Genomic DNA, 55368 nt, shown 5'->3' on the forward strand with positions numbered 1-55368 from the left:
ACATAGAAAAACGCAGGATAGATGCTATAGATTTCTTGACAATGCACGTATTTTGCACTATCTTAATAAAAAGGAGTGATTCAGATGGGACAGACCAACGTCAGCATTCGCATGGACAATGACCTGAAGGAGCAGTTCAATGCTTTTTGTACGGATATGGGGATGACAATGACGACAGCATTCAACATTTTCGCCAAGAAGGCTGTACGTGAGTACCGCATCCCCTTTGAGATTGGTGCGCCCCGCCCCAACGCAGAGACACAGGAGGCTCTTGACGAAGTGCGCCGTATGAAGGCAGACCCTAGCCTAGGCAAACGCTACACCGACGTTGACGAGATGATGAAAGACCTGCTCTCATGAAATACATTATCCGCCCAACCTCACGTTTTCAGCGGGATCTAAAACGCGCTGCCAAGCGAGGCTATCACACGGAACTCTTGACCGCTGTCATCAAGAAGTTAGCGGATGGAGTGCCTCTGGAACAACGATATCGTGACCACGCGCTCGCGGGAGATTATGCAGGATGTCGGGAGTGTCACATCACGCCGGACTGGCTGCTCATCTATGAGATCGATGGAGATACACTTCTGCTCTACCTGATGCGTACAGGCACACACAGCGATCTGTTCAAAATGTGACAGAACTGCTGACAGCAATTCGAGGTGTTTTTTCGCTGGTCTTTCTCGTTACAATTTGTATTGCAGCGATCAAAGCATAAGAAAAGCCGCCCTCTGTCTCCAAACTTAGGCGGCTAATCTTAGTTCGTTTTTAGCAGAGGAGCTGACCGTTTACCGGCAGCACCTTTTTCTGTGCTCATTTATACGACGTGTGAACCGTTCCGTCAAGCCTGATGGGTGGGAGCGTTCACTGCAAAGGACATAACAGCCTTTACTTCACGCCCGCACCGTCGAGTGCGGCACGGACGCTCTTCTGCGCACGGGAAAGTTTTTCCATCTCATCGTCGGCAAGGCGCACCTCGAGCGAGCGGACGATGCCGTCCTGTGCGATCATGCGCGGAATGGAGAGTGCAACATCCTTCATGCCGTACTCGCCGTTCATGACGGCGGCACAGGGCAGGATCGTATGCTCATTGTAGAGAATCGCCTTGATAAAGCGGCAGGCAACCATAGCAATTCCTGTGTTGGTAAATCCTTTGAGGTTGATGACATCGTATGCCGTCTGTATGAGTCCCTGCTCGATGTCATGACGATTCAGCCGCTCCTTAAAGTGGAAGTATTCGTCAAGATGATCGATCCCGAGTCCCGCACAGTTGACCGTCGACCACGCAACAAAAGCATCGTTGCCATGCTCTCCGAGGACATAGCCGTGGATATTCTTTGGATCCATATCATAATGCTCCGCGAGAAGGTAACGGAAACGATAGGTCTCGAGCATCGTGCCCGTGCCGAGGATCTTCTCGCGCGGGTAGTCGAACTCGGTTGATACGACGTAGGTCGCAACGTCAAGCGGGTTCGTAATCATGATGACCATGGCTTCCTTCGTGTATTTCACGATCTCAGAGAAGATGGAGCGCATGATCTTCGTGTTCGTGCTCGCGAGCTTTAGTCGGTCGGGCTTCTCCCCGGGCAGGATCGAAGGTCCCGCCGTAATGACGATGAACGCCGCATCGCGGCAGTCCTCATACGTCCCCGTATGGATCTTGATGTTCGTACTGTACGGCGAGGACATGGCGTGGCTCGTATCGAGTGCCTCGCCGCGCGCACGATTCATATCGAGATCGATGAGGGCAATCTCCGAAGCCAGCTGAAAGTCTGCGATTTTGTTGAGCACGGCGGAGCCAACATTGCTCGTACCGATGATGACGACTTTTCCCCGGTTGATGGACATAATAATGACCTCCTAAATAATAAAAAGCCCGAACGCGAAAACGCACTCGGGCACTACGGTCGAAGAAGAATTTGTACAGATAGTAATTGTTTCATGGCGAATCACCCCTCTTCTCGGTCAAATCATCGCCGCAGGATCTCCTGCGCCATCATAGTAGCACCACAGGGAATCATTGTCAATGGATTTTTCACGGAGTATAACGTGTATACAGGAGAGTTCGTATTGCCAACCTGCCAATATGAAACAACAGTTCACAGGCAAATATTTTCGTGTTATAATGCACGCGGGTGTTGTCACGAGCGGTAGGCGGTCAGTCTCCTCAAGAGAGGAGGCGATACTTATGACTCTGTACGATTTTCTGTCGTTCATCTTTCTTGTAACGATCTGTATCGTAGCCTTGAGACCATAAGAACACCCGCCTGCAGTCACCAACTCTAGGCGGGTTTCTTATAACCATTTCTTAGATTACGGGGGCTGACCGTTTACCGGCAGCACCTTTTTCTATGTCTATTATATGATGTTCGGCGTTTTTCGTCAACCCTTATCCGACTCCGCGTTGTAGACGTCCTTGAGCAGGGTCTCCTTGCGCAGGCTGCGGCATTCACAGGCGCTCTTTTCGGCGGAAATACTGCGAATCGTCGCGAGGAGGATGTCGCCGATCATCGGTGCATCGTCGTAGAAAATCTGCTCTAGGGTGTTGTGCGACCACGGGCGGATGCCCTCGCCATAGTTGACGACAAAGTACAGCCCCGCATAGCACGCGCCGATCTCGCGCGCAAGGTAGACCTCGGGCGCGAGGCTCTGCCCCACGATGTCCGCGTGCCCTTTCAGCATCGCGATCTCGGCAGGGCTCTCGAAATGCCGCCCGTCGGTGACGGCGTAGATGCCGCGGTCAAAGATGCGCCCCGTATAGCGCTTCCTCGTTTCCTCAACGAGTGCCGTACGCAGCTCGGAGCAGAGTGCATCGCGCATGACAAGCAGATAACGCCCGTCGAGCATGACATCCTTGCGCACGGAGAGGTCAAGATAGTCGTCGGGAATGAGGAAGTCGCGCGGATCGAGCAGAGGGTTCACCGTCCCGACGCCGCCCTCGGAGAGGATGCGCCGCACGCCCGCTTCCCGCAGTACCCAGAACACCTGCCGCGACGCGTCCGCACGCGTCACTCCGCTGCGCCATCCGTGCATCCGACAGGTCAGCACGCGCCGTCCTGCGACGGAGAAGAGGCGGAACGCGGGGCTCTCGCCATACGGCGTTGCAAAGTGCAGCCCGTCGGCGAGGATCTCCACATCCGCCGCCATCGACGCACGCGGGAAATCGCTCGACAGCGTCCCCGAGCCGCCGATGACGGCATAGCTCGCTGCCGGAATCTGTTGCTCTGCCATACTAAAACCTCCGTATCACGCGATACTGTGTGTCGCGCTGCGCCGGCTCTCTTCCCGCACCGCGAATCAGATCAATCATCTTCTTGATCGACATATTGTACCGCGTCCCCGCCGCACGCACGACATTCTCCTCAAGCATGATGCTCCCGAGGTCGTCCGCACCGAAGCCGAGCGTCAGCTGTCCGATACGCTCGCCCTGCGTGACCCACGACCCCTGGATATGCGCTACATTGTCCATGTAGAGACGCGTGACGGCAAGTGTCCGCATATAGTCCCAGCTCGACGTCTTTTCCCCGCCGAGTGCGGTATTGCCCGGCTGAAACGTCCATGTGATGAATGCGCGGAAACCGCCCGTCTCCTCCTGCAAACGGCGGATGTGCTCCATGTGCTCCACGCGCTCCGCCATCGTCTCGCCGAAGCCGATCACCATCGTTGCCGTCGACTCCATGCCGATCTTGTGCGCCGTCCGCATCACGCGCAGCCAGTCCTCGGTCATGATCTTTTTCGGTGCGATGAGCTTTCGCACGCGATCCACGAGGATCTCCGCCCCGCCGCCGGGAAGCGACGAGAGCCCCGCATCCTGCAGCCGCCGCAGCGTGTCCTCAATCGTAATGCCCTCCTTTTCGGCAAAGTACAGAATCTCCGTCGCCGTGAAGGAGTGGATCACGATGGAGGGATAGCGCTCACGGATCGCACGCAGCATATTCTCATAGTAGGAAAGCGGCAAATCGGGGTGAATGCCGCCCTGGATCATAACCTGCGTGCCGCCCGCCTCCGCCGTCTCGCCGACCTTTGCGAGAATCTCCTCCATCGGCAGGAGGTATCCATCCTCCGCACCTACCTTTGTATAGAACGCACAGAAACGGCATTCGTTCACGCAGATATTCGTGTAGTTGATATTGCGGTCGACGATGAACGTCACCGTATCGCCGAACCGCCGCCGCCGCTCCGCATCCGCCGCACGCCCGAGGTCGATGGGGTCACCGTGCGTGAGGAGATCGGCAGCCTCCTGCTCCGTGAGTCTCATGCGCCCTCCCCTGCCGCAATCGGCTGATAAAACGTATCGCGCTCCACAGGCTCGTAGCCCGCCTCGCGGATCATCGCGTCGAGCTCGCGCCGCGTGATGCCCGTCTGCGTCTGTGCCCCCGCCGCGTGAATGATCTTCTCCTCGCCTATCGTACCGTCGAGATCGTCCGCACCAAAGCCGAGCGCCAGCTGCGCAATGGGCTGCGTCAGCATGACCCAGAATGCCTTGAAATGCGCCACGTTGTCGAGGACAAGGCGAGAAAGGGCGAGCATCTTCATATCCTCCCACGAGCCGACGCGCGCGAGTTTCCGCTCCGCACCGAGCGCCGTATTTTCGGGGTGGAAGGGGAAGAGCATAAACGCCTGAAAGCCGCCCGTCTCATCCTGCAGTTCGCGCAGAGCAAGCAGATGGTCGATGCGCTCCTCGACCGTCTCGATGTGCCCGTACATCATGGACGCATTTGTGCGGATGCCGAGTTCGTGGGCCGTACGCATACAGTCGAGCCACTCCGCACGCGTCGCCTTGTTCGGGCAGATGACGGCGCGCACACGGTCGGACAGAATCTCCGCACCACCGCCGGGGAGGGATGACAGTCCCGCCACCTGCAGCGTACGCAGAATGTCGCGGACGGAGGTCCCCTCCGTCTTTGCAAAGTTCACAACCTCCACGGGCGTGAACGCCTTGATATCCGCGTGCGGAAGTGCCGCACGCACCTGCCGCACCACGCCCTCGTAGTAGGAGAAGGGACGATCGGGATGCAGGGCACTCACGATGTGGATCTCCGTGAGGCGCGTCGTATTTTTCGCCGTCTCCAGCACGCGCGCCACGTCGTCGGTTTCCATAATATAGCCGCGTGCATCGCCCTGTTCCACCTGGAACGCACAGAGCGGGCAGTTCGCGCTGCATATATTCGTGAGGTTGATGTGGCGGTTCACCGTATAGTAGACGTTCTTCCCGCTTGCGCGCTCCTTCGCCGCACGCGCCCATGCGGCGAGCGCGAGGAGGTCGTTGTCCTCATAGAGGAGGAGTGCATCCTCCCTCGTCAGCCGCGCCCCGCCCTCGGCAGCGGCACGGGCCGTTCTCAAATCGCTCATGTACTCTCCTCAAAGGAATGTCCGAAAATCTGAAAAAAATCGAGCAGGCGCCGCATTGTATCCTGCCCATCATAGCAGGTATCCACGAGATACCCGCGCTCGCGCTCATACTCCTTCAGTCCACGGTAGTAGAATGCCTTCTTTGTGTCCTCAATGATGAACGGAACAATATTGTACTTCAGGCACTCCTTGAACGCGATAAGCCGCCCGACACGCCCGTTGCCGTCCTGAAACGGATGAATCCGCTCAAAATGGTAGTGGAAGTCCACAATGTCCTCAAAGGCGATCTTCTCTTTGGCCTGACAGCGGTCAAGGAGCCTCCGCATCGCCGCTGCAACCTCCTGCGGCGGAGTCGTTTCCACGCCGCCCACCATATTGGGACGTTCCTTGTAGTCGCCCACGCGAAAGTAGGGGAGCAGCTCGTCAGACGTTCTGCTTTTCAGCAACTCATGGAGTTTTTTGATGATCTCTTCCGTCAGCGGCTCCTCCGCACAGTCGATGCAGTAGTCCATCGCCCGAAAGTGATTGACCGTCTCGATGATATCATCCACATGCGCATCCCCGCCCACGGTATTCGTCTCAAAGATGCGCCGCGTCTCCTCTTCACTGAGGCGGCTCCCCTCGATGTGGTTTGAGTTGTAGGTCATGCGCACCTGCAGCTCATGGTAGATGCCGCCCGAGAGGCGATGCGCCTTCTCCTCCCGCAGCCGCAAAAGGAACGGATTCTCCCCTGAGCGCATAGCATCACCTCCAAAACTTGGGAAATACGGATAAATTCAGCGATTCCCTTCTTCTATTATATATAGATTCAGCGAAAAGGTAAAGGAAGCGCGGGGATTTTCGCCGCCTTCTCATTTACTTCCCCAAAAGGCCTATTGAAGCCGCTCCGCATCCGTATTATTATCAGAATGAATCGATATGTCAAAATGGGAAAGGAGCCGCCCATGAATCTACCCTACCAATGCCCCGACTGCGGTACGGAGCTCGGCTACGAGGGGCTGTGCTGGCGGTGCAGGACAGCGGCACAGCGGCGTGCTGCTGCGGCATGGACACCTGCGGAGATCGCGGCGAAGGAGCAGGAGATCATCGCGCAGATCGACGATGTGCCCGATGATTTCTGGTATCTGCTCTGCCGTGAGGACAGCGTCACCCCCGCGATTCCGCGTGCAGCACTGGCGGCGCGTACCTTCTGGCCGCCTGCGCTCTACTATCATGCGCCCGCCGATGTACGGGACGGGCTGATCGCGGCACTGATGGAGACGGAGGCCGCGCAGGAGGCGAACGAGCTGATGATGTGCCTCGGCATGCAGGGGGACGACCGTGCGCTTGCGGCACTCCTTGCACTGGAGCGTGCGCCGCGTCCGTGGCGCGGACAGCTCTACGTCAACCCCTCTGTCTATGCGCAGTGCGGCGGCTGGACGTTCGACCGCGAGGGACGGCGGCGCACGCTGAACTTCGACACCTGCTATCCCATCGTTCACGCCGCCTCGGCAGAGGAGCTCGATCGCTCCCCCGTCCGCATCGCCCGCCCACGCGAGGAGCACTGCCCGCACTGCGGCAGCCGCATGGCGGATATGCTCGTCCTCGACGGGCGGGACGCGCGCCTGCACTTCCTCGGCATTGACGGTATCCTCTCAGCGACCTGCTGTCCGAACTGCGTTGCCTATGCAGAGCCGATACTGAGTCGCTATACGCTCGACGGCGGCAGCACTGTCCTGCCCTATGAGAATGCGGATCCCACGGCGTACATGGAGGAACTCGACACCATCTTTGACAACGATCTCATCCTCGGCGCGTCACCCGTCCCACGGTTCTACGGTGCATTCTTCGACGATGTGAGCACCCTCGGCGGATTCGCTCTCTGGGAGCAGGACTGGGAATATACGACCTGCCCCGACTGCGGGCAGCCGATGAAATACCTCATGCAGATCCGCTGGAACGAGCTGGCGGACTATATGGAGGGCACGCTCTACATCGAGTTCTGCCCCGACTGCCGCATCGTCTCCATGCAGCACCAGCAGACGTGAGGTGCGCCATAATCGACCACGACTGTTCCGTCGATTTCTTCAACAAAACGATCACGGCGGAGGGATTCGTCATCACACCGACCGCCCTAGTGGAAACGATGCTGGAGCGCCTGCTCCTCAGTCACAAAGGAGAACACAATGAAAAAAATCGTCCGCAATAATTCTTCGTATGGAAAAAAGCCCGTGCCCACGGAGGTCTACACCGAGGAGGAGATGACTGCCGTCGAGGACTTCATCGAGACGAGCTTCGGCACGTACGCGAACGTCTTTCACGAGATTGTCTCGCCTGACATTCATCTGGACATCTGCATCGTCGATCCGACCGAGGAACGGAACTACTACATGCTCGTCACCCTCGGGATGGGGGCGCACCGCATGAACGTACCAAAAGAGCTCGCCGAGTACAAGCTCGAACGCGCGGAACTCGCGATTGCCCTGCCGTCCGACTGGAAGATCCACGAGGACGACGAGGAGCACTACTGGCCGATCCGCCTGCTGAAGAGCCTCGCACGTCTGCCGATCGAGGATGATACATGGCTCGGCTGGGGGCATACCATCGACAGCAGGACAAACAACTACGCCGAGAACACCAAGCTGACCGCCTCCCTGATCATCGGGGCGCAGGTAAAGGGAGACAACACGGTCTGTCCCCTGCCGGACGGCGACGAGGTCAATTTCTATCAGATCATCCCGCTCTACCGCGACGAGCTCAACTACAAATTCGACCGCAGTGCAAAGGAACTGCTGAACCTCTTTGACGAGCGGCACGTGAGCTTCGTCATTGATCCACAGCGGCGCAGTGCATGCGCCCCTGAGGACTTCGAGGATCTCGTGATGGACAATGCAGAGTGGCATCTCTCCAGCCTGCACGAGAAAAAGCTGCCCGTGGACGAGATCACGGCGTACAGCCACATGGCGGTCTACCTGCGGTGGTGCATCCTGCATGACCTGATGGCAGACTGGTTCATCCGCGAGTACGAGGCGACCGTGCGTGCCGTAAAGGAACATCCGGCGGAGACAGATCTGCGCCCCTTCCTCCGCGACGAGCTGCACGGAATCCTGATGCGCGGTTTCTTTAACGAGGAGGGCGCGGCATTCGCGCGTTACTATTACGATGGCGAGGCTCCCTCCTACCCATCGGACGTCGACAATCACGCCCTCGCATATTTCGGGGCGGAAAAATACTACTCGAAGGAGTTTGACGACGAGGCATATCTCTTCGTCCCATTCGACGAGCAGCTCTATCGGGAGATGGCGCAGCTCATCGAGCGCCACTGGGATGCGTGGAAGTGCAACACTGAGGAGCAGGTGGACGCCGATCCGAGCTACGTTGCCATCGCAACGATGCAGTACCTGAACGCCAGCAGGGCGAGCTGCTCTCTGATGTACCTCCCGCCGCTGGCGGACGACGACCCGATCGCCTCATGGTACAGCTACGCCACGCGCACAGCCGCGCGCGACGGCATTGTCCCCGTCATCATCGTCCCGAGCGACACGCTCTGGGAGGCACTGACGATGAATGCTGAGGCCGAAAGGGGTGCGTTTGAGGACTACGAATTCGATCGGGATGCCGTCATCGCGTTCCGTGAGCGCATGGCGCAGAAGGCGGTCAAGGACGGCAAAACGGTGCTCATGCAGCGGCGTGCCGAGCGCACGGAGGACATGACGGTGAAAGAGAGCACGATGGGTGACACCAATGACCGCCCCATCGGCTACTGGAACTGCGAGACGGGGAAAACGCATCCCGTAATCCTCGCCAAGATCCCCGTCAAGCACCCATGGGAGATCTTCACCTACCTGCCCTTCGGCGGGTGGAACGACTGCCCCGACACCGCCGCGCATACGGCGGTCGCAAAGTACTGGTACGAGACGGACAGAGCCGTCCCTGCCGTCCTCACCTACGACACGCTTGAGTACCGCGTCCCCGCGCCCGTCGCGCCGGAGCACGCCGCCGCGCGCGCCGTGGAGCAGTACGCCTACTGCAGCGACATCATCGAGCAGAGCACACCCGGCATGAGCATCAGCAGGCTCGCCGACGGCCTGCGGAAATCGCACATTTGGTATTTTTGGTGGGATTAGGAACAAGCGCCCCCACCACCGCTTCGCGGTCCCCCTCCCCCGTGTCGCACGGGGGAGGCATTGGATGACGGTATATTCGCTTCCCCCGTCGCGCGGGGGAAGAGGCGAGCATCACGAGCCGATAGGGCGCCCTGAGCGCAACTTAGACCCAGACAAGAGGAGCAGCAGATGACATTACTGGAACAGTGTCAAGCATGGCACAATCACGGAGATTACGAGAAGATCATCACGGCGATTGAGGAGATCCCCGCCGCAGAGCGCACGCCCGAGCTCGATGGCGAGCTGGCGCGCGCCTACAACAACTTCGCGCAGCCGAGCGAGTGGTGGTATTTCAAAAAAGCGATCGACCTCCTCGCGCCGCACGCAGAGGATTCTGCCGACGATCACGTCTGGAACTTCCGCATGGGCTATGCCTACTACTACCTCGATCAGGAAAACCGCGCCCTGCCCTACTTTGAGGCGGCGCTTGCGGCGCTGCCGGGCGACGAGGACACCGAGCAGATGATCGAGGACTGCCGCCGCGGACTCTCTCTCCCGCTCTTTTCGCGCCCGTTTCGCATCCGCGTGCAGGAGGCATGGCTCGCGTTCTCCGAGGCGGAGGAGGAGCTGCGCGCGCTGATGGATGCGGGACCGGATCACGGCGAGGAGCTCATCGAGCGGTGCAGCTCCGCTCTGCACATCGCCTTTGACGATGTCTCATTCGAGCTCGGAAAGGGCAACGAGAAATATGAGCTCATCCTCACGCCCGAAGGTCTGCGCGCAAAGCTCTTTCCGCTCGTCTATTTCGCGTGCCATGCCCCTGCCTCTGTGCGCGAGCACTGGGACATCCACGTCGGGCGCACGTCCTCTCTTGGCTTTTCCCTGCGCACGGACGACTACAGCATCGAGATGACGGATGTCGCCGTCTGGTTCGCGCCGGACGGCGACGGGATCGCCCTCACGGTCTACTGTGAAAAGCTCCTGCCGCTCCTGCAGGAGGACGAGAGCCGCGCGTGGTGGATGCTCTCCACGCTTGTCGATCAGGCACTCGGCGAGATCGCCGCCATCCGACTCATCCATGATTTTGATCTCCTCGATGCGCCGCGCGAGGAGCCGTCGACCCTGCTGGCGGATCTGCCGCAGGCACTCGCAGAGGCGGGGTACTCCCTCGCGAACGATGCAGAGGAGTACCTTGACCACTACTATCTCGCCTACGAGCGCGAGCCGGACACATCGGACGATGCGGATCTGCGGCTCGATGTCTATGCGGGCAGCACGCGCCTGCCCTCCCTCCTCAGTTCCTATATGGATAACGATGCGACGCTCGTGGACATCTACCATGCGGATGGGATCGCGGCGGGCTTTATCGCCTATCCGCTGACGGATGAGATGCGCGAAAGTGCCGACGGGATTCTCGATTTTCGCGATGCGCTCATGCAGGCGATTGAGGAGGAGACCGATTGTCTGCACGCGGTGACCTTCCTCGGCGGAGCGACGGGCACGAACTACGGCTATCTGGACTTTCTCGCGTGGGATCTGCACGCCGTCCTCGTCGCCGCAGAAACCGTTCTCAAGAGGACGAATCTGCCGTGGGCGGTGTTTCACTCCTTCCGACGAGACGCGGCGGGCACCGTCAACATTTTTGATCGCGACGAGGAGGAGGAGGACGCCGCCGACGCGCCGGAGAGCTCCGACACAGAAAAAGGCCCCCTGCTCACAGCGGAGGCCGTCGCCAAACTCGAGGCGATGGAGGATGGATCCACGGGCTATTTCTTTAAAATGCTCAGCTATCTGAACAAATACATCAAGAACGGCATCATCAAGGGGCGGTTCACACGCGAGGAGGCGCATCGTGACCGCGACATTGCGCTGTGGTATGCCTATGCGTGCAACAATGTCGATCAGTACCCCTACTTCTACCGTGCGATACAGTGGATGCCGGACTCCGAGCCGAATGCGTGCGGGTGCGGGACGTGGTACTATCGCTACGCCGTCGCCCTCATGCACTGCGGCTATCTGGAAAAGGCGCTCCGCTATGCCGCGCAGGGAACGCGTGAGGAGCCAGACTATCCGTGGTGCTATCTCGTGCTCGGCAAGCTGCGCGCCCATTTCGGCGACCGTGACGGTGCGCTGGACGCCGTGCGGCGGGGGCTTTCCCTCGTGCCGGACGACCACGAGTTCCTGACGCTGGAACGTGAGATCGAGGAGGGTGCAACGATTGAACAGATGTGCTTTCACTGGGTCGACGGAGCGTATGACGAGGAGCTGCAGCAGGCATCGCGTGCGGCCGAGGTTCCGCAGGAGGGCGCGGCGGCGGATGCCGTCGATGACATGTACCAAAAGCAGCGATCCATCCTCTGCATCCGCGTCGACGAGGAGGGACTCTCCCGCGTCCTGCGCCTCTTCTCCCCCATATCGGCGGGCAGCTACACGCGCAACGCGCCCTACTGCCATTTCCCGCGCAAGGCCGGGGATACAGAGGTGGAGATCGTATTCCGCATGAATGAGGCGGGCATGTCCAAGCTCCCCATCACATGGCTGACCGAGGTCAGGGATCACATCGACAGCGGGGCATGGGTAAAACATACGGATGAGCACGGCACGGCACAGCTCATCGCCGTGCACATCTTACTCGATCACACCGTCGTGCTCGAGTACAAATATCCGTGGAAGGAAAAAAGTGCCTACTTCGAGGTGGATGCCGACTGGAATGTCGGCGAACGGAAGGGATAAGGCGAGCACCTCCATTGACACTCGCCTAAAAAAACATCCGCCCTATTTATACATGGCAGACGAACTGCCCGCAAAGATATTCCATGCTGGAGGTTGGCTGCACCTGCTTCGATGGGATGAACACATAGTCCCATGGCTTGTAGTGCAGCTCACGGCACACGGCAGTGGCTGTCTGACAGTATCTAATACCCACTTCCTTCTTTGCCAGCACCCCAGTATCGTTCAGCTTGTCCTCCCCCTTGATCTCCACCAGATAACATCTGTCGGCGGTTTCCACCACGAAGTCCGGCTCGTAGTTGTGTCCCCTGCCATACTTGAGATCAAAATCGGAAGGAGCAGGACGAAGCCATTTCAGCACTTTGACATCCTGTTCACAGAGTCTGGCAAAAGTCAGTTCCGGAATACTGTCGAACTTTGCCCTATCGAAGACTCCCTTCTCTATCCCCGTGAAGACCACGGAGCGGATGCCGTCCGCTTTAGCGTCTGGGGAGAACAGATCCAGCTCAGAGCTGCCAAACAGTTCCTGAGGCATATTGAAATCATTGACCTTCACGATATCGTAGGAGAACATTTCCTCCGTCTTATGAAAGTGCTGCATCATCTGCCTGTAAATCTTTCCTGCAATGTCCTGCCGGTACATCATGACGATGTTTCGCATATCCTCGCAGCCATGTCGCTCCGTATAGTGCCGGCAGATGGACTGAACAAGACTCACGATAAGCTCCCCGCACTGCTCGTAGTCGATGACGGGCTTTCCTCGCAGGATTTCGACGATGCAGTTGACAGGGCGCTCAGCGATAAAGGTTATTTTGCTCGTAGCATCCCTCTCCGCATCCCGTGCGTCCACTAGATTCTGTCTAATCAGTTCGGTGGAGATGGGGGCATGGTTGAACTCTGCCAGATCAAGATCGAACTCATCGAAAATGTATGCGCCGCCACCCGTGCTGGTCATGGCAAGCTGAGGGATGGGGATGAACCGTTCCTTTGTCCTCACAGTGTATTCCTCGGTCTGCTCCGCCACAAAGGCTGCAAAAGCATCCTGGTTGTGCTGGAAGACATAGCCGTAGTCCTCTTTGGCTTTGATTTCCTCGATGACTGCTTTAGCAATGTCCTGCTTGTCTTTTACTTCCAGTCCCGCAGACTTTTTCTCCTTCATCTTTGACTGTACGGCCTTTTGCGCCACAGCGTTCACAGCCTGGATCGCCTTGCGGGTCTCGTCCGTTTCCTGCTCGATCCCAAGCTTTCTGTGAGCCTCGGACAGATCCTCTGGTTCCGGCCGGATCAACGGTATCTGCTGAGGGCTTTGCTTCTCATCGGGCAGCTTGTCCGCCTCGATGAGGTTGCCGCGGCAGAAGATGCTCTCGCCGCTTTGGGCTTCCCGGACAAGCGCAGCAAAGTTGTCATGAGCAGTGAGCATGACCATATCCGCCAGGCGGTCGCCGGTGCGTTCACCGTAGGGTAAGCGTAGTCCGCGCCCCACCATCTGCTCTCGCAGAATACGCGATGCAGCAGTACGCAGAGGGATGATGGTGTAGAGGTTGTTCACATCCCACCCCTCTTTGAGCATGTCCACATGGATGACAATTTCTATGGGATTGTCTGCCCGTTCCACATCGGCAAGCAAGGTGACATTCGACGCCTTGGCTGCCGCTCCCTGCTTGGAGTGGATGAGCAGCGTCTTTCCCTTGTAACAGCCCTGCCTGAAATCGTCGGAGGTGACGTAATCATTGACGGACTGGGCATGCTCGGTATCCTTACAAACGATCATGACAAAAGGCTTCACGAGACGGGCGTTGCTCTTGTCGGCATACGCGGTCAAATGCGCCTTGACCTTCTCATGATGCCGTATACCATCATCAATCATAGCACGATCCAACTCTTTTTCACCGAAGCCGAAACTCTCAATATTGCTTCTGGTCATAGCATAGGGTGTACGTGTATATCCTGCCTCGATGGCTGCTGAAAGAGGATATTCATATACGACGTTCCTAAATTTCTCCTGCCTTCCTCCCTTGCCAGCCACCAACGGCGTGGCTGTCAGTTCCAGTCCCAGCACGGGCTTCAGATCATTGAGTGCCTGCATTCCAGCTTTCGCACGGTAGTGGTGAGACTCGTCCATGATCAGCACCAGATCATCCAGCCCCGCCAAGTAGTCGATGAAGGATTCTCCCCGCCGCTCGTTCAGACGTCGCATATTGGCCGTCTCAGAGTCGAACTTCGAAATGTTGTAGATGTAGATGGAGATGCTATCCCCTAAGAAAACGTCGCCATTTTTCTCCTTGTAGTCATCGTCGTGATAGATGATGGGCGGCCAACTGAAGCAGGACAACCCCTTAAACACATACTTGGTACTCGATGACTGTGAGAGATCGTTGTGCAGCTTGTTGTATATCGTGATGTTGGGCGCAACCACGAAGAAATTTTTCAAACCGTATTGCGTATAGAGATAGGTGATGAACGCTCCCATCAGGCGCGTCTTCCCCACGCCGGTCGCCAGTGCAAAGGTGAGGGAAAGGAACTCCCTCTCGAAGTCCGTGCATGTGGGATAAAGGCCATGCACCTTCTGCAAGGCGCCCTTGAGGTCGATGCCCTTCTCCGGCGGCACGACCTGAAGAATATTTGCCAGCACCTCCAAGGAAATCTTTTGCGGTTCTCGCAGGGACATCGTGCCGCTGATAAAATCCGGTGTATATTGGAGGAAACGCAGGTCAGCCTTCATCATCTTCGCCCTCACTTTCCTCGTCCTCGTACTGTGGCGGGCGCACAATGTTCAGAGCGTAGTCCTCACGTCCAAACGCACAGCTGCCCAAAAGCATCTGGGGAATTTTCTTGATGCGAATTTGAGGCGTTCCCTTGTCAGCGCCCTCATCAAAGGACTTACAGGCAACAATCAGGAATTCATTTTCCGCCATTATCTGCTGAATACCGGCAAGGTAGGCGGCGGTGATATGCTTGGTGGTGACATAGAGGAAGGAATGCTCCGTCCCCTGCGATTGTTTCCAGAACATCTTCTGGTCGGGGCAGTAGGTGTACCCCTCATGGAGGGCCACTGCCGCCGCCAGCTTGTCGGCATCGTATTCCTTATTGATGACGAGTTCCCCGATGGCATCCTCTTTGAGGAGGGTAGGTGCAAGTTCGTAAAAGTCATAGCCGCCCCCGCCGGTCCAGCTCTGTGCCTTGGAGATACCGCCCTGCTCGCCGTCCACCACCTTATCTAGGCGCGCCTTACAATGGGTATAGCAGTGGTCGCCCATTTCAATTCCAATATAGCGGCGGTTCATCTTGTGGGCCACGGCGGCGGTGGTGCCGGAGCCGAGGAAGGCATCCAACACCAGATCGCCTTCGTTGGAGGCGATCTGTAAGATGCGCTGAATCAGGCGTTCCGGCTTGGGTGTATCAAAAGGACTTTCAGGCCCAAACAGGGCGATGACTTCCTTCTTGGCTTCTTGGTTGTGCCCTACCTCTTTATTCGTCCACCAAGTCCAAGGAACGACACCCTTTGCTTCTGACAGAAATTTCTTTTGTCTGGGACGAGACGTTCCGTCTGCGCCAAGCCAAATCCTGTTGTCCTTCAATAGAGAGTGAAAGGTTTCTTCGGATAAAGCCCAGCACCTGCCATCAGGAGGAGGCAATTTTCGTCCGTCCGGGAGTTCGATTTCATAAAACTGGCTGGCGGTAGCATGACCGACCTGTCCGGTCAAATCAATCGAACGCCATGGCCCTCTGGGATCGTTATCTGGATTCTTGTAACTGGATGCCTGCTCTGGACTGAGTGGCAAATAATTGCGGGATGCCTTGAATGCATCTTTGTCTTTGGCATAAACAAGCACATAGTCATGACCATCGCTGATGACGGATCTCATGTCCGGAGAAGTCCGTTTTTGCCAAACGATGGAGGCGATGAAATTCTTGCGTGAGAATATCTCATCCAGCAAAACCTTGACGTATGCCTGTTCGTCATCGTCAATGCTAACCCACAGGCTGCCATCCCTATTCAACAGCTGGTAAAGGATTTCCATACGTGGCCTGATGAGGTTCAGCCATGTACTATGTTCCAGATTGTCATCATACTGAGAGAACGCCGATCCCGTATTATACGGGATATCTGCATACACGCACTTCACCTGCCCGCCGTACCTCGGTAGTAGTGCCCTGAGGGCCAGCAGATTGTCCCCGTGAATCAGCATATTTCCTGTCCCCGTCTCACCGTAGGACTTATCTTTGTGATGCAGCAACAGGCGCGGCTCTATCTTCTGCATGGGTTCGTCTTTTCCCACCCATGTCAATTCCAGTTTCGTTACCGCCAAGAAAATCCCTCCTACTCATTTTATATCCGTTATTATACAATAGAAAGTCAAAAGCCTCTTTCTTGGTTGGGTATCCACTGTATATAGACAATAAAAACAGCCCCTCTCGAAATGAGATACGGCTGAATTCGTGAAAATTCCGTCTTTTTTGTTGTTCATTTGTCCCGATAGTGCGAGCCGCATTGTGCAATCTCCATGCGGTTATCCACAATCCGAAAAACAATGCGATTCTTCGCGTCGATGCGAACACTCCAAAAGCCCGAGAGATCCCCCTTGAGCGGTTCGGGCTGTCCCTGGCAGTCATAGCCGCTGCGGTCAATGCTCTGAAGAAGACGATTGATTTTCTTGAGTGTCTTCTTATCCTGCATCTGCCAGTACAAATAATCTGCCCATGCCGCATCCTGCCAAATCTTATCCATCAGTCAGCCTCGATGAGTTCATGCTCCGTCAGATTGCGCCCCGCTTTGACATCCGCAATCGCCGCACGGAGACGCGCCATGTTCTCCTCGCTGTAGAACGGATCGGGTTCTGCCGTTACCTCGAAGGGAATGCGGCGATCCTGTGTCACCTTTGCCGCAAACATCGTAAATGCAGCGGTCAGCGTCAACCCCATCTTGCGACAGGTCTCCTCCATCTCGCTCTTGAGGTTTGCATCCATCCGAAAATTCACCATTGCCTGGGCCATATCAATCGCCTCCTTTTTTGTAGAATATCATATTTGTAAAGACATATCAATCTTTTTCGTGTCATTTGCTTTACACCTATAATCCCAGTTCCTCCTCGATCAGTACCAGCTCCATCGGGCGGTAGCTCATCTTCTTGTAGTGGATGGTCAGCGCATTGCAGATGCGCTCCAGTGCCGCGCAGTCATAGCAGCGATCTCCCACTGCGGCGCAGGGCGTTTTCTTCCCCTTGCGATGGGCGTTGCGCGGGGCTGCGATGTTGTGAATGCGGTCGATGCCCGCCTCGATGTCGGGGACAAGCTTATTGATGCCGACGACGAAGTAGGTCTTTTCATGTCCGAAGAGCGAGCCCGCGACACGGTTGCCCGCGCCGTCCATGTTGAGGATGTGTCCCTGCTCAGTGATTGCATTCGCCGAGAGTACGAAGATGTCCGTCATGAGTGCCTCGCGCCCTGCGGCGAGGAATGCCTCGATGCCGCCGACGTGCCCTGCGCGCGGCGGGTCGATGACCTCGTTGTGCTCACTTAGCCGCTCGTAGAGGGAGAGCTCCCGCAGCGTCTCGGAGTCGCCGAATCCGACGCGCTTGCCGCGAATCTCACGGGTGAGATAGTCCGCCGCCGCAGTGCGCTCCGCGAAGCGCGAGACATCGTAGTGGTTCCTGCGGAACGCCTCCATCGTGCGCACAATGCGCTCCTCATAAGCTGTGTCGGACATTGTTCCCACCTCCTTCGCAACTCCATATCCCCTGATTCCAAGGTGTTCGCGGGGGACATATTGGCGAAATCCTCAGTACGTCTCAATAATATTAAAGTTCGAATCGCACGCGGCGGGCGTGCGGCCGATCTCGCGGATGATGCGGATGATGTGATCCTCGGAGAGGGCGCGCGGACTCTTCGCCCCCGCGTCATGGAGAATCGTCTCCTTGTGCACCGTCCCGTCGATATCATTCGCGCCGAACCCGAGCGCGACCTGTGCCACGGGCACGGTCAGCATCACCCAGTACGCCTTGATGTTGCGGAAGTTGTCGAGCAGGAGGCGCGAGATTGCAATCGTCCGCAGATCGTCCCACATCGACGTCTGCCGCACCGTCCGCCCCAGCTCCGTATGTGACGGCAGGAACGGGAACGGGATGAACGTCTGAAAGCCCCCCGTCTCGTCCTGCAGGTCGCGCAGGCGCATCATGTGCGCGACGCGCTCCTCGAGCGTCTCGATGTGTCCGTAGAGCATCGACGCATTCGTCTTGATCCCAAGTTCGTGCGCCGTACGGTGCGTTGCGAGCCACTCATCCGCCGTCGCCTTGTTCGGGCAGAGCTCCCCGCGCACGCGGTCGGAGAGGATCTCCGCGCCGCCGCCCGCGATCGACTGCAGCCCCGCCTCGCGCAGGCGCAGGAGCACCTCGCGCACGGAGAGCCCCGACGTGTGGGCAAAATGCGTGATCTCCACGCCCGTGAACCCCTTCAGGTAGAGTGAGGGGAAGGCCTCGTGCAGCGCGCGCAGACGCAGGAGATAGTCGTCAAACGTCCACGTCGGATGCAGCCCGCTCACGACGTGCAGTCCCGCGAGATGCGGGTCGCGCATCGCCTCCGCGACGTGTGCCACCGCCTCCGACGCGCTCATCTCGTAGGCGCCCGCATCCTCTGCGTCACGCCCAAACGCGCAGAACTTACAGTGCGCCATGCAGATATTCGTCAGATTCACATGGCAGTTCACATTGTAGTAGACAATATCGCCGCATTTCTCCGCGCGCGCATGGTCGGCGAGCGCACCGAGCCACGCGATATCGTGCGAGGCAAAGAGCGCCACTCCGTCCTCATACGTCAGCCGCTCTCCGCGCTCTGCTTTCTTCTCAATATCGAGGTATTTACTCTGCAATTCATCGTCTCCTAAACACACAAGTTATCTCTTTATGATTCGATACACAGCGCAAAAGTCCTGCCGCAGATGCAAAAGGAGCCGCCTGCAACTCCGATAGGTATCGGCTTTGCAAAACGGCTCAAAGACGACGGCAGCACCTCTGCCACAGGTCATTCCCTTACTCTTTCGGCGTAATCGCCAGCGCGCGTACGGGCAGCCCCGTCGCGCCCTCGATGTTCGGCCACCCGAGGAAGAGCAGCGCCCCTGCCGGCGCCACGCGGTCGAGATTCGTCAGCACCTCGACCTGCAGCTTCCCCTTGCCGAGGACATAGCGCTCACACGCGAGATCCCCCGCCTTTGCCGCCTCCGTCGAGGCATCCGTGTCGAGCGTCTCGTGTCCGTTCGCCGCTGCATTCCGCGTCTCGTAGATATACTTCAGTGCATCCATCGACCAGCCCGGGAAGTTCTCGCTGCCGTCCGCGGCGATGCCGGAGATCGCGTCCATATCCGGCCAATGCCTGCTCCACCCCGTATAGAGTGCGACAAACGCACCGTCCGGAATCGCGCCGTACTTCGCCTCGTACGCCTGGATGTCCTCCACCGTCACCGCATAGTGGACATCGTGCGCGACCTGCTCGGTGACGTCGATCACACACAGCGGATAGAGCATGTGGCGCGCACCGAAGTCCTCCGCGAGCGGGAGGTTGCGCACGAAATGTCCCGGAAAGTCAATGTGCGTCCCGAACTGCCCCGGGAACTTGAACGTCTGGATGAGGCAGTCGAGCATCGGATTGCCCCAGTCGAAGCACGTCTTGCTGAGTTCCACAGAGCCCGCCGGAATCCCCGCCCAGCACGGGCTGTCATTGTTCAGCGGATGCGTCAGATCCACCCACTCATACGCATCTGACTTCAGCTCCTCGAGTGCGTTCCACAGCTGATATCCCATATCCCCATCTCCTTTATTCTATAGGCCAATTTATATGTTATATGGCTGTAACAAATGTCAGAAAGCCTAAAATCACACCAGCTAAATTCGGGACGATAAGGATAAAATCCTTTTTTGGCTCTTTCGTCCATCCATAAATAACCCAGATTAGACAGGAAATCGAAGCGGTAAGAGGCTGCCACGGTTGAGCCTTTACCCCTTCTAAATTAGCGATAATTTGAGGAATATAGGTGATAAACACAAAAACACCGATAAACGCTCCGATTGAACCCACGATAAGATTGATTTTCTTTTTTTTCATAAATTACCTCCCGTTTTTATATAATGTATACTTTTAGTATATTATCATAGCCTTGCATTTTTTCAAATTAAATTCTTTTTTGGTGTTGACAATCTTCTGAAGTTTTACTATACTAAGGATAGTTAAGGAGAACGTAAGATGGCAGGCTGATTCAGGACAGGCTGCCCCCATGTGATCCATAAACACATGGCTGTTTCTCCTTTGGGATTTCCCACCGTGTTGACCGACGGTTGTTGGAGAGGGACACGGGATGCACCTCGCTGGCTGAGTGAGGAAGCAGCCGCAGCGTCCACGACGGACTGGGAGGAGATTCCGATGGGTTACTGAGTGGCCGCAAAGGTCTGCACTGTGCGCCCCGCCCCGGTGGATCGGACGGGATGCCGAGCGAAGGTGCGGCAGGGAATGCGGCAGCCCGCATGGGGTGGGCACAAGAGGGCATGGATTAGCGCATGACAAGGAGGACATCCCCGGTGACAGCGGGGGGCAGGATGTGCGCACAGAGAACATGTCGTGGTAGTTTCTCAGCGTTTTTGCCGGAAAGTTCCGCATCTCATGCTAGCGGCGATGTGGAATGAAGCATGGATCGTTTGAACGAAAAGAGTTACCTATCACTTCCCGTATTTTCCTCAGAACCGCCGATGCGTGACGAGAAAGCGCGTCGGCGGTTTTGTTCTGCCCTCTGCACGTGCCGCCGATAGTGTCAGACGCATACACGTCCCGAATCAGCACTCATTGCTATGTTATTTTTGCTATTTTTGATTTACGTGCTATAATACAGATGTTTTTCATTTTTCATTGAGTAAGGTGGTATTGGCATGACACACTCCGAAAACGAGTTCATGCAGCACGAACTGCGGCTCCCTGAGCTGACGGTGCGCGGCATGATCCTCGGCGCAATCCTCACCATCATCTTTACCGCATCAAACGTCTACCTCGGCCTCAAGGTCGGTCTGACGTTCTCCTCCGCCATTCCGGCGGCGGTCATCTCGATGGCGGTGCTCAAGATGGCAAAGGATGCAAACATCCTCGAGAACAACATGGTGCAGACACAGGCATCGGCAGCAGGTACGCTGTCCGCCATCATCTTCATTATCCCGGGCATGCTCATGATCGGCTACTGGCAGGACTTTGAGTTCTGGCAGACGCTCGTCGTCTCTGCCTGCGGCGGCTGCCTCGGGGTCCTCTTCACCATACCGCTGCGGCGCGCGATGGTCGTCCACAGCGACCTCGCCTACCCGGAGGGCGTTGCTGCGGCAGAGATCCTAAAGGTCGGCTCGCACGACGACAACCGCGAGCAGCACGGCTCTGGACTGAAGGAGATTCTCTCGGGCAGTGCCGTTGCGGGCGTGATCGCTTTCCTCACGAACGGTCTGCAGGTGCTCGGCGGCAGTCTCTCCGCATGGTTCCACGTCGGGCGCGGCATGACCCAGTTCCCGCTCGGCTACTCGTCGGCACTCGTCGGTGCGGGCTATCTCATCGGCATCACGAGTGGACTCGCGATGCTGATCGGTATCGCCATCGCGTGGGCGGGCTTTGTCCCCTATTTCACCATCACCGGTGCACTCCCCGACGGCATGACCCTGCAGAAATTCGCGGGTGCCGTCTATCAGCAGAAGGTGCGCCTCATCGGCGCCGGCGCAATGGGCGTCGCCGCCATCTGGACGCTGCTCTGCCTCGCACGCCCCGTCATTGACGGCGTAAAGGAGTCCATCGCAGGCGCACGCGCAGACAGCGCAGAGCGCGGTCTGCACCGCATGGACATCGATATGACGATGAAGAGCGTCGGCCTTGTCTTTGCCGTCACCGTCATCGGACTGCTCGCGATCTTCTACGCCTTTGTCAGCCCCGAGCAGATCCCGGGCAGTCAGAAAGTCATCTTCACCCTCGTCGGCGTCGGCGTCGCCGTCCTCATGGGCTTCTTCGTTGCCGCCGCCTGCGCCTATATGGCAGGTCTCGTCGGCACATCCTCCAGCCCGATCTCGGGCATCGGCATCCTCGGCATCATCGTCGCGTCGCTCGTCATGTACTCCCTTTGCTCTATGTTCGGCATCTTCACGCTGCCGGGCGGTGAGAAATTCGCGACGGCGACTGCCATCTTTACCACGTCGATCATTCTCGCGATCGCCTGCATCTCGAATGACAACATGCAGGACCTCAAGACCGGTTATCTCGTCGGCGCAACGCCGTGGCGTCAGCAGGTCGCGCTCCTCATTGGCTGCGTGATCGGCGCGCTCGTCATCGCCCCCGTGCTCAACCTCCTCTATGAGGCGTACGGCTTCTCGGGCGCACTGCCGCGTGCCGGCATGGATCCCGCGCAGGCACTCGCCGCCCCGCAGGCGGTGCTCATGACGACCATCGCACAGGGCATCTTCTCGCAAAAACTTGCATGGGAGTATATCTACATCGGCATTGGGGTCGGCATTGTCCTCGTCCTCATCGACCTCTTCCTGCGCCGCTCGACGAAGAACCTCGCCATGCCGCCGCTCGCCGTCGGCATGGGCATCTACCTCCCGCCCGTCATCCAGACACCGCTCATCGTCGGTGCGGTCCTCGGCTACTTCCTCAACCGCCGCCTGCGTCAAACGCACGGCGAGGATGAAGAGCTGGTAGGACTGCGGCGCGGCACGCTGTTTGCCTCAGGGCTCATCGTCGGCGAATCCATCATCGGCGTCCTCCTGGCAGGCATCATCGTCGTCTCCGTCTCGAACGGCGGCAGCGAAAGCCCTCTCGCCGTCGTCGGCGCCGACTTTGCCGGCACTGCCGAGATGCTCGGGCTCCTCGTCTTCCTCGGCGTTCTCGTCCTCTTCAGCAAAGTCGTGCTGAGCGGGAAAAAGGAAGCATGAATTTTTTCGCAAAAGCGGAAACGCCATCGGCAAACATGACCGATGGCGTTTCTTTTCATATCTTTCAAACGAAGAATATTGCATCATCATCAAAGAGGTGAATGAGATGAATCTACGGGACGAATTTGAGCGCATCATGCGCGAACAGCGCGAGATCGCGCTCGCAACAACGACGGACGGGCTGCCGCATGTCCGCATTGTGAACTTCTACTATGCCCCCGAGGAACACTGCGTCTACTTCGCCACGTTCAAAGACAACGAGAAGGTCGTCGAGATCGCGGCAAATCCGAATATTGCATTCACTACCGTTCCGCACAACGGCACAAACGAACACGTCCGCGCGAGCGGACGCGCCGTGAAGTCTGCGCGCACCGTCTACGATCTCGCGGCACTCTTTGCCGCAAAGATCCCACGCTATCAGGAGACCATTGATGCTGTCGGCGACGACCTCATCCTCTACGAAATCTCGCTCGACACAGCGGTTGTCACCATCGATATGGAGCATATCGAGCGCATCCGACTCTGAGAATGGGCCGGCAATCGAGGCTGCCGCACGAAGTTTTATGCCCTGCCCTCCAAAGGTTAGATGAGAAGATCGGCCTTTTGGGGGGCAGGTTATATTCCAATCGGAACAAATTAATCTTCATTTTTTAGCACGCCCGCATGCTGTAAAACTTTTTCTTTCACCGCACTCACATCGTCGATTTTTATGTATCGCTCGGGCGCCCACGCGACCGGGGATAAATGCTCGTTAAATGCATCGATTTTCTCGTCGTTGAAGATATTATTGACCGCGGTAAACTCCGTGCCGCCAAATACTTTGACAAAATCTTGATACGTCCTTCCGTCGATATCCGCGACATTATTTTCGGCATATATTTTCGAGTTTTTTCCGACGCCCAACGAATACGCATAACGGTATGCGCCGTTTTCATCGTCCGTTTGGTAGTAATTATTATACACGTGAACCTTGCCAAATCTCACTCTCGGTGCACGCTGAACCAAATTATGGAAGTAGTTATGATGCAGCGTCACATTCAGTTTCCCGTCATCCGCCGTTTTTGCATCGCTGTTCCCGATCAAAATCGCTTTATTATGCCGTTCAAAAACATTGTATGACATCGTGATGTCGTCCGCCTGATTTACGATATCGACCAAACCGTCCCGATGCTCGTATTCACGATGAAAATACGTTTCCGTCGGCTGCTGCCCATCCTCGAAATGGCAATGATCGATCCAAATATGCGTGCCGCCGCGGATCGTAACGCTGTCATACTGAGAATTCCAGCTGCCTTCCGGCCCGTCGTTTGGATCCCACGACGGGAAATAATCATACGGGGACTCAAACATAATATTTCGGATGATAACGTTATCCGCGTCGAGGACTAAATCCACGCCCTTTAATTTCGCATGTTCAATCCCAATGATGCTCGTATTGGCGGGGACATGAACCATGATGTTTTTTTCCTGATTTTTTTGAGATTGTTTTCTTTTTGCCTCCTGCTCTTCTTTTCGGCTTTGCGGCGCATTACTATGCGGCGCATGCGATTCCAGATATTGCTGAAAATCATAGCCCTCCGCCATATAATCTTCCTTCGTCAGGCGCTTGCCATCCGCATCCGTATCGAAGTCGATCGTACCGTAAATCATCAAAATCCTAGGTTCTGTGTTCTTTCGATTCCCCAATGCGGCAATAAACTCCTGTCTATTGGTCACGCGAAAAATATTGTCCTCTACGGCAGCAGCCCCGCCGGTCGTCCCGCTGCCCTCTGCGGCAAATCCATCATTTTTAGCGAGCACCTCCCGTATAAAATCCGTCTTCCCCATCGAGCTCTGGATGAACGGCAAGAGGAAAACAGCCGCTAACGCGCCGATGCAGGCAATCAGTAAAATTATTTTTTTCATATTCTTCTCTTCACCTCCTAGAAACAGAATATCGCGCAGCGAATCGACATACAAGGTATTCAATCCCGCCGCAGCTTTGGCAGCAGGACGCGCAGAAGGATGTAGGCGAGGAGACTGCCCGCGCCTGTGGAGAGGAGGAAGGGGACGATGTAGACGGTGTAGCTCGTGGGGTTCAGCCCCATGAGGAGGGCAGCGACGGGATAGGCGGCAAGTGCGCCGATAATCCCCGTGCCGAGTGCCTCGGCGATGCAGGTGATGCCGAGGCGCTTCGTATAGTGGTAGGCAAGCCCGCATGAGAGCGCACCGATCATGCTGCCGGGGAATGCCATGAGGCTGCCGAGCCCTGCGATGTTCCTGAGGAGGCTCGCGGCGAAGGCGACGCCGATGCCCCAGAGAGGACCGAGAAAGACGGCGGCGAGGATGTTGACGAGATGCTGGACAGGAGCACAGCGGCTGCCGAGCACAGGGATGCTGAACAGTCCGCCGAGCACGGCAACGGCAACGAGGATGCCGGCGAGGGTGAGTTTGCGGTTTTTTGAATCAAGCATAATACTCTCCTTACTATAGAGCGCCCCTTCCACCACCCTGACGAGTGATTCTCCTCCTCCCGTCGCGAGACGGATCTAGGTTTTTTTGATGTTCATTCGCGCAGCGAGTCCTTCGCCCGTCATGCGATAAATGGCATCAATGATGCGCGTCCGATAGGTCGCGTTTCCATCGCACTCCCCCATCTGCGCCCATGCGATCTCCCCTGCAACGCCCATAAGTGCAACGGTCTCGGCGACTGCCGCGAGGGGTTCCAGAGGCTCAACAGCGAGAGCCGCCGCAAGTAGGGCGGAGAGCTGACAGCCCGTGCCCGTGACCCGTCCCATCTCCGCGCGTCCGCTGCGGACGACGTACGTAGTCACACCGTCCGTCACAAGGTCGATTGCCCCTGTGACGGCAATGATTGCCTCCGTGCGTGCCGCAAAGCCGCGCAGGAAGTCCGCCGTCGCCGCAAGAGTCTCCTCGATGACGGCATCCGCCGCGTTCGCATCAACGCCCTGTGTCGCACCGCTCCCGACGGCAAGCGTTCGCACCTCTGAGATATTCCCGCGAATGACGGTGGGCTGCACCTCGTCCAGAATGCGAAGCGCGGTCGCCGTGCGCAGTCTGCTTGCGCCCGCGCCGACGGGGTCGAGTACGACGGGATGTCCGAGAGCGCGGGCACGTTTGCCCGCCGCAATCATGCTCGGGATGGTACGCGCGTTGAGTGTGCCGATGTTGAGGCAGAGTCCCGCGCAGAGGGCGGTGATCTCCTCCACCTCCTCCGGATCGTCCGCCATGATGGGACGCGCACCAATGGCGAGCAAGACGTTTGCAACGTCGTTGACGGTGACATAGTTGGTGATGCAGTGGATGAGCGGGGATGCCGCGCGGATTTGGTTGAGGGTTGATGTAGGCATTTATATTTTCCTTTCATTGAGGAGGGGATGCGTGCCCAACGCGAACGCTTAGTTACGCAATCGCCCGCGTGCTTGTATGCTCAAATACCGGCGGACTTCTTAAACGCGCTTCGCTTGAACGAAAGAAATCCGCCGGGGCCATACCGCACGCTTTTCGCTCTTGCTTCACTAGGGTTCGCTTTTGGGCAGCGCACCGCCCTCTTCGCCATTCCCCCTCTCACTCCGCCCGTTTTCCCATCGCCCGATGCGCAGCGAGCGCAAGCAAAAGCGTGATCGCCATGGTCGGGAGGGTACTGCCAACGGGGGTGTCGAGTGTCATGAGCCAGCGGTAGCAGAGGAAGCCGATGAACCAGACGGCGAGGTTGACCCTGTGGACAGAGCGTCCCGCCGCATCTTCGTGCAGGAGGAAGTAACTCGCGATCTGGACAGCGATCATCGGTGCAAAGACCGAGCCGATGATGTAGAGGAAACCTGTGATGTCGTCCATCGGGTAGAGCGATGCCGCAACCGCACCGAGCGCAGTCACGCCGATGCCGACGGTGCGCCCCGAGACAGAGCGCACGATGCTCTCGCTTGAGACCCCCGCCGAGTACGCATCGAGATACGTTGTGGTGACGGTCGAGAGGATGACAACACCGAGCCCCGCTACGCCAAGTCCTGCGTGCAGCATGATCTGTGCGATGTCACTCTCGCCCGTGAGAATCGCCGCCCCCATGCCGATGAAGTACATCCAGCAGCTGACGAGCCCGTAGACGAGCGCACTCACGGCGGCAGCGGCGACGGGCTTCTCCGCCTCGCGCGTGTAGTCCGAGATGAGCGGCAGCCACGAGAGCGGCATCGCAATCGAGAGCTCGAGTGCCATCGCAAAACTCATCGCCTCACCTGCTGCAGAGGACTCCGCCGTCCCCCCCATGATAACGGAGCAGAGGAGCACGGTGAGCAAAAACAGTCCCGTCATGGCAACGGCGTTCACGCGCTCGATGCGCAGGATGCCAATCCGAATCCAAACGATAATCAGCACGCCGATGACAAAGCACCAGAGCCAATGTCCCACATCCATCATGGAGTTTGCCGAGAGTGCTCCGTCGTAGATCATGATGCTCGTTCAACCGATGATCTGCATGACGTTGAGCACGGCAAAGAGCAGCCCGCCGCACGCCCCGAACGCCATCTTGACCGTCTCCATCGCACTGCGGCGTGTGCGTGCGCCAATCAGCCCCGCGAGGAAAAGCAGCGCACAGCCGATGATATGTCCGACCACAATGGCAATCCCGCCGTCGCAAAAGCCGAGCGGTGCAAAGAATGTACCTGTTAAAATCTCCGCCAGTGAAACACCCGCACCGAACCAGATCAGTGCATTTGCAGGGATGCTTGTACGCTTGTCCATGGGAACCTCCTATCCATGTACCCTTTCCACCATGCTGCGCATAGTCCTCCTTCCCCGCATGTGGGGCAGGCTTAAAGAATCAAAAAACGCAGCTATGCCAACTGACATAGCCGCGCTATCTGCACATATATCCCTACGTTGGCATTATCCAAATCAGGTTATGGGTCGGGACGCATAATCCCCTCTCAGCTGACTGCTGTCAGCTCCCCTTATTCTGTTGTACTTACTGTGCGCTCATCGAGAGCTCGATGAACTTGTTGCCGAGTTTGGCCTTCTGGAGGACTTCCTCGGTGATGTCCGCGCCCGCCTCGACGATGACGACGCCGTTGTCCATCTTGATGGTGCGCGTCGCCTTCTTGCCGAGGAGGAAGCGGCGGTGACGATCCTCGTTCGCGCGCTCTGCGTCCTTGGCCTCGTCCTCTGCCGATGCCTCAGGGGCAGGCTCCTCTGCGGCAGGTGCGGGCTCCTCTGCCGGTGCCTCGGGGGCAGCCGTCTCCTCTGGAGCAGCCGGCTCTTCGGCAGGCGTCTCCTCCGCAGGGGCGGTCTCCTCGACCGGCTCAGCCGCAGCGGGCTCTGCTGCAGGGGATGTCACAGCGGGTGCCGCCGGTGCAGACGCTGTGTCAGATTTTTTTCCTGCATCGCCCTCCGGTGAGATGACCGTAACTTCCTTACCGAAGATCGCGACCTGATCTGCCGTGACCTCGGAGGTTGACCCCTCAGGCGCAGTGATCTCGCATTTCTCGATGCTGCCGTCGTCACCGATGTAGATCTCTGTGATATTGCCCTGAATGACACCCGTGCGCGTGATCGCCTTCGTGCCGATGACGCGAATGTTGTCGTCGAGCAGGGTTTCAAAATCTCCCGCCGCATCGAGCGTGAGGATGTTCTCACTGTTGTTGATGGTGACGGCATCATCGCCGACGGCAATCACGTTATCATAGGGGATGAGCTTGACTCCGCGATACCAGTCCTCGTCCTCAATCGTGATCGCTGCCACGATGCGGTTCGGCGCATCAATGAGGAGGGTCTTGCTCATGCCGAGCTCGCGCCCCTCTGTGATGCTGATGACGGGAAGTCCAAGGATGTCAACGCTTTTCTTCATATTTATTCCTCCATTTTAATAAAATGTCAGGTGTGATTGCCCGCCTGTCGGTCAGCCTCCGCCAGCACGTCCTCCGGCACCTCGCCGAAGGGGAGCGCAGGGGTTCCCCGCGCGCGGAGCATATCCGAAACGGCGTGCAGGGTGCGGCGGGAGTGTCGAAACTCCTGCACCATGACGGCGTTCTTTGCAATGATAGGCAGTGCGAGCGCCTCGTCAAAGAGGTGAAGCGCCTCGTCGTAGTTCCCCAGACGCTTGTAGAGTGTGGAGAGCTCGATGATGAGATATGGCATGTAGGAGTCCTGCGGGTACCGTGCGAGTGCCTTTCGGTAGGCGGCGACGGCGCGCTCAGGCGCAGGCTCTGCCGACACATAGGCGATGTCGAGCAGCGCATCGAGCCCATCCGGCAGGTGTTCTGCCGGCGAGGGAGCTGGCGGTGGACTCTTCGCGGGCGGTGCCGCCACTGGGGGCGGTTCTGCCGCCAAAGGCAGTACTGCCGCGAGGGGTGGAACCGGCTTCGCTGCGTTCTTCTCCGCGTGTGCCTTTGTCTTTTTCTTTTTTGCCGCCGATTTCTTTCCCGCCGGTTGGGGCAGGGCTTTGGGCATGGCAGCTGCCTTTGCCGGGAAGACGGAGACGGACGGACGCTCCGTCATGGCCTCTGCCGCAGCGGGCATGGCGGTCTGTCCCTCCTCAAAGGAGAGCGGTGGATTCTTTGCCGCACGCCGCCGCGCCCGCGCCGCCATCAAGCGGTCAAAGAGGGTGACGAGCAGCCCCGCGCCCGCGATCAGTCCGCCGAGTCGCCAGTAGTACGTCTGCGTCAGCGGCGGAGCATAGTGGATCAGCCCTACCACGAGGGCAACACTGATGAGGACGGTGAGAATGAGTGCAGAAAGCCGTATCTCCGAAAACATCGCCGCCCTCCTTCCCCTAAGGGCATCCCCATCACCGATGAGGTACTGCGCGTCCATACCGCGTGGTGCCCGGTCAGAAATTCGAAGCATCCACATATAGGTACTCTAGGACGCTTTCGACGTAAATGCGGAAAATCCTTCTATCATATACAAAATTTTGCGAAAAACATTAAAAACTTTTCCAACAGAGCTCATACGGAGCGACGATCAGTGTATCAAAATGATGGATGTCCCAGTGAAGCATCGACACAAACAGGCAAAATGGATGACACCCAACACAAAAACCTCTGCACGACGGAAAGCCTTCGCGCAGAGGTTTTACTTTTACAGAAGAACGACTCAGACCGCATCGAATGCCGTCGTGAGGTCGGCAAGGAGATCGTCGATGTGCTCGATGCCGACGGAGAGACGGATCGTGCCTCTGCCGATGCCGGATGCCGCAAGCTCGGCGTCGTTCATCTGGGAGTGCGTGGTGGTCGCGGGATGGATGACGAGCGACTTCACGTCAGCGACGTTCGCGAGGAGCGAGAAGAGTTTCAGATGATCGATGAAGCGGAATGCCGCCTCCTGACCGCCCGCGATGTCAAAGGTGAAGATCGATATGCCGCCCTGCAGGAAGTAACGCTCGTAGATGGCGTGATCGGGATGGTGCGGGAGCGAGGGGTGATTGACGCGCTCGACCTTCGGATGCTTCGCGAGGAAGTCCACGATTTTCAGTGCGTTCGACACGTGCCGCTCGACGCGCAGGGAGAGTGTCTCAAGCCCCTGCAGGAAGAGGAATGCGTTGAACGGAGCGATCGCCGCGCCCGTGTCACGCAGGAGGAGGGCACGGATGTACGTGACGAAAGCGACGGGGCCGAGTGCCTCGACGAAGTTCACGCCGTGATAGCTCTCGTTCGGCTGCGTGAGGTGCGGGAAGCGTCCCGATGCCTTCCAGTCGAAGGTGCCGCCCTCGACAATGACGCCGCCGAGGCTGGAGCCGTGCCCGCCGATGAATTTCGTTGCGGAGTGCACGACGATATCCGCGCCGTGCTCGATCGGGCGCAGGAGGTACGGCGTCGCAAAGGTATTGTCGATAACAACGGGTACGCCCTGCGCATGTGCCGCCTGTGCGACGGCCTCGATGTCCACGAGATCGGCGTTCGGGTTGCCGACGGTCTCGATGAAGACGCATTTCGTGTTCGGGCGGATGGCGTCGGCGAAGCCCTGCGCGCCCGCCCGCGGCTCGACGAAGGTCACGTCGATGCCCCAGTCCTTCGCCGTGTGCGCGAGCAAGTTGTACGTACCGCCGTAGATGCTCTGCTGCGCGACGACATGATCGCCCTGATGGGCAAGTGCCTGGATCGTCGCCGTGATCGCCGCTGCCCCCGAGGCAAAGGCGAGGGCCGCCGTGCCGCCCTCAAGCGCCGCGATGCGCTTTTCAAAGACATCCTGTGTCGGATTCATGAGCCGCCCGTAGATATTGCCCGGATCCTTGAGCGCGAAACGGTCGGCAGCGTGCTGCGCATTGTGGAAGACGTACGAGGTCGTCTGATAAATCGGCACAGCGCGCGCATCCGTCACGGGATCGGCTTCCTCCTGTCCGACGCGCACCTGCAAGGTCTCAAAATGATATTTCTGCTCACTCATGGCGATTCCCCTCTCAGCCAAAACGATATAACATATTTTATTGCTATGTATTATATATAAAATATGCTGTTTGTCAAGCAGAATTTGCCTTCTGATACTTCAGCGGTGAAATGCCCTTATACTTTCGGAACGTCTTAATGAAGTAGCTGATGTCGTTGAACCCCGTCGCAAGCGCAATCTCCGTGATGCTCTCTCCACTGCGCGCGAGGCGGATGCACGCCGCCTCGATGCGGTAATGATTCAGGTAGTCGATGGGGCTGCGGTTCGTGATCTTCTGGAAAAACCGGCAGAAATAGTTCGGCGTCAGTCCTGCCGCTGCCGCGAGATCGCCGAGGGTGAGCGGCTGATCGTAGGCATCGTCGATGAGCTGAAATGTCTTCTTGAGCTGCATGACACGCCGCCGGCTGCTCTCGCGCAGTGCCGCATTCGGTGCGTGGCAGAGTCCATGCTGCAGCACCGCACCAATGAAGCTGTAGAGCATCCCCGTGACGATCAGCTCATACCCCTCTCGCGCCCCCTTCATCGCCGTAAAGAGCGCGGCAATCATCTGTGGTACATCGTGTGTCTCGCCGGGGATGTATTTATTGATGAGAAGTTCATGCTCGAGGATCTTGCTCACGCGCTCCCCCGTGCATTGACTCCCGTGCAGGAGTTTCTTCATATCAAATACAATGCACTCGTAGACGGTCTCCTGATCCAGCGGCGCACCGCCGTGAACGATGCCGTCACGGATAAAGATGATGTCGCCCGCACACGCCTGCACGGTGTCCTCGTTGAGGGAAAGCGTCAGCCCGCCGTGCAGAACGTAGACGATCTCGTACTCGATATGCCAGTGATAGGGCATGTGAAAGCGCGGGTGACAGCAGTCCACATGATGGAATTCGATCGGAAAATCAAAGCGTCCGCGCGTACGGAATTCGTTGTATCCCGCAGGTTTCATTGTATTCTCCTCTATTTCACAAAAGATAATATCGTCGCATTTCTAGTCAAGATCGTTATATCCCTCCCCATTTACCGTTATTGGTAATATTTCTCAAGTTATATCCATTTTATCAAAAAGATAAAATCGTTCTATTTTTACATAGTATAACACAAGCACTGTACTCTGTTCAACGCTATAATACAGACATAACAGAAAAAAGCAAATATTCATCAACACGATGAATCACATGTGAAATGGAGGAAATTATCATGGCAGAAGCAAGATGCATTGGCGGTTATCCGGTGATCGGCATCCGTCCGACGATTGACGGGCGGCGCGGTGTTCTCGATGTGCGCGGCGCACTTGAGGAGCAGACCATGGGTATGGCACGCGCCGCGAAGAAGCTCTTTGAGGAGAACCTGCGCTACTCGAACGGCGAGCCTGTGAAGGTCATCATCGCCGACTCGACCATCGGCCGCGTCCCTGAGGCGGCGGCGTGCGCAGAGCAGTTCCGCCGTGCGGGCGTAGACATCACGCTGACGGTCACACCGTGCTGGTGCTACGGCTCGGAGACGATGGACATGGATCCGATGACGATCAAGGGCGTCTGGGGCTTCAACGGCACGGAGCGCCCGGGCGCGGTCTACCTCGCCTCCGTCCTCGCGAGCCACGCGCAGAAAGGGCTGCCCGCATTCGGCATCTACGGCCATGACGTGCAGGAGGCAGACGCCGAGGGCATCCCCGCCGACGTCGTGGAGAAGCTGCTCCGCTTCGGCCGCGCTGCCATCGCTGCCGCCACGATGCGCGGCAAGTCCTACCTCCAGATCGGCGCAATCACCATGGGCATCGGCGGCTCGATTATCAGCCCCGAGTTCTTTGAGGAGTACCTCGGCATGCGCGTCGAATCCGTCGACGAGGTCGAGATCATTCGCCGTATGACGGAGGGCGTCTACGATCCCGAGGAGTACAAGAAGGCTCTCGCATGGACGAAGGAGCACTGCAAGGAAGGTTTTGACAAGAACCCCGAATTCGCGCGCAAGAGCGACAAGGAGAAAGAAGAGGCGTGGGAATTCGTCGTCAAGATGATGTGCATCATCAAAGACCTCTACAACGGCAACAAGAATCTGCCGAAGGGCTGCGAGGAAGAGGTCCTCGGACACAACGCAATCGCAGGCGGTTTCCAGGGGCAGCGCCAGTGGACGGACTTCTACCCGAACGGCGATTTCGCCGAGGCGATGATGAACTCCTCGTTCGACTGGAACGGTGCGCGCGAGCCGTACATCCTCGCCACGGAGAACGACACGCTGAACGGCGTTGCGATGCTCTTCAACAAGCTGCTCACGAACCGCGCCCAGATCTTTGCCGATGTGCGTACCTACTGGAGCCCCGAGGCGGTCAAAAAGGCGACAGGCTACGAGCTCGAGGGGCGTGCCAAGGAGGGCAAGGGCTTTATCCACCTCATCAACTCCGGCGCAGCATGCCTCGATGCGTGCGGTGAGATCAAGGACGGCGCAGATTCCGTCATCAAGCCGTTCTGGGAGCTGACGGAGAAGGATCAGAAGGCCTGCCTCGATGCGACGGAGTGGTGTCCGGCGGACAACGGCTACTTTCGCGGCGGCGGCTTCTCCTCCCGTTTCCTCACGCGCGGCGAGATGCCCGCGACCATGGTACGCGTCAACCTCGTGAAGGGTCTTGGCCCCGTGCTGCAGCTCGTTGAGGGCTGGACGGTGAATCTGCCCGACGAGGTCTCGGACAAGCTCTGGAAGCGCACGGACTACACCTGGCCGTGCACCTGGTTCACCCCGCGTCTGACGGGTGCGGGCGCCTTCCGCTCCGCCTACGATGTGATGAACAACTGGGGCGCGAACCACGGTGCGATCAGCTACGGACACATCGGCGCCGACCTCATCACACTCTGCTCCATCCTGCGCATCCCCGTCTGCATGCACAACGTCGCAGACGTCGATGTCTTCCGCCCCGCCGCATGGAACGCATTCGGCATGGACGCGGAGGGACAGGACTATCGCGCCTGTGCCGCCTACGGGCCAATGTATAAATAACATCGGAGGCTTCCATGGCTACGGAAAAACATGTGCTCTCCTTCGACCTCGGAGCCTCGGGCGGCAGAGCCGTCCTAGGCGCGTACGACGGCAGCCGCATCCGCATGGAGGAACTGCACCGCTTCACAAACGACCCCGTCCACCTTGGACGCACGATGTACTGGGATATCCTGCGCCTCTTTCACGAGATGAAGCAGGGACTGCTGAAGGCACGCGGGCATAACATCGCGAGCATCGGCACAGACACATGGGGCGTGGACTTCGGGCTTTTGGACGCTGACGGCTGTCTCCTCGAAAACCCCGTCCACTACCGCGACCGCCGCACCGTCGGCATGAGCAGCACGGCATTCCAAAAGATTTCACGCGAGGAACTCTACCGCATCACGGGCAATCAGATCATGGAGATCAACACCGTGTTTCAGCTGCTCGCCCTCAGGCAGCAGCGCCCCGAGCTGCTCGCACGGGCAAAGACGCTGCTGCTCATGCCGGATCTCCTCAACTACTTTCTCTCGGGGGAGAAGAAGACCGAGTACTCCATCGCCAGCACAACACAGATGCTCGATGCGCAGAGACGCACATGGTCGCGTGAGGTACTCACCGCACTCGACCTGCCCGCGCACATCCTCACGGACATTGTTCCCACGGCGACGCCCATTGGGCGCATGACGGAGGATCTGTCCGCCGAGCTCGGCATGGGCAGACCCCAGATCATCGCCGTTGCGGGGCATGACACGCAGAGTGCCATGGCGGGCGTGCCCACGGGCGAGGAGGACTTCATCTTCCTCTCCTGCGGCACATGGTCGCTCCTCGGCACAGAGCTGCGGGAGCCGATCATCAACGAGACCTCCGCCGCGTGCAACATAACGAACGAGGGCGGCTACGGTGCGCGGATCTCCTTCCTCAAGAACCTCATCGGCCTCTGGCTCATTCAGGAGAGCCGCCGTCAGTGGATGCGCGAAGGGCACGAATACTCCTACGGCGAGCTGGAGCAAATGGCGGCGGCAGCCCCCACACAGCGCTCCTTCATTCGCCCCGACGATCCCGCATTCCTGCCCTCGGGCGATATGCCGCTCCGGATCCGCGCCGCGTGTGAGCGTACGGGACAGCCCGTCCCCGAGACCGTCGGCGAAGTCGTCCGCTGCATCGACGAGAGCCTTGCCCTTTCCTACCGCGCGGCACTCACGGAGATCGAGACCTGCACGGGCAAACACTACGACAAGATCTATCTCATCGGCGGCGGCGTCCAGAGCCGGCTCCTCGCCCAGCTCACGGCGGATGCGTGCGGACGCACCGTCCTCGCGGGACCCATCGAGGCGACCGTCCTCGGCAATATCGCCCTGCAGCTGATTGCAGCGGGCGAGGTCAAGGATCTCGCTGAGGCACGGGCACTCATCCGCGCCTCCTCCGACATCACGGCGTACGAGCCGAAGAACACCGACCAATGGGACACACATTTTGAAAAATGGAAGGGGCTGACCCCATGCTGAAAGGAATCCCGAAGATCATCTCCCCCGCGCTGCTCAAGGTACTCGCCGAGATGGGACACAGCGACCGCATCGTCATCGGCGACGGCAACTTCCCCGCCGAATCGGTCGGTAAGGACTGCATCGTCATCCGCGCCGACGGGCACGGCGTTCCCGAACTCCTCGACGCAATCCTCACGCTGTTCCCGCTCGACCCTTACGTCGACAAACCGATCAGCCTCATGGAGGTCATGCCAGGCGATCCCGTCAAAACACCGATCTGGGACACGTACAAGGAGATCATTGCAAAGCATGACGCGCGCGGCGCGGCAGCCGTCGGCACGATCGAGCGGTTCCGCTTCTACGATGAGGCGCGCACGGCGTACGCCATTGTCACCACGAGCGAATCCGCGCTGTACGCCAACATCATACTGCAAAAGGGTGTCGTCACAGACGCCTGAAAGGTGAGAGAAATGGATAATATAAAGGAAACCAAAGACGCCATCTGCGATGTCTGTCACAAGATGTGGCAGCTCGGCTGGGTCGCTGCGAATGACGGCAACGTCACCGTCCTCCTGGACGACGACACCCTGCTCGCAACGCCGACCGGCATCAGCAAGAGCTTTATCACACCCGAAAAGCTCGTCCGCATCGACCGCGAGGGCAACATCCTTGAGGCGAACAAGGGCTATCGCCCCTCCTCCGAGATCAAGATGCACCTGCGCTGCTACAAGGACCGCGCAGACGTGCGCTCCGTCGTGCACGCGCATCCGCCTACGGCGACTGGATTTGCCGTCGCGCACATACCGCTTGACCGCTACGACATGATCGAGACCGTCGTCTCGCTCGGCTCCATCCCCATCACGCCGTACGGCACGCCGTCCACATACGAAGTCCCCGAGGCGATTGCGCCCTACATCCAGGAGCACGATGCCGTACTCCTTGAGAACCACGGCGCGCTGACCCTCGGCGCGAACCTCATTGACGCCTACTACAAGATGGAGACACTCGAACTGTTCGCCAAGATCAACCTCACCGCCTACATGCTCGGCGGACCGAAGGAAATCTCGCGTGCAAACATCGACAAGCTCATCGATCTACGCAGCTACTATGGTGTCAAGGGACGCCACCCAGGCTATAAGCACTACGCTGAGGAATAACTGAGATCAAACCGAACAGAGGGTGATTCACATGACCAAAGATACTGCCGCCTTCACGGCGGACGTGCGCGACGTGGACGATACCCCCGTCGTGCCCCACCAGTACCGCGTATACTTCTTCCTGCTCGTCTCCTGCTTTGCACTCTGGGGACTGCTCAACAACATGACGGACAACCTCGTCCCGTCCTTTGCCAAGATCTTTATGATCAAGGCAGTCGACTCCTCTCTCGTGCAGGTAGCATTCTATGGCGCATACGCCGTTCTGGCACTCCCCGCCGCCTACATTATCAAGCGTTACTCCTACCGCATGGGTGTCCTCGTCGGACTCGGGTTTTACATGATCGGCGCTTTCGGCTATATCCCGGCGGCGATTCTGCAAAGCTATAATCTCTTCCTCGTCTCCATCTTCATTCTCGCGGGCGGTCTCTCCGTCCTCGAGACAACATGCAACCCCTTCGTTCTCTCCCTCGGCGACGAGTCGACCAGTGTGCGCCGTCTCAACTTTGCTCAGGCGTTCAACCCGCTCGGGTCCATGGCAGGGCTCTTCCTCGCGAAATATGTCATCCTCGCGCACCTGAACCCCGCCACGCTCGACGACCGCCTCGCCATGAGTACGGAGGCACTCACCGCCGTCCGCGATACCGAGCTGTTCTGGGTCTGCGTCCCCTACGTCGGACTCATCCTCATCGCCTTCATCATCTGGTGCTTCTTCTACCGCAGCGGTCTCAGTGACCGCGATGCGGACGACACCATGAGCGTCGGTGAGGCAATCCGCCGCCTCGTCGCCCGCCCGCGCTATGCGTTCGGCGTTGTCAGCCAGTTCTTCTACGTCGGCGTACAGATCGCCGTCTGGACATGGACGATCAAGTACGTCATGGCGAACATGAACCTCATCGAGGCGGAGGCAGCGAACTACTACATCTACTCCATCTTCCTCTTCATCGGCTGCCGCTGGATCTGCACGTGGCTCATGAAGTACATCGTCCCCGCAAAGATGATGGCGGTCTTCGCCCTCGGCGGCATCCTCTGCTGCCTCGGGACCATCTACCTCCCGATCGAGATCTCCATCTACTGTCTCGTCGGTATCTCGGGATGCATGTCCCTCATGTTCCCGACCATCTACGGCATTGCTCTGCGCGGGCTCGGTCCTGAAGTGAAGTTCGGTGCAGCGGGACTCATCATGGCAATCCTCGGCGGCGCGATCATCACCCCGATGATGGGTGCACTCGTCGACGGCGGCACACTCACCGGCCTCGTCAGCGGATTCTCCCCTGAAATCGCCGCCATCCGCAGCGCATTCTACCTCCCCGTCCTCTGCTTTGCCGTCGTCCTCCTTTACTCGCTTGCATTCCGCAACGTAAAGGATTGAAGATACATATACCCCACCTTCCATATCTCTGCGGCAGAAATTACCGTAGAGATATTTTTTCGCAAAACTATTTGATAATAACTATTGACAAACAAAATACGTTGGGATATAATAACACACGTAATGAGATATGAAACAGATGCTGCGGCATCTGCAGAACAACAAGGTGAAAGGGAAATTACTATGAACAAGGAAATCACAAACGCACTCAACGGCTACATCGCCAACGTCGGTGTCGGCTACATCAAGCTGCACAACCTCCACTGGAACGTGGTTGGCTCGCAGTTCAAGGCGGTGCACGAGTACCTTGAGTCGCTCTACGACGCATTCGCGGATGTGCTCGACGAGAGCGCCGAGATCCTCAAGATCTGCGGTGAACAGCCGGTTGCAAGCCTCAAGGGCTACCTCGCGATCGCAACGATCAAGGAGCTCGCCGATGAGAAGGTCGATCAGAAGAAGGCACTCCAGCTGACGCTCGCCGACCTCGAACTCCTCCGCGACCAGGCGGCATCGATCCGCACCCTCGCGGACAAGGACGATGTCTTCGGCATTGCCAACCTCATGGAGGATCACATCGCGAACTACGCAAAGCAGATCTGGTTCCTCCGCTCCATGCTTGCATAATATTCTTCCCGACAAAAAAAGCCGCCGTGCAGCTGCACGGCGGCTTTTTTTGTTGAGAAACGAGGTGCAGCGCATTTCTGAGCCGCATGCCCGCCCGTTGATCCGATCCGCTATGATTGTTCCTCCTGCCCTCTGTGCTGCGTCTCCTTCATAAAGAATGCAACGACGACGAGCACCGCCTCGAAGGCAATGACAATGATATCAAGTGCCGCCGCATGGCCGAGCGTACTCGTCAAAAAGCCCATCAAAGGACCGGAAAAGAACGAGAGGAAGTAGCTCGATGCACCGACGATGCCGGTCGCAAGCCCGATCTGCTGATGACTGACGCCATCCTGTGCGATCGTGTAGCCGAGAACATAGACAGCATGAAGCCCGATGCCCATCATCGCACCGACGATGTAGAGGAGCGGTGAGTTCTGCGGCATAATGTGGAAAATGACGAGGGCGCAGAGCGCGTTAAGTGCCGAGAGGAAGAGCACCGTCGGCCGCCGGCCGAAGCGATCGGCAAAGAATCCCAAAAGGACGCCGCTTAGTCCGCCGATCCCATAAATTGCGCCGAAGAACTGCCCTGCCTCCGTCGCACTGAATCCCTTATAGGTCATAAAGAGATACGGTCCCATCGAGGCGAAGCCCCAATATGGGATGATGTTCAGAATCTGAATCAGCACGGCGAGCCATACGACCTTGTTGAAGCCGACGGTGCGCACTGCCTCACACAGGTGAAGGCGCTTGACATCCTTGGACGTGTCTGTGTACCGCGCCCGCAGTCCTACGATGAGGAGAAGGCCGAAGATGACGGTCACAACGCCCATGTGCTGAAGGCCGACACTCCACTCTCCCGTGCGCTCGAGGCTCCATCCGTAGTAGGCGGGGCCGACATACGCGCCGATCGAATAAAAGGTCATCATGAGACCGTTGAGCATTGCGCGTGCCGCAGGAAAAATCGAGCCCGCCACGGAGTACATGACGATGTTCCAGCAGCCCTCTGCGACACCGAACATAAAGCGCCAGAACGCCGCAGCAGCGAAACTCGCCGAGGTCGTCACAAGAGCCGTCATACAGCCGAGCCCAACCATCCCCATGACAAGCATCCGCTTGCGTCCAAAACGGTCTGCCAGATAGCCTGCAGGAATGTCAACAAGTGCCTGCCCAAGAGTAAATATCGTGCCGATCGTGCCGAGCTGAACGGCGGTCAGTGAGATGCTCGCCGCGACGGCTTTGAGTCCGACGCCGAACGACAAACGGTTGGCCGAGTAAAAAGCATAGCCTAGAGCCAGCAGGAAAAGCTGAAACCACACGATTTTGGGGATGTTGGAAAGACTTTTTTTCATGATAGGTCGCTTCTTTCGGTTTGTATTTGTGCGGGTAAAGCTGCATTCCCACAGTTCATATCATAATGCCTCATCAAAAAATTTTCAATCACGGCTTTTCTTCCTCCCCCTCCGGCGTCTCGGTTTTCTGCTCATGATAGATGTCCGTCACAACGATCTTGACAATAACCATGAAGGGAACGGCGAGGAACATTCCTGCGGCACCGAGGATCTCACCGCCGAAGACGACGCCGAGAATGACGGCAACGGGGTGGAGGTGAAGGCTCTTTCCGACAAGGGCGGGATAGACAATGTTGTGATTGATCTGTGTCAATGCAAGGTAAAAGAGTGCGGTCTGCACAGTCAGGTCATGGGCTGCCGAGGCGGTCATGATTATGCCGAGTGCGGATGCGGCGGTGGGGCCAAGAACGGGAACGAACTCACTGATCCCGGAGAGCAGAGCAAAGACGGAGCCATACGGCAGACCCATGAGGACAAAGTAAAGAAATACGATAAGCCCCGTGATGATACACATGACAAGCTGACTGCATACGTAGATGCGCAGAGCGTGGAGCAGACGGTCAAAGAGGCTCAGGACGCGCCCGCGTGATCCATACGGAAAGAGCCCCGCAAGCCAGCGTTTGATCATCTTTCCGTCCTTCAGGAGGTAGAAGGAAACGAAGATGATGATGACGAAGTCCATGATTTTGCCGACGGCGGCAAGCAGGAAGGAGAGCGACGCGCGCAGGAGCTCCGCGCCGACGCTGCGCAGCTTGTCGAGGAAGCTCTCCATCTCCTGCTGCAGATCCATCTCTGTGAGAAGAGGCATCTGCTGGAGTCCCTGCCCGATGCTCGGCAGCTCCGTGACGAAACGCTGCAGGGACGGGACAACAGAGCGTGAAAGGACGGAGAGGAGGACGAGGACGAGCAGGAGAAAGAGGAGGATCGCCCCCGCCGACGCGATGCCGCGCGGGATGCGCCGCCGCTCCATCGCATCTACGACGGGCTGGAGGAGGATCTGCAGGAGGAGCGAGAGAAAGACGATAAAGGCGAAGTCCTGAAAGAACCAGAAGGAGGAGAGCAGTGCGGCAAAGACGATGGCAAGGATGATGGAGGTACGGTGATTCGCGAGGTTCATAGATGCCTCCTTTCGCAGTCATGTGTGGAGCTATGATAGCATATTCACGGCGCATCGTCCACAAAAAGGTACAGCGGCTGTCTATTGACCGCAGTCGCACGCATACGTATACTATGGATGAGGAGGGAGTATCATGAAGCACTATTACAGCACGATTGACGGTATTGTCACGACGTTTTCGGATATTCACCGCTCCGCGCTGCGCGGTGAGAGTATTCTGGTCTGCATGGAGCGTGCCAACGCGCACGGGTTTGATACGGCGGAGTTTCTGCTGCCGAGCATTACCTGCACAAAGTACAGTGGCTTCAACGAGGAGGAACGCGCAAAGCTGACCGAGTTTGTTAGAAACAACAGCTCTCTCATTTGGGAGATCGCACGCGAGGACGGTGAAGTCATTGCCGACGTGGGGTGATTTATTCGGCTATCGTATCTTTGGGGGAATCACTGATAAAATGAAGTCCGTCAGATTTGCGCAGATTTTTTCGTCCTGTCAAGGAGACAAACCGGACGCATAGCCAAAGCTATGTGGAGGATTTGTCGACACAGACAGGGCAAAAAAGATGCGTTAAGATGGCGCGGCTGAATTTATCAGTGCTTCCTTGGGTCGCGCGAGGAAAACGAGCCTGTCCACGTTCATGTCTGCAAGGGTGCGCCTTCCCCGAATGCGACAAAAATTTGGATACCGGCAGACGGCAATCCCGTGGTCGCACATAACCATGGAAATATCCCGTCAAAGGATCTAAACCGTCTGCTCAAGGGCATTGCAGCGAATAAGGAAAGTATTGTGTTCGCTTGGTATCAGCATTTTGGACAGTTATAAAAATCAAAACCGCCCCAACCAATATGGCTGAGGCGGTTTTTCTATCCCGGTGAATCATGCACCGGGCTTCACTGTCTTCGCGGTCTGCAGGCGTGCTGCGGCGCGTTTCAGTGCGAGGGAGGCGCGCTGCTCGTCGATGATGCTCGCCTGTGCATCGGGATCCTCGCGCAGACGCTGCAGTCGCTCCTGCGCACGCTCATAGGCACGCTGGGCGCGGTTGATGTCGATGTCGATCGGCTCCTCCGCTGCTGTTGCGAGTACGGTGATCTTGTCGGGGGTAACCTCCATGAAGCCGCCCGCCACAGCGACGAGCTGTTCCTTGGCGTCGACATGAATCTTCATGGCATGGGGCTCAAGTCCCGTGACGAGGGGAATGTGCTTCGGCAGTATGCCGATCTCGCCGCCCGTGGAGCGGGCGATGAGCATGTCGATGTCGGCGGCATAGACCACGCGGTCGGGAGATACGATCTCCAGCTTGATGGTCGCCATCCGTCATTCCTCCTCTTTGAGCTTCTTCGCCTTCTCGATGACTTCGTCGATGCCGCCGACCATGTAGAAGGCAGCCTCGGGGAGGTCGTCGTGCTTGCCGTCGAGGATTTCCTTGAACCCGCGGATCGTGTCCTTCAGCGCGACGTATTTTCCGGGCGAGCCCGTGAATACCTCGGCGACGGCGAACGGCTGCGAGAGGAAACGCTGGATCTTGCGTGCACGCGAGACGGTCAGCTTATCCTCGTCGGAGAGTTCCTCCATACCGAGGATGGCGATGATGTCCTGCAGCTCCTTGTACTTCTGGAGCACCGCCTGTACACCGCGCGCGACTTCGTAGTGCTCCTGCCCGATGACGTGCGGGTCGAGGATACGCGAGGTGGAGTCCAGCGGGTCAACGGCGGGGTAGATGCCGAGCTCGGCGATCTGACGGGAAAGAACCGTCGTCGCGTCGAGATGGGTGAATGTCGCCGCCGGTGCCGGGTCGGTGAGGTCGTCCGCGGGGACGTAGACCGCCTGCACGGACGTGATCGAGCCCTTTTTCGTGGAGGTGATGCGCTCCTGCAGGGCACCGACGTCGGTCGTCAGTGTCGGCTGGTAGCCAACGGCGGACGGCATACGTCCGAGCAGCGCCGAGACCTCGGAACCTGCCTGGATGAAACGGAAGATGTTGTCGATGAAGAGCAGAACGTCCTGCCCCTGCACATCGCGGAAGTACTCTGCCATCGTCAGACCCGTCAGAGCGACGCGCATACGTGCTCCAGGCGGCTCGTTCATCTGGCCGTAGACGAGGGCGGTCTTGTCGATAACGCCCGACTCGGTCATTTCCGACCAGAGATCGTTGCCCTCACGCGTACGCTCGCCGACGCCCGCAAAGACGGAGTAGCCGCCGTGCTCGGTCGCGATGTTGTGGATGAGCTCCATGATGAGAACGGTCTTGCCGACGCCGGCACCGCCGAAAAGTCCGACTTTTCCGCCGCGCGAGTACGGGGCGATGAGGTCGACGACCTTGATGCCCGTCTCAAGGATCTGGGTCGATGTCTCCTGCTCGTCAAACTTCGGGGCGGCGCGATGGATCGGCCACACCTCTTTATTGCCGACGGGTTCGGGATTGTGGTCAACGGTCTCACCGAGGACGTTGAAGACGCGTCCGAGGGTCGCCTCGCCGACCGGCACGCTGATCGGCGCACCCGTGTCGTCCGCCTCCATGCCGCGCATCAGGCCGTCGGTGGAGCTCATGGCGATGCAGCGCGTGACGCTGTCGCCGAGGTGCTGCATGACCTCGACCGTGAGGTCGATGTCATGGTCGGCCGTCTTGCCCCTGACCTTGATGGCGTTCAGAATCTCCGGCAGTTCGCCTGCCGGAAACTCAATATCTACGACAGGTCCGATGACCTGTACGACTTTACCTTTTGCCAATGGAAAACCTCCTTACCTCCATGCACGCGGCGTACATGGATGTCACTTGAGTGCCTCGGCGCCGCCGACGATCTCGTTGATCTCGTTCGTGATGCCCGCCTGACGTACCTTGTTGTAGTAGAGGTCGAGCTTCCCGATGAGCTCCCCGGCGTTGTCGGTCGCGTTGCTCATCGCGTTCATGCGTGAGCTCAGCTCGCTCGCCGCCGACTGGAGGAGCGCCGCATAGATGGTGGTGAAAAGGTACTGCGGCAGCAGTGCCCCGAGCACCTCCTCGGCATTCGGCTCATAGATGTAGGGTGCCTGTGCGTGTCCCTCGCCTGCCTCTGCGGTAAAGGGCAGGAGTTTCACGGCCTCGGGCACACAGGTAATGGCCGACACGAAACGCGTGTAGACCATGTAGACTTCTTTGATCTCACCGGACTCAAACGCACTGATGAGCGTGCGCGCAATCTTCTGTGCATGACGCGCCTGCGGGCGCTCGCTGATGCCGACGCGCTGACTGATGATGTCAAAGCTGCGGTTCTTGAAGAAGTCGCGTGCCTTGCGCCCGACGGTGACGATCTGCGTGTTGGACTTATCCTCGACGAGCGTCATCGCCTTTTTGAGTGCGTTGCTGGAGTATGCGCCCGCGAGCCCCTTGTCCGCCGCCATGACGAGGATGAGGCGCTTGCCGCTCTCATGCTGCTCGAGGAGCGGATGCGCGATGCCCGTCGCCGCTGCCGCCACGCTGCGGATGACCGCAGCCGTCTTTTCGGCATAGGGACGGTTGCTGTTGGCCGCCTCCTTGGCACGGCGCAGACGCGAGGTCGCGACCATGTCCATGGCGTTCGTGATCTGCTGGATGCTCTTGACGCTGCGGATGCGCCGGCGGATGTCCTGTAAATTTGCCATATACGGTCACCTCTCCCCTTACGCTTCTTTGTAGGAGATGGTTTCCTTGAACTCCGCGATCGCCTTCGTGATGTCTCCCTCGAGCCCATCGTCCAGCTTCTTCATCTCCGTGATCGCCGCTGCGATCTCCGGATGCGCCGTGCGCATGAACTTCAGGAAGTCCGTGTGGAAGGTGACGACCTTGCTGACGGGGATGTCCGCGAGATGGCCGCGCACCGCCGTAAAGATGACGAGCACCTGCTCCGCAACGGAGAGCGGGCTGTACTGCGCCTGCTTCAGCGTCTCAACCATGCGGGCACCGCGGTCGAGCTGTGCCTTCGTCGCCTTGTCAAGGTCCGAGCCGAACTGAGCGAACGCCGCGAGCTCGCGATACTGTGCGAGGTCGAGACGCATCGTGCCCGCGACCTGCTTCATCGCCTTGATCTGGGCGGAGCCGCCGACACGCGAGACCGAGAGACCGACGCTGATCGCCGGGCGGATGCCCGAGTAAAACGAGTCGGTATCCAGCATGATCTGACCGTCGGTGATCGAGATGACGTTCGTCGGGATGTACGCCGAGAGGTCGCCCGCGAGTGTCTCGATGATCGGCAGTGCCGTGATGGAGCCTGCACCGAGTGCGTCGGAGAGCTTTGCCGCGCGCTCGAGGAGGCGGGAGTGTAAGTAGAACACGTCGCCCGGGTATGCCTCGCGTCCGGGCGGACGGCGGAGCAGGAGCGACATGGCGCGATACGCCGCCGCATGCTTGGAGAGGTCGTCATAGACGCAGAGCGCGTGACCGCCCTTGTACATGAAGTACTCTGCCATCGCCACGCCCGCATACGGTGCGAGGTACTGCAGCGGCGCAGAGTCTGCTGCCGTCGCCGCGACGATGATCGTGTAGTCCATCGCGCCGCCGTCCTCGAGCGTCTTGACGACGCGTGCGACGGTGGAGGCCTTCTGACCGATGGCGACGTAGACGCAGATACAGTTCTGTCCCTTCTGGTTCAGGATCGTATCGACGGCAATCGCCGTCTTGCCCGTGCCGCGGTCGCCGATGATCAGCTCGCGCTGGCCGCGGCCGATCGGAACGAGGGCATCGATCGCCTTCAGACCCGTCTGGAGCGGCTCATGGACGCTCTTGCGGTCGGCAATGCCGGGTGCCGGCGACTCGACCGGACGGAACTCCTTCGTATCGATGGGGCCCTTGCCGTCGATGGGGCGGCCGAGTGCGTCCACGACGCGTCCGACCATCGCCTCGCCCACGGGCACCTGCATGATGCGTCCCGTACGCTTTACGGTGTCACCCTCCTTGATGAGGGTCTCGCCGCCGAGCAGCACCGCGCCGACGCTCTCCTGCTCAAGGTTCAGGACAAGACCGTAGACGTCATTGCCGAAGTCCAGCAGCTCGCCTGCCATCGCCTTGTCGAGGCCGTAGATATGCGCAATGCCGTCGCCGACCTCAAGAACTGTGCCGACGTCGTTGACGTTCAGATCGACATCATAGTTCTTGATGCGTTCCTTGATGATGGAAGTAATCTCTTCCGGATTCATTTTCATATTTCGCTGTCACCCCGCTAGTTCGCCATTAACTCTGCCGTCATCGCTGCCAGACGTCCCTTGATGCTGCCGTCGATGCGGCGGTCGCCGATGCGCACCACCACGCCGCCGATGAGCGAGGGGTCGCGGTGCTCGCGCAGGGAAACCTCTTTGCCCGTCACGCGTCCGAGCTTTTCCATCAGCTCTGCCTTCTGCATCTCGCTGAGCGGCTCCACCGTCGTGACATCCGCCACAGCGATGCCGAGCTTCTCGTTCGAGAGCTGCACAAAGATCGCGCTGATCGCCTCGAACACCATCATGCGCCGCTTGTCGATGAGCAGCAGGAGGAAGTTCAGCACCATCTCGCGCACATCGTCCCCGAACACTTCCTTCAGGAGGGACTTCTTGTCCTCGGGCTGGATGTTCGGGTTGCAGAGGTACGCCTTCAGCTCCGGGCAGTCGACGTATGTCTGCTGCACCTTGGCGAGGTCATTTCCGTAGGCGCTGAGCGCGTTCTCCTCGCACGCCAGCTCGAAGATCGCACGCGCATACTTGCGCGCCAGCTCCATGTTTAGCATGACGCGTCACCGACTTTTTTCGCGTCGAGCTTTGCGATGAACTCGCCGATGATGGCGTCATTGTCCTTTTCGTCCAGATTCTTCTGGATGATCTTGCCCGCCGCTGCGAGCGATAGGGCGACGACCTCGGCCTTCAGCTGCTCCACCGCATGGGCGCGCTCGCGCTCCATCTGTTCCTCGGCGGACTTCTTCATCTGCTCGATCTCACGCTTCGTCGCCTGGATGCTCGCCTCGCGCTCCTCGCCGGCACGCTTTTCTGCCATGTCGACGATCTCCTGCGCCTTCGTACGCGCCGCAGCGAGCTGCGCCTTGTACTCGTTCAGCGTCGCCTCCGCTGCCGCGGCATCCGCATCCGCCTTCTCGATGCTCTCAGCGATCTTCGCCTTGCGCTCGTCCATCATGCGCACAATCGGCTTGTATGCCACCGCGCGCAGAAGTGCAACGAGAATCAGGAAGTTGATGATTTGGATGGGCAGCGTCCCGTTGAGATCAATCAGGCCTTGCGTAATTTCACTCAATTCCTATGCCCCCTTTGCAAAATCCGTGCCACATACGTCTTAGTGAATCAGCGGATTTGCATAGAGCATGATGATGCCGAAAACGACGCCGATGATGGCAAGAGCCTCGATCAGGCCGACCGAGATCAGCGTACGCGTAAAGAGGACGCCGCCCGCCTCCGGCTGACGTGCGAGGCCCTCGATGAAGCGGCCCGTGACAAGGCCGTCACCGATGCCTGCGCCGATTGCAGCAAGACCAAAGCAGAGACCCGCACCGATAAGAGCGCCTGCGACCATGATTGCGTTTTCCATGAAAAGATCCTCCTTAAATATGTGAACAAAATCTTCGTGTCCGTGCCTGCTGCACGGTGTGCAAAACCTGTGTGGTCACGACCGATACTGCCGTTAGTGACCGTCGTCCGTCTTGATGGCAGCGCCGATGTACGCCGTCGACAGCATCGTAAAGACCAACGCCTGCACAATGCCGACGAACACGCTGAACGCGAGCCAGATCACCGACGGGATCGTCGAACCGTTCCCGAGGAGCTGCAGCAGGATGTGAATCAGAATCTCACCCGCCAGAATGTTGCCGAAAAGACGGAACGACAGCGTAATCGGTTTCGCGAGCTCCTCGACAATGTTGATGATGATGAACGGTGCGACCGGCTGGAAGAAATGTGCCACATAGTGCATTCCCTTCACCGCCAGTCCCAGGACGTGCATCATGACGATGACCAGCAGGGCCAGTCCCAGGGTGGTGTTCAGATCATTTGTCGGCGATGCCATCGTCGGAATAAGACCAATCCAATTCGACACGAGAAGGAACAGGAACAGGGACACGATGAACGTGGACAGGAATCCACGCCCGCGCGGGCCCATGTTCTCCTCCACCTGGTCATGCAGAGCCTCGATCACCGTCTCCATCATCATCTGCCAGTTGGACGTCGGCACAACCTTCAGATTGCGTACCGCCAGCCAGCCGATCAGGAGCACCACGGCCATCGAGATCCACGTCATGACGAGGGTCTGTGAATTGAAGGTAAATCCGGCGATCTGCACTGCCTCGCGAACACCGATTTCGTGCATAACCTCTACCTCCCTCGGGGGGTTCCCCCCTCCTACTTCGAACCGTCCGTCGGACGGTCCTTTCCATCTGCGTACAGGGCCCTGCCGATCAGCTGCGCCATCATCAACACGTGCATCAGGAGGAATCCTCCCACTGCCGCGAAGAAATGCCGCACGCCCGTTATCGTTGCCGCCCAGAGAACCGCTCCGATGAGGACGAGCATCAGCACCAGCCCGATCTGCACCTGCGCCGCACCGCCTGTCCCGCGCCGCGCCGCACGCAGAAGGCGCCGCGCAAGCTGGACAAAGTAGAGCGCCGCCGCCGCCGCGCCCGCCGTGAGTGCCCCGATGAGCGCAAGCTCTCCCATCATGAGGAGAGCCGCCGCACCGAGGAGAACCGCCGCCGCGAACGCCAGACCGACCTGCCTCCAATACGCCGATAAAACCTGCCTCATATTCCTCCTCCGACCACGCGCAACAAAACCCCGACATCCACCATGAATGTCGGCGCACGCGCCGTCTTCGTTGAATATCAGTACCTTTATCGTATTCGACGCGATACCAAAAAATCCTTGCGAAAGAATACAATAGGCAAGGCACTTTTTCAATATTCCGTCAATACCATAAAGCGGGATTATTTACATTCGCCGTAACGATGTACTTCCCTTATGGTTATTATACGGGGTTCTACGGATTTCCGCAACCGTATTTTAATGTTAAATTGAATTTTATTCTTGTATTGTATCATAGGCTCTGATAAAATGAGCCGATTACAGAGAGAGGAGCGCATCCATGACCATCGAGGGAGCTGTCATTATCGAGAAGGGCGTCACCTTCGCCATCATCCACGTCGCGCCGGAGGTCACGCGCTACACCATCAAATCCACGCAGACCCGCCGCGCCCTCATGCGCTTCTTCCCCGGCATGCCCATCATCCTCATGAGCCTCACACCGCAAGGCAAACCGCAGTACTACGGACGCAAGGACATCGTGGACTTTTTGAATACCGTACGCCTCAATCAGATCCCGTGGAAGAAGTATCATATTGTGTGAAAAGGGCTGTGGTACGAAGTTTTTCGTTCGTACGACAGCCTCTTATTCATAATGCCCCTTGCAGGCGGCAATGTAGATATTCTTTTCATCGAAGGAATAGATAAGCCGATCCTTCTGCGTGATGCGGCGGCTCCAATATCCGCTGAGATCATGGCGCAGAGCTTCGGGCTTCCCGATACCCTCATGCCCGTTGCGCTCGATATCCGTCAGCAGCTCGTTGATTCTCCGCGCGATCTTGCGATCCTCACGCACCCACGCCATGAAGTCCTGCCACGCATTTTCCGAAAACACCTTATTCATCGAGGAGACGCTCCAGCTCTGCCGTGGACTTCTCCGTCACGCGCCCCGCGCGCAGCTGGGCGATGCCCTCCACGATGTGTGCGTGGTTGCGCCGATCGCTCATCAGAAAGACGTTCTCCATCAGATTGTTATAGCTCTCAAGGCTCATCAACACCACATTCTCCTCATTGCGCCGCGTCACGACAATCGTCTCCGCGTCGCGCGCCGCCGCATCGCAGTAGCTCTTGAGGTTGCTACGCAGCGTCGAGAAATTCACCGCCACCATACGATCACATCCTTTCCACTCTATTGTACCATATTCGGTACAAAAGAAAAAGAGCCGTCATGCTTTCGCACAACAGCTCCCTTTTTCTCCGTGTCTTTTACTCCGCCGGCAGGATGAACGACAGCGAGCTGAAGATCTTCTTCGTCACGTTCGGATTGTCCGTCGGGAAGCCGACCTCGACGCCGATCACGTTCAGGCCGTTGTTCGCCACGCGCACGGAGACGAACCCATCTGCATCCGCCTGCGTCTCGGCCGTCAGGTTGCCGAGCACATCCGCAATGACAGGTGCATTCGCGTACGGCTGACCATCCTTATAGATGCGCAGGTTCAGCGTGTCGCCGCGCCGCAAGGTCAGCGGGTTCACCATCGGAACGATCTGGATGGGCACATTGTAGATCCCCGCCGGACGCACCTTGTCGCTCCAGTAGTGGACGTTGTACTTGTAGGCGTACGTCACCGACACGAGGTTCTCGATGTTCGAGTAGTCGCGCGTCGGAATGACCTTGCCGTCCGTCGTCTTGGCGAAATAGCCGTAGTCGAAGAACGTCGCCGTCACGCCGAGATCATCGCCCGGCACAATGGTGATGTTCTTCTCGCCGTCCACGCGCTCCACCGTCGTCGGCTGGAAGTTCACATCGTACGCATCAATGCGCTGGACACATGCGGGGTCGTAGGCATTGTCCAAAGGCCCCTCGCCGAGGACGAGTGCCTTCGTATCGACGCGATTCGCAAAGAACACGCCGTGCGCATCCGTCGATGCCGCGGTCATCGAGAGTCCGATGGCCGCACCGAGTGCCGCCGCCAAAAGCTTTTTCTTCATTAGATTTCCTCCCATCAAAAACAAGGGGTTCTGTGAATGCATACTGCCACTCCTATATTATTATAGTATAATTGATTTCTATTTGCAATAAGAAAAAGTACATACGAACAAAACGGGGGCAGCGCTATCCATCGATCTCCCCCGAGATCAGCGCACTGCCCTTGGGAGTTTCGTCAACGGGGACGAGATTGCGCCCTGCAAGCGGCTCATCGACAGGGATAAGTCCGCGCGCGGCAGGCTTCGTCGGCGCAAGACCATAGGCGGCATCTCCTTGCACGCGCAGAGCATCGATCTCATGGTGCAGCCACTTCAGCTCCTCTGCATGTTCGTGGAGTTCCCGATTTGTGTTGTTATGGTCTTTCAGCCGCGAAAGTTCTGACCGCAGTGCTATGACCTCCCTGCGCAGGGCACCCAGATCATCCTTATCCACACCGGCATCTGACACGCTCGACGATAGGCTTGCGGCAAACTCCAAACCTTTTTCCAGACGATCCTTTTCCCTTGTAATCTCCGCGATGTTTTCGCGCGCCTCCCGTCGGAAGTCTGTAAATCGGTCCTTATATTCCTTCTGCCATTCGTCGGTTTTCACCTCAAGCTGCTCCACACGATCCCCCATCAGAAACATGATACAGACACCCAGATAGATACCAGTCAGCAAAAGCCCTCCCAGAATGTACAGTATCGGTTCGTTCTCTGCGCCATCTCCTTCAGCCCATGATAGACCAGCCCCACGCCGATCAGCAAGGGCAGGAGGAACCATGCCTTTTTAACAAAATACACCCCTGCTGCGAGCATTGCGCCGAGGATCGCGATCACAGCTAAAGCAGTCAGAACAGCATCCATCTTCCGTCATCTCCTCTTCGTCCAATATCTTCACAAAGATACTGTCTCGATTATACCATGTCGAAAGTAATTTTCAACAGGATATGGCAACCATGTTCTAAGGATCTCACAGAATACTAATCCCCTTTTTATTGCTCTCTATTCTTCATCTGAGATATTCGATATAGATTCATGCTTCGGATAACTTCAAGGAGGAATATTTATGCACATTGTAAAAGCCTTTGCCCTTGCCGTCCTCATGCTCGCACTCGCCGTCTGCTTAGCTGACACGGCAGAGGCAGCGACCGACTGGGACGGCGGACGCATCCGCGCGGAGGGAACGGGCATCGCCCCCGCACGCACGGTGAGTGCTGCACAGGCGCGTGCCCTTGCCCGCCGTGCCGCCATCGCCGACGCCTATCGTCAGCTCGCCGAGCAGATTCAGGGCGTCGCCGTCGATGCCTCGACCACCGTCGAGGACATGATGGTCACGAACGACAGCGTCCGTACTCACGTCAGCGCCCTCGTGCGCGGTGCACGCATCGTCGAGGAAAAGGCACTGCGTGACGGTGCCTACACCGTCACCCTCGAGGTGCCCGTCTTCGGTGTCAGCTCCCTCGCGGGCTCCGTCTTTACTCCGAACACTGCGCGCGAACAGTGGACATCGCCGGACAGCGTCTATGAGCCCTACACCCCGCGCGACTACGACACGACGGGCTACGGCACCTACGGCCGCCGCGGCGCTTACGACGGCACGACGACCACGCCGGCCGCGCCTGCGCGCCGCTCCCCCTCCACCAGCTCTGCCGCGAGTGCGCCAAACGGACGCGCCATCGGCGGCTACACGGGACTCATCGTCGACTGCCGCGGCATGGGACTGCGCCCCGTCATGAGCCCTGTCATCAAGACAGAGAACGGCCGCCCCATTTACGGCTACAAGAACCTTGACAGCGACAAAGTCGTCGCAAACGGTATGGCAGGCTACGTTCGCAGTGAAGCGGATGCCACGCGTGCCGGACGGAACCCGCTCGTCGTCCGCGCCGTTCGCGTGGACGGCAATGCGAACCCCGTCCTCTCTGCCGAGGATTCACGCCGCGTCCTCATTGAGAACGGCGCAAGCGGCTTCCTTGACGCGACGAACGTCGTCTTTATCCGCTGAGCAAAAATAAATACACAAAACACCGTATTGCTATGATAAAGATCATAAACAATACGGTGTTTTTATGTTATAATGCGGGGACTATCAAAAAGGGAGGAAACTATATGAAACTTAGTGCAAGAAATCAGCTTAAGGGCAAAGTCGTCTCCATCGAGAAGGGTGCTGTCAACGGCATCGTCGGCATCGAGCTGAAGGGCGGTGACGTCATCACCTCGACCATCAGCCTGAACGCCATTAGCGAGCTCGGTCTTGAGGTTGGCAAGGAGGCATATGCCGTCATCAAGGCAACATCCGTCATGGTCGGCGTCGATCATCACCACAGCTAAGACCTGCCGCACGCAGTATAAAATCCCTGTCCCGCGTATGGGACAGGGATTTTTCATTGCAGAGATTCCTCCTCCTCGTCCTCATGATGCCGCTTGGGCGGACGCGGATGATAGAGACTCCAGTTCCAGTGAATCGCAGCGAAACGGATGAGGAGGACAAGGAGGAAGGCGAGCCATGAGACGGCCTCGATGCCGAGAGTGCCGCCCAGAGCGCAGAACACAAATGCTCCAACGAGGGAGGCCGCTGCATAAACTTCAGCATAGAGGACGACGGGCATTCGCTTCGCGAGCACATCGCGGATCATCCCGCCGCCCACCGCCGTCGTCGCCGCGAGAAGGATGGGCAGGACATAGCTGTCCGCACCGCCGAATCGTACCCCCGTGAGCGCCCCCGTGATGGTAAAGGCGGCAAGACCAATGGTGTCGGAGACGTTGAAGATCGTCAACAGTCGCCGACGCTGCATGTGATGCAGTTCTGTCCACTGATAGAGAAATGAAGTGAAGAGAGCAACGCCGACGGAGAGCAGAAAGTTCGTCGTGTCGCGCAGCGCCATCGGCGGGGTCAGCCCGACGAGGAGGTCGCGCACCATGCCGCCGCCCACCGCCGTCGCGAGGGCAAGCACGGAGATGCCAAAGATGTCCATGCGGCGCGACAGTCCGACCAGCGTGCCCGACACGGCGAAGGCGAGCGTCCCGATGATGTCAAAGAGACGCCAGAGATCGATTTCTCCCATGAGCATAGTTTCGTCCTTCCCTTTTGAAGCTTATTTTACTTGCGCCGCCTAGGACGTCTCCCCTGCTTTTTAGCTTCCCCCGCCGATGCGGGGGAAGTGCCGAACATAGTGAGGCGATAGGGGTGCCTCTAGCTCATTCGACTCTCTCACGGAGAAAACCACGAATCGACCGAGGCGCCCCTTCCACCATGCAGCGCATGGTCCCCCTCCCCCGTGCCGCACGGGGGAGGCTTTCACCGTCCACGGTGTGACGATAGGAGCTCTCTCAATCCTGCGCAAACAGATAGAGAATAACCTCCATCGGCGTAAGCGCTCCTGTCGCCGCCGAGCGTGCCCCCGCCGCAAGGAGATTTCCATCGCGGTCATAGACACTGCGCTCAAGGGTCAGACGATAGGTCTCGTGCGCGTCACGGAGCTTTTCTCCCGAAATCCGATAGACCAGCATCTGCTCCGCCCCCACGGTACGTGCCGCCCTTGCCTGCGCCGTCACATCGAGTGGGCCAGACGTATCCGCGGGCGCAAACACCGTCGCCGCGTTCCGTACGTACTGCGCATCACGCAGCACCGCACGCAGATAGGGCACATCCTCTGCGAGCGCGTCATCGACTTCCACCACAATCGGCGCGAGATAGACCGTATGCCCTGCCGTACGGTTCTCCCGCCCCACGAGAAAGGTCAGCGCGCCGCTGCTGTCGTGCGTGTCATAGAGACGGCGCAGCGCCGCATCCACATAGACGGTCATCGTATGGGGAAATGCCGCCGTCGTCCGCGCGGGCTGCCAATCGATGCGCTCGCCGAAATGGTGAAAACCGAGTGGTGAGGGGAGCGCGTCCTTCACGGGATCACCGCGCATCACAACGCGGCGCAGGGTAAAGCGATCTTTATAGGTGCGGACAAAATCATCGTTCCCCACTGCAGGCGAGCCGAAGGTCGTCACGATAAGCTGATCGGGAGACACGCCAAGGTCAGAGAGACGCGCCGCCGCAAGAATGGCCGCCGCGCCGCCGAGGCTGTGTCCCGTGAGATAGAGCTTTTCCGAAGGATGCGCGCGCAGGTCGGCAGCAAGGTGCTCCCCTGCCGTCTGCCCATCCA

Annotated in this window: 56 protein-coding genes, 1 pseudogene and 1 riboswitch (1 of these 58 running past the window's edge); of the genes and pseudogenes, 18 read left to right on the forward strand and 39 right to left on the reverse strand. The window is 58.1% G+C overall.

Annotated elements, in window-relative coordinates; all coding sequences use genetic code 11:
- The first annotated feature begins 84 nt into the window (after positions 1–84).
- Together HMPREF9166_RS07045 and HMPREF9166_RS07050 are read left to right on the forward strand one after the other, a co-directional pair.
- The gene (locus HMPREF9166_RS07045) at positions 85–360 is read left to right on the forward strand and encodes a type II toxin-antitoxin system RelB/DinJ family antitoxin (RefSeq protein ID WP_009753303.1); all 276 of its coding nucleotides are present in this window, start codon (positions 85–87) and stop codon (positions 358–360) included.
- A complete protein-coding gene (locus tag HMPREF9166_RS07050; RefSeq protein ID WP_006690542.1) occupies positions 357–638 on the forward strand; it encodes a type II toxin-antitoxin system YafQ family toxin in 282 nt (93 codons plus the stop codon). The genes HMPREF9166_RS07045 and HMPREF9166_RS07050 overlap by 4 nt, the downstream gene beginning before the upstream one ends.
- 250 nt (positions 639–888) lie before the next feature.
- Here HMPREF9166_RS07050 and HMPREF9166_RS07055 read toward each other — a convergent pair whose 3' ends face one another.
- The 5 genes from HMPREF9166_RS07055 to HMPREF9166_RS07075 all read right to left on the reverse strand — a co-directional run bounded on the left by HMPREF9166_RS07055 (position 889) and on the right by HMPREF9166_RS07075 (position 6092).
- The gene (locus HMPREF9166_RS07055) at positions 889–1848 is read right to left on the reverse strand and encodes an L-lactate dehydrogenase (RefSeq protein ID WP_006690543.1); all 960 of its coding nucleotides are present in this window, start codon (positions 1846–1848) and stop codon (positions 889–891) included.
- 534 nt (positions 1849–2382) lie between these two features.
- Positions 2383–3231: an MTAP family purine nucleoside phosphorylase gene (locus HMPREF9166_RS07060; protein WP_009753305.1), complete on the reverse strand. Its 849-nt coding sequence runs from the start codon at positions 3229–3231 to the stop codon at positions 2383–2385.
- A 1-nt stretch (position 3232) separates the two neighbouring features.
- A complete protein-coding gene (gene mqnC / locus HMPREF9166_RS07065) occupies positions 3233–4258 on the reverse strand; it encodes a cyclic dehypoxanthinyl futalosine synthase (protein ID WP_009753306.1) in 1026 nt (341 codons plus the stop codon).
- Complete coding sequence (locus tag HMPREF9166_RS07070; RefSeq protein ID WP_009753307.1) at positions 4255–5352, reverse strand: CofH family radical SAM protein; 1098 nt, start codon at positions 5350–5352, stop codon at positions 4255–4257. Before HMPREF9166_RS07070 ends, mqnC begins: the two co-directional genes overlap by 4 nt.
- Positions 5349–6092 carry a Fic family protein gene (locus HMPREF9166_RS07075; RefSeq protein ID WP_009753308.1) on the reverse strand — a complete coding sequence of 248 codons (744 nt, stop codon included), beginning with the start codon at positions 6090–6092 and terminating at the stop codon, positions 5349–5351. The genes HMPREF9166_RS07070 and HMPREF9166_RS07075 overlap by 4 nt, the downstream gene beginning before the upstream one ends.
- 204 nt (positions 6093–6296) lie before the next feature.
- Here HMPREF9166_RS07075 and HMPREF9166_RS07080 point away from each other — a divergent pair, with 204 nt between their 5' ends.
- The 3 genes from HMPREF9166_RS07080 (at position 6297) to HMPREF9166_RS07090 (ending at position 12170) form a co-directional block, all read left to right on the forward strand.
- Entirely contained in the window at positions 6297–7379 is a 1083-nt protein-coding gene (locus HMPREF9166_RS07080) for a hypothetical protein (protein WP_039981174.1), read from the forward strand.
- Positions 7380–7517: 138 nt separating this feature from the next.
- Entirely contained in the window at positions 7518–9458 is a 1941-nt protein-coding gene (locus tag HMPREF9166_RS07085; RefSeq protein ID WP_009753311.1) for a suppressor of fused domain protein, read from the forward strand.
- Between the two features lie 168 nt (positions 9459–9626).
- On the forward strand, positions 9627–12170 hold the full coding sequence (locus HMPREF9166_RS07090) for a hypothetical protein (protein WP_009753312.1): 2544 nt from the start codon (positions 9627–9629) through the stop codon (positions 12168–12170).
- Positions 12171–12216: 46 nt separating this feature from the next.
- On the opposite strand, the gene HMPREF9166_RS07095 is transcribed toward HMPREF9166_RS07090, so the two are convergent.
- The 8 genes from HMPREF9166_RS07095 to HMPREF9166_RS07130 form a co-directional block, all read right to left on the reverse strand.
- On the reverse strand, positions 12217–14892 hold the full coding sequence (locus tag HMPREF9166_RS07095; RefSeq protein ID WP_009753313.1) for a DEAD/DEAH box helicase family protein: 2676 nt from the start codon (positions 14890–14892) through the stop codon (positions 12217–12219).
- Positions 14879–16477, reverse strand: coding sequence for a site-specific DNA-methyltransferase (locus HMPREF9166_RS07100; protein ID WP_009753314.1), 1599 nt, complete (start codon positions 16475–16477; stop codon positions 14879–14881). Before HMPREF9166_RS07100 ends, HMPREF9166_RS07095 begins: the two co-directional genes overlap by 14 nt.
- Positions 16478–16632: 155 nt before the next feature.
- Complete coding sequence (locus HMPREF9166_RS07105; RefSeq protein WP_009753315.1) at positions 16633–16896, reverse strand: Txe/YoeB family addiction module toxin; 264 nt, start codon at positions 16894–16896, stop codon at positions 16633–16635.
- Positions 16896–17162 carry a type II toxin-antitoxin system RelB/DinJ family antitoxin gene (locus HMPREF9166_RS07110; RefSeq protein ID WP_009753316.1) on the reverse strand — a complete coding sequence of 89 codons (267 nt, stop codon included), beginning with the start codon at positions 17160–17162 and terminating at the stop codon, positions 16896–16898. The genes HMPREF9166_RS07105 and HMPREF9166_RS07110 overlap by 1 nt, the downstream gene beginning before the upstream one ends.
- Before the next feature lie 76 nt (positions 17163–17238).
- Positions 17239–17874 (reverse strand): lactate utilization protein, encoded by a 636-nt coding sequence (locus HMPREF9166_RS07115; protein ID WP_009753317.1) that lies wholly within the window; start codon positions 17872–17874, stop codon positions 17239–17241.
- Positions 17875–17946: 72 nt separating this feature from the next.
- The gene (gene mqnE, locus HMPREF9166_RS07120; RefSeq protein ID WP_175279231.1) at positions 17947–19032 is read right to left on the reverse strand and encodes an aminofutalosine synthase MqnE; all 1086 of its coding nucleotides are present in this window, start codon (positions 19030–19032) and stop codon (positions 17947–17949) included.
- A gap of 160 nt (positions 19033–19192) precedes the next feature.
- Positions 19193–19960 (reverse strand): cyclase family protein, encoded by a 768-nt coding sequence (locus tag HMPREF9166_RS07125; protein ID WP_009753319.1) that lies wholly within the window; start codon positions 19958–19960, stop codon positions 19193–19195.
- 37 nt (positions 19961–19997) lie between these two features.
- Positions 19998–20261 (reverse strand): SemiSWEET family transporter, encoded by a 264-nt coding sequence (locus HMPREF9166_RS07130; protein ID WP_009753320.1) that lies wholly within the window; start codon positions 20259–20261, stop codon positions 19998–20000.
- 815 nt (positions 20262–21076) lie between these two features.
- On the opposite strand from HMPREF9166_RS07130, the gene HMPREF9166_RS07135 reads away from it, so the two are divergent.
- Positions 21077–23104 carry an OPT family oligopeptide transporter gene (locus HMPREF9166_RS07135; RefSeq protein WP_009753321.1) on the forward strand — a complete coding sequence of 676 codons (2028 nt, stop codon included), beginning with the start codon at positions 21077–21079 and terminating at the stop codon, positions 23102–23104.
- Between the two features lie 106 nt (positions 23105–23210).
- Positions 23211–23630, forward strand: coding sequence for a pyridoxamine 5'-phosphate oxidase family protein (locus HMPREF9166_RS07140; RefSeq protein WP_039981176.1), 420 nt, complete (start codon positions 23211–23213; stop codon positions 23628–23630).
- 110 nt (positions 23631–23740) lie between these two features.
- On the opposite strand, the gene HMPREF9166_RS07145 is transcribed toward HMPREF9166_RS07140, so the two are convergent.
- From HMPREF9166_RS07145 to HMPREF9166_RS07180, 8 genes and pseudogenes are all read right to left on the reverse strand, one after another.
- A complete protein-coding gene (locus HMPREF9166_RS07145) occupies positions 23741–25009 on the reverse strand; it encodes a polysaccharide lyase family 1 protein (RefSeq protein ID WP_039981177.1) in 1269 nt (422 codons plus the stop codon).
- Between the two features lie 59 nt (positions 25010–25068).
- Positions 25069–25557 (reverse strand): energy coupling factor transporter S component ThiW, encoded by a 489-nt coding sequence (gene thiW / locus HMPREF9166_RS07150; protein ID WP_039981178.1) that lies wholly within the window; start codon positions 25555–25557, stop codon positions 25069–25071.
- A gap of 75 nt (positions 25558–25632) precedes the next feature.
- Positions 25633–26454, reverse strand: coding sequence for a hydroxyethylthiazole kinase (thiM, locus tag HMPREF9166_RS07155; RefSeq protein ID WP_009753325.1), 822 nt, complete (start codon positions 26452–26454; stop codon positions 25633–25635).
- Between the two features lie 217 nt (positions 26455–26671).
- Positions 26672–27841: pseudogene (gene cytX / locus HMPREF9166_RS07160) on the reverse strand (putative hydroxymethylpyrimidine transporter CytX).
- 113 nt (positions 27842–27954) lie between these two features.
- A riboswitch (TPP riboswitch) is annotated at positions 27955–28061 on the reverse strand.
- Between the two features lie 3 nt (positions 28062–28064).
- Entirely contained in the window at positions 28065–28943 is an 879-nt protein-coding gene (locus HMPREF9166_RS07165; RefSeq protein ID WP_009753328.1) for a PRC-barrel domain-containing protein, read from the reverse strand.
- A 26-nt stretch (positions 28944–28969) separates the two neighbouring features.
- Positions 28970–29851, reverse strand: a complete 882-nt coding sequence (locus HMPREF9166_RS07170; RefSeq protein WP_039981180.1) for a tol-pal system YbgF family protein — start codon at positions 29849–29851, stop codon at positions 28970–28972.
- A 339-nt stretch (positions 29852–30190) separates the two neighbouring features.
- Positions 30191–31480: an O-acetylhomoserine aminocarboxypropyltransferase/cysteine synthase family protein gene (locus tag HMPREF9166_RS07175; protein ID WP_009753330.1), complete on the reverse strand. Its 1290-nt coding sequence runs from the start codon at positions 31478–31480 to the stop codon at positions 30191–30193.
- A 73-nt stretch (positions 31481–31553) separates the two neighbouring features.
- On the reverse strand, positions 31554–32420 hold the full coding sequence (locus HMPREF9166_RS07180; protein ID WP_009753331.1) for an AraC family transcriptional regulator: 867 nt from the start codon (positions 32418–32420) through the stop codon (positions 31554–31556).
- 251 nt (positions 32421–32671) lie between these two features.
- Between HMPREF9166_RS07180 and HMPREF9166_RS07185 the strand changes: the two genes are divergently transcribed.
- From HMPREF9166_RS07185 to HMPREF9166_RS07210, 6 genes are all read left to right on the forward strand, one after another.
- On the forward strand, positions 32672–34462 hold the full coding sequence (locus HMPREF9166_RS07185) for an L-fucose isomerase (protein WP_039981181.1): 1791 nt from the start codon (positions 32672–32674) through the stop codon (positions 34460–34462).
- A gap of 14 nt (positions 34463–34476) precedes the next feature.
- Positions 34477–35949, forward strand: coding sequence for a rhamnulokinase family protein (locus HMPREF9166_RS07190; RefSeq protein WP_009753333.1), 1473 nt, complete (start codon positions 34477–34479; stop codon positions 35947–35949).
- On the forward strand, positions 35943–36386 hold the full coding sequence (locus HMPREF9166_RS07195) for an RbsD/FucU family protein (protein ID WP_009753334.1): 444 nt from the start codon (positions 35943–35945) through the stop codon (positions 36384–36386). Before HMPREF9166_RS07190 ends, HMPREF9166_RS07195 begins: the two co-directional genes overlap by 7 nt.
- 12 nt (positions 36387–36398) lie before the next feature.
- The gene (locus HMPREF9166_RS07200) at positions 36399–37085 is read left to right on the forward strand and encodes a class II aldolase/adducin family protein (protein ID WP_009753335.1); all 687 of its coding nucleotides are present in this window, start codon (positions 36399–36401) and stop codon (positions 37083–37085) included.
- 31 nt (positions 37086–37116) lie between these two features.
- Positions 37117–38454 (forward strand): L-fucose:H+ symporter permease, encoded by a 1338-nt coding sequence (gene fucP, locus HMPREF9166_RS07205; protein ID WP_009753336.1) that lies wholly within the window; start codon positions 37117–37119, stop codon positions 38452–38454.
- 183 nt (positions 38455–38637) lie between these two features.
- Entirely contained in the window at positions 38638–39078 is a 441-nt protein-coding gene (locus HMPREF9166_RS07210) for a DNA starvation/stationary phase protection protein (RefSeq protein WP_039981183.1), read from the forward strand.
- A 110-nt stretch (positions 39079–39188) separates the two neighbouring features.
- On the opposite strand, the gene HMPREF9166_RS07215 is transcribed toward HMPREF9166_RS07210, so the two are convergent.
- Positions 39189–40409, reverse strand: coding sequence for an MFS transporter (locus HMPREF9166_RS07215; RefSeq protein WP_009753338.1), 1221 nt, complete (start codon positions 40407–40409; stop codon positions 39189–39191).
- Between the two features lie 88 nt (positions 40410–40497).
- The gene (locus HMPREF9166_RS07220) at positions 40498–41526 is read right to left on the reverse strand and encodes an AI-2E family transporter (protein WP_009753339.1); all 1029 of its coding nucleotides are present in this window, start codon (positions 41524–41526) and stop codon (positions 40498–40500) included.
- Between the two features lie 133 nt (positions 41527–41659).
- On the opposite strand from HMPREF9166_RS07220, the gene HMPREF9166_RS07225 reads away from it, so the two are divergent.
- On the forward strand, positions 41660–41938 hold the full coding sequence (locus tag HMPREF9166_RS07225) for a hypothetical protein (protein ID WP_009753340.1): 279 nt from the start codon (positions 41660–41662) through the stop codon (positions 41936–41938).
- Positions 41939–42109: 171 nt separating this feature from the next.
- Positions 42110–42346 carry a DUF4160 domain-containing protein gene (locus HMPREF9166_RS12080; RefSeq protein ID WP_071586085.1) on the forward strand — a complete coding sequence of 79 codons (237 nt, stop codon included), beginning with the start codon at positions 42110–42112 and terminating at the stop codon, positions 42344–42346.
- A 54-nt stretch (positions 42347–42400) separates the two neighbouring features.
- Here the strand turns inward: HMPREF9166_RS12080 and HMPREF9166_RS07230 are convergent, their stop codons facing one another.
- The 9 genes from HMPREF9166_RS07230 to HMPREF9166_RS07270 form a co-directional block, all read right to left on the reverse strand.
- Positions 42401–42835, reverse strand: a complete 435-nt coding sequence (locus HMPREF9166_RS07230) for a F0F1 ATP synthase subunit epsilon (RefSeq protein WP_009753342.1) — start codon at positions 42833–42835, stop codon at positions 42401–42403.
- Positions 42836–42838: 3 nt separating this feature from the next.
- The gene (gene atpD, locus HMPREF9166_RS07235; RefSeq protein WP_006690449.1) at positions 42839–44251 is read right to left on the reverse strand and encodes a F0F1 ATP synthase subunit beta; all 1413 of its coding nucleotides are present in this window, start codon (positions 44249–44251) and stop codon (positions 42839–42841) included.
- 42 nt (positions 44252–44293) lie between these two features.
- Positions 44294–45142, reverse strand: a complete 849-nt coding sequence (atpG, locus tag HMPREF9166_RS07240) for an ATP synthase F1 subunit gamma (protein WP_006690450.1) — start codon at positions 45140–45142, stop codon at positions 44294–44296.
- Between the two features lie 18 nt (positions 45143–45160).
- The gene (gene atpA / locus HMPREF9166_RS07245; RefSeq protein ID WP_009753343.1) at positions 45161–46678 is read right to left on the reverse strand and encodes a F0F1 ATP synthase subunit alpha; all 1518 of its coding nucleotides are present in this window, start codon (positions 46676–46678) and stop codon (positions 45161–45163) included.
- Positions 46679–46695: 17 nt separating this feature from the next.
- Positions 46696–47235 (reverse strand): F0F1 ATP synthase subunit delta, encoded by a 540-nt coding sequence (locus HMPREF9166_RS07250; RefSeq protein ID WP_009753344.1) that lies wholly within the window; start codon positions 47233–47235, stop codon positions 46696–46698.
- Positions 47229–47753: a F0F1 ATP synthase subunit B gene (gene atpF / locus HMPREF9166_RS07255; protein ID WP_009753345.1), complete on the reverse strand. Its 525-nt coding sequence runs from the start codon at positions 47751–47753 to the stop codon at positions 47229–47231. Before atpF ends, HMPREF9166_RS07250 begins: the two co-directional genes overlap by 7 nt.
- 39 nt (positions 47754–47792) lie before the next feature.
- Positions 47793–48044: a F0F1 ATP synthase subunit C gene (atpE, locus tag HMPREF9166_RS07260; RefSeq protein ID WP_006690454.1), complete on the reverse strand. Its 252-nt coding sequence runs from the start codon at positions 48042–48044 to the stop codon at positions 47793–47795.
- Between the two features lie 93 nt (positions 48045–48137).
- Entirely contained in the window at positions 48138–48818 is a 681-nt protein-coding gene (atpB, locus tag HMPREF9166_RS07265; protein WP_006690455.1) for a F0F1 ATP synthase subunit A, read from the reverse strand.
- Between the two features lie 32 nt (positions 48819–48850).
- Entirely contained in the window at positions 48851–49252 is a 402-nt protein-coding gene (locus HMPREF9166_RS07270; RefSeq protein ID WP_009753346.1) for a hypothetical protein, read from the reverse strand.
- 337 nt (positions 49253–49589) lie between these two features.
- On the opposite strand from HMPREF9166_RS07270, the gene HMPREF9166_RS07275 reads away from it, so the two are divergent.
- The gene (locus tag HMPREF9166_RS07275) at positions 49590–49850 is read left to right on the forward strand and encodes a hypothetical protein (RefSeq protein ID WP_009753348.1); all 261 of its coding nucleotides are present in this window, start codon (positions 49590–49592) and stop codon (positions 49848–49850) included.
- 42 nt (positions 49851–49892) lie between these two features.
- On the opposite strand, the gene HMPREF9166_RS07280 is transcribed toward HMPREF9166_RS07275, so the two are convergent.
- The 5 genes from HMPREF9166_RS07280 to HMPREF9166_RS07300 form a co-directional block, all read right to left on the reverse strand.
- Positions 49893–50150: a Txe/YoeB family addiction module toxin gene (locus HMPREF9166_RS07280; RefSeq protein WP_009753349.1), complete on the reverse strand. Its 258-nt coding sequence runs from the start codon at positions 50148–50150 to the stop codon at positions 49893–49895.
- The gene (locus HMPREF9166_RS07285; protein ID WP_009753350.1) at positions 50143–50415 is read right to left on the reverse strand and encodes a type II toxin-antitoxin system Phd/YefM family antitoxin; all 273 of its coding nucleotides are present in this window, start codon (positions 50413–50415) and stop codon (positions 50143–50145) included. Before HMPREF9166_RS07285 ends, HMPREF9166_RS07280 begins: the two co-directional genes overlap by 8 nt.
- Positions 50416–50512: 97 nt before the next feature.
- Entirely contained in the window at positions 50513–51235 is a 723-nt protein-coding gene (locus HMPREF9166_RS07290; RefSeq protein ID WP_039981186.1) for a DUF4198 domain-containing protein, read from the reverse strand.
- A 124-nt stretch (positions 51236–51359) separates the two neighbouring features.
- On the reverse strand, positions 51360–51860 hold the full coding sequence (locus HMPREF9166_RS07295) for a hypothetical protein (RefSeq protein ID WP_009753352.1): 501 nt from the start codon (positions 51858–51860) through the stop codon (positions 51360–51362).
- A 26-nt stretch (positions 51861–51886) separates the two neighbouring features.
- Complete coding sequence (locus tag HMPREF9166_RS07300; RefSeq protein WP_009753353.1) at positions 51887–52078, reverse strand: hypothetical protein; 192 nt, start codon at positions 52076–52078, stop codon at positions 51887–51889.
- A 202-nt stretch (positions 52079–52280) separates the two neighbouring features.
- Here HMPREF9166_RS07300 and HMPREF9166_RS07305 point away from each other — a divergent pair, with 202 nt between their 5' ends.
- Together HMPREF9166_RS07305 and HMPREF9166_RS07310 are read left to right on the forward strand one after the other, a co-directional pair.
- Entirely contained in the window at positions 52281–53216 is a 936-nt protein-coding gene (locus tag HMPREF9166_RS07305; protein WP_009753354.1) for an LPP20 family lipoprotein, read from the forward strand.
- A gap of 104 nt (positions 53217–53320) precedes the next feature.
- A complete protein-coding gene (locus HMPREF9166_RS07310; RefSeq protein ID WP_039981190.1) occupies positions 53321–53542 on the forward strand; it encodes a molybdopterin-binding protein in 222 nt (73 codons plus the stop codon).
- Positions 53543–53595: 53 nt separating this feature from the next.
- Here HMPREF9166_RS07310 and HMPREF9166_RS07315 read toward each other — a convergent pair whose 3' ends face one another.
- Entirely contained in the window at positions 53596–54276 is a 681-nt protein-coding gene (locus HMPREF9166_RS07315) for a trimeric intracellular cation channel family protein (RefSeq protein WP_039981677.1), read from the reverse strand.
- Positions 54277–54541: 265 nt separating this feature from the next.
- Positions 54542–55368: the 3' portion of a triacylglycerol lipase gene (locus tag HMPREF9166_RS07320; protein ID WP_009753357.1), read on the reverse strand. It continues 463 nt past the right edge of the window; 827 of the gene's 1290 nt are visible here — the last part of the coding sequence; the start codon falls outside the window, past its right edge; it ends in the stop codon at positions 54542–54544.

It is taken from the genome of Selenomonas sp. oral taxon 149 str. 67H29BP (assembly GCF_000146365.1).
Taxonomy (GTDB): domain Bacteria; phylum Bacillota; class Negativicutes; order Selenomonadales; family Selenomonadaceae; genus Centipeda; species Centipeda felix.

Coding starts and splice junctions, on each gene's coding strand:
- HMPREF9166_RS07045 (WP_009753303.1), top strand. CDS start 85: ATGGGACAGACCAACGTCAGCATTCGCATGGACAATGACCTGAAGGAG.
- HMPREF9166_RS07050 (WP_006690542.1), top strand. CDS start 357: ATGAAATACATTATCCGCCCAACCTCACGTTTTCAGCGGGATCTAAAA.
- HMPREF9166_RS07055 (WP_006690543.1), bottom strand. CDS start 1,848: ATGTCCATCAACCGGGGAAAAGTCGTCATCATCGGTACGAGCAATGTT.
- HMPREF9166_RS07060 (WP_009753305.1), bottom strand. CDS start 3,231: ATGGCAGAGCAACAGATTCCGGCAGCGAGCTATGCCGTCATCGGCGGC.
- mqnC (WP_009753306.1), bottom strand. CDS start 4,258: ATGAGACTCACGGAGCAGGAGGCTGCCGATCTCCTCACGCACGGTGAC.
- HMPREF9166_RS07070 (WP_009753307.1), bottom strand. CDS start 5,352: ATGAGCGATTTGAGAACGGCCCGTGCCGCTGCCGAGGGCGGGGCGCGG.
- HMPREF9166_RS07075 (WP_009753308.1), bottom strand. CDS start 6,092: ATGCGCTCAGGGGAGAATCCGTTCCTTTTGCGGCTGCGGGAGGAGAAG.
- HMPREF9166_RS07080 (WP_039981174.1), top strand. CDS start 6,297: ATGAATCTACCCTACCAATGCCCCGACTGCGGTACGGAGCTCGGCTAC.
- HMPREF9166_RS07085 (WP_009753311.1), top strand. CDS start 7,518: ATGAAAAAAATCGTCCGCAATAATTCTTCGTATGGAAAAAAGCCCGTG.
- HMPREF9166_RS07090 (WP_009753312.1), top strand. CDS start 9,627: ATGACATTACTGGAACAGTGTCAAGCATGGCACAATCACGGAGATTAC.
- HMPREF9166_RS07095 (WP_009753313.1), bottom strand. CDS start 14,892: ATGATGAAGGCTGACCTGCGTTTCCTCCAATATACACCGGATTTTATC.
- HMPREF9166_RS07105 (WP_009753315.1), bottom strand. CDS start 16,896: ATGGATAAGATTTGGCAGGATGCGGCATGGGCAGATTATTTGTACTGG.
- HMPREF9166_RS07110 (WP_009753316.1), bottom strand. CDS start 17,162: ATGGCCCAGGCAATGGTGAATTTTCGGATGGATGCAAACCTCAAGAGC.
- HMPREF9166_RS07115 (WP_009753317.1), bottom strand. CDS start 17,874: ATGTCCGACACAGCTTATGAGGAGCGCATTGTGCGCACGATGGAGGCG.
- HMPREF9166_RS07125 (WP_009753319.1), bottom strand. CDS start 19,960: ATGGGATATCAGCTGTGGAACGCACTCGAGGAGCTGAAGTCAGATGCG.
- HMPREF9166_RS07130 (WP_009753320.1), bottom strand. CDS start 20,261: ATGAAAAAAAAGAAAATCAATCTTATCGTGGGTTCAATCGGAGCGTTT.
- HMPREF9166_RS07135 (WP_009753321.1), top strand. CDS start 21,077: ATGACACACTCCGAAAACGAGTTCATGCAGCACGAACTGCGGCTCCCT.
- HMPREF9166_RS07140 (WP_039981176.1), top strand. CDS start 23,211: ATGAATCTACGGGACGAATTTGAGCGCATCATGCGCGAACAGCGCGAG.
- HMPREF9166_RS07145 (WP_039981177.1), bottom strand. CDS start 25,009: ATGAAAAAAATAATTTTACTGATTGCCTGCATCGGCGCGTTAGCGGCT.
- thiW (WP_039981178.1), bottom strand. CDS start 25,557: ATGCTTGATTCAAAAAACCGCAAACTCACCCTCGCCGGCATCCTCGTT.
- thiM (WP_009753325.1), bottom strand. CDS start 26,454: ATGCCTACATCAACCCTCAACCAAATCCGCGCGGCATCCCCGCTCATC.
- HMPREF9166_RS07165 (WP_009753328.1), bottom strand. CDS start 28,943: ATGAAGAAAAGCGTTGACATCCTTGGACTTCCCGTCATCAGCATCACA.
- HMPREF9166_RS07170 (WP_039981180.1), bottom strand. CDS start 29,851: ATGTTTTCGGAGATACGGCTTTCTGCACTCATTCTCACCGTCCTCATC.
- HMPREF9166_RS07175 (WP_009753330.1), bottom strand. CDS start 31,480: ATGAGTGAGCAGAAATATCATTTTGAGACCTTGCAGGTGCGCGTCGGA.
- HMPREF9166_RS07180 (WP_009753331.1), bottom strand. CDS start 32,420: ATGAAACCTGCGGGATACAACGAATTCCGTACGCGCGGACGCTTTGAT.
- HMPREF9166_RS07185 (WP_039981181.1), top strand. CDS start 32,672: ATGGCAGAAGCAAGATGCATTGGCGGTTATCCGGTGATCGGCATCCGT.
- HMPREF9166_RS07190 (WP_009753333.1), top strand. CDS start 34,477: ATGGCTACGGAAAAACATGTGCTCTCCTTCGACCTCGGAGCCTCGGGC.
- HMPREF9166_RS07195 (WP_009753334.1), top strand. CDS start 35,943: ATGCTGAAAGGAATCCCGAAGATCATCTCCCCCGCGCTGCTCAAGGTA.
- HMPREF9166_RS07200 (WP_009753335.1), top strand. CDS start 36,399: ATGGATAATATAAAGGAAACCAAAGACGCCATCTGCGATGTCTGTCAC.
- fucP (WP_009753336.1), top strand. CDS start 37,117: ATGACCAAAGATACTGCCGCCTTCACGGCGGACGTGCGCGACGTGGAC.
- HMPREF9166_RS07210 (WP_039981183.1), top strand. CDS start 38,638: ATGAACAAGGAAATCACAAACGCACTCAACGGCTACATCGCCAACGTC.
- HMPREF9166_RS07215 (WP_009753338.1), bottom strand. CDS start 40,409: ATGAAAAAAAGTCTTTCCAACATCCCCAAAATCGTGTGGTTTCAGCTT.
- HMPREF9166_RS07220 (WP_009753339.1), bottom strand. CDS start 41,526: ATGAACCTCGCGAATCACCGTACCTCCATCATCCTTGCCATCGTCTTT.
- HMPREF9166_RS07225 (WP_009753340.1), top strand. CDS start 41,660: ATGAAGCACTATTACAGCACGATTGACGGTATTGTCACGACGTTTTCG.
- HMPREF9166_RS07230 (WP_009753342.1), bottom strand. CDS start 42,835: ATGGCGACCATCAAGCTGGAGATCGTATCTCCCGACCGCGTGGTCTAT.
- atpG (WP_006690450.1), bottom strand. CDS start 45,142: ATGGCAAATTTACAGGACATCCGCCGGCGCATCCGCAGCGTCAAGAGC.
- atpA (WP_009753343.1), bottom strand. CDS start 46,678: ATGAAAATGAATCCGGAAGAGATTACTTCCATCATCAAGGAACGCATC.
- HMPREF9166_RS07250 (WP_009753344.1), bottom strand. CDS start 47,235: ATGCTAAACATGGAGCTGGCGCGCAAGTATGCGCGTGCGATCTTCGAG.
- atpE (WP_006690454.1), bottom strand. CDS start 48,044: ATGGAAAACGCAATCATGGTCGCAGGCGCTCTTATCGGTGCGGGTCTC.
- atpB (WP_006690455.1), bottom strand. CDS start 48,818: ATGCACGAAATCGGTGTTCGCGAGGCAGTGCAGATCGCCGGATTTACC.
- HMPREF9166_RS07270 (WP_009753346.1), bottom strand. CDS start 49,252: ATGAGGCAGGTTTTATCGGCGTATTGGAGGCAGGTCGGTCTGGCGTTC.
- HMPREF9166_RS07275 (WP_009753348.1), top strand. CDS start 49,590: ATGACCATCGAGGGAGCTGTCATTATCGAGAAGGGCGTCACCTTCGCC.
- HMPREF9166_RS07280 (WP_009753349.1), bottom strand. CDS start 50,150: ATGAATAAGGTGTTTTCGGAAAATGCGTGGCAGGACTTCATGGCGTGG.
- HMPREF9166_RS07285 (WP_009753350.1), bottom strand. CDS start 50,415: ATGGTGGCGGTGAATTTCTCGACGCTGCGTAGCAACCTCAAGAGCTAC.
- HMPREF9166_RS07290 (WP_039981186.1), bottom strand. CDS start 51,235: ATGAAGAAAAAGCTTTTGGCGGCGGCACTCGGTGCGGCCATCGGACTC.
- HMPREF9166_RS07295 (WP_009753352.1), bottom strand. CDS start 51,860: ATGTTTCTGATGGGGGATCGTGTGGAGCAGCTTGAGGTGAAAACCGAC.
- HMPREF9166_RS07300 (WP_009753353.1), bottom strand. CDS start 52,078: ATGGATGCTGTTCTGACTGCTTTAGCTGTGATCGCGATCCTCGGCGCA.
- HMPREF9166_RS07305 (WP_009753354.1), top strand. CDS start 52,281: ATGCACATTGTAAAAGCCTTTGCCCTTGCCGTCCTCATGCTCGCACTC.
- HMPREF9166_RS07310 (WP_039981190.1), top strand. CDS start 53,321: ATGAAACTTAGTGCAAGAAATCAGCTTAAGGGCAAAGTCGTCTCCATC.
- HMPREF9166_RS07315 (WP_039981677.1), bottom strand. CDS start 54,276: ATGGGAGAAATCGATCTCTGGCGTCTCTTTGACATCATCGGGACGCTC.